Genomic DNA, 57320 nt, shown 5'->3' with positions numbered 1-57320 from the left:
TCGGCGCCTACTTCCCCAGCCCCGACTTCTGGCGCTCCTCGCACGCCGGCGCCGCGGCGGGCGCTCCGTCACGCACCGAGACGTCGGGAATCGTGCAGCCCCCGGTCCACGCGCTGGCCGCCTGGCTCGTGCATCAGGCCGATCCCGAGGACTCCCGCCGCCGGGGCTTCCTCCCCCGCCTGTACGGGCGCCTCGCCGCGTGGCACGACTACCTCACCGGTCCCCGCGATCTCGGCGGTGGCGGGCTCGCCGCCGTGGTCCATCCCTGGGAGCCGGGTATGGACAACAGTCCGTGCTGGGACGGCCCGCTGAGCCGTGTCGAGCCTGCGGCGCCGGGCTCGTACCGGCGCGCCGATCTCCACCACGGGGAACCGGCGGAACGCCCCACGGACCTGGATTACGGCCGGTATGTCCGTCTCGCCACCGACTACCGCGACGGCGGATACGCGGACGCGGGTGCCGACCACGCCTTCGCCGTCGAGGACCCCTGCGTCAACGCGCTGCTGATCGTCTCGGAGCACGCGCTCGCACGGATCGCCGCCGAGATCGGAGCGGACCCCGCGCCCCACGAGGCGCGCGCCGCGCGCCTGACCGAGGCGATGGTACGGCGGTTGTGGTCCCCGGCCGACGGGATGTTCCTCTGCCGCGACCTGGTGGGCGGCGGTCTGATCGCCGAGCGCAGCATCACCGGGCTCGTGCCGCTCATCGTTCCCGGACTCCCCCAGGATGTCGTGGAGGCGCTGACGGCGACGGCCAGGGGGGCGGACTTCCGGCTGGACGACGCCCTGATGGCACCTTCGTACGCATTCAACGGCCATGCCTTCGACCCGTCCCGCTACTGGCGCGGTCCTGCCTGGTTCAACACCAACTGGCTGCTGGAACGGGGCATGCGCCAGTACGGGCAGTTCAGTTCGGCGGACCGGCTGCGCGCGTCGATGCTGACGACCGCGGGCGCCTGCGGCTTCGCCGAGTACGTCGACCCCTTCACCGCACAGGCCCGGGGCACCGGAGACTTCGGGTGGACGGCTGCCCTCACCCTGGATCTGCTGGCCGCCCGGTCCTCGGAGAACGACGGCCGTGCGAACGGCCCTTCAATCGGAGCACGTACGTGAACGCCACAGCCGACACCACACTGGTCCACGCGGGCACCTTCGCCGTCCTCGGGGGCGACGGTGGCGTCTCCGGCCGGCGCGGGGCCTCTCCCGACGGGGTTTTCCAGCGTGACGCACGGCATCTGAGTCTCTGGTCCCTGACCGTCGACGGCGCGGCGCCCGCCGTACTCGTCCCCTCGGCAGGCGAGGCCGTCGGGGACTTCGCCGGATGCGTGCTGACCCCGCCAGGCACACGGGACGAACCTCCCGGGTACACCGTGTTCCGCGAACAGTCACTGGCTCCAGGAGTGTTGACGGAAAAGATCCGACTGGTCAGCAACCGGTCGGACACCACTGTCGCGATCGTCGCTGTCACGGCGGACGCCGACTTCGCCGACCAGTTCGAGCTGCGCTCGGACGGACGGAGTTACGACAAGGGGGGAGCCCGTCGAACCGCCCGTTCCGTGCCTGACGGGGTCGTTTTCGTGTACGAGCGCGACAACTGGCTCTCCCGTACGACCGTCTCCGCGGCCCCCGCCCCGGCAGCCGTCGTACCGGTCGTCGGCCGGAGTACCGCCCACCGGCTGGAGTGGCAGATGGAACTGCCACCTCATGGCACGGCGGAACTGGTGCTGAGCGTCACGGCCCACCCGCACGGCGCACCCGCCCCGGAAGCCGTCCCCACTACGTCCGAAGCCGTCGCCGCGCGCGATGCCGGCCTCGCAGCCGCCGGCCGGGAGGCCCCGCCGGCCATCCCCCACGACGCCCCCGCCGGACTCGCCGCGGCCTGCGCTCGCGGGCTGAGCGACCTGGCGGCGCTGCGGGTGCCCGCCACGGGCCCCGACGGCGAGGCGGTTCTGGTGCCGGGCGCCGGAGTGCCCTGGTTCCTCACGCTGTTCGGCCGGGACTCCCTGCTCACTTCACTCTTCGCGCTCCCCTACCGGCCGGATCTGGCCGCGGGGACACTCGCCGCGCTCGCGGCAACGCAGGGCACGGAGTACGCCGCGGACCGCGGCGAGCAGCCCGGCCGCATCGTCCACGAGATCCGGCACGGCGAGCTGGCCCACTTCCGCCAGGTGCCGTACGGCCGCTATTACGGCTCGGTGGATGCGACACCCCTCTTCCTGGTGCTCCTGGACAGCTACACGCAGACAGCCGGTGACAGCGCGCTCGCCTCCCGCCTGGAACGCCAGGCGCGCGCGGCGGTGGCCTGGATGTTCCGGGACGGTGGCCTGGACGACAGCGGCTATCTGGTCTACACACCCGATCCGCATGGGCTCGTCAACCAGAACTGGAAGGACTCCGCGGGGGCGATCTGCTTCCGCGACGGAACGCAGGCGGAGGGCCCGATCGCGGTCGCGGAGGCCCAGGGATACGCCTATGACGCGCTGATCCGCACCGCGCGGCTCGCCCGCACGGTGTGGAACGACCCTGACTGGGCCGACACTCTCGACGCGGCCGCGGCCTGTCTGCGTACACGCTTCGTGAACGACTTCTGGATGACAGGGCCCGACTTTCCGGCACTCGCGCTGGACGGACAGGGCCGACAGGTCGACTCACTCGCCTCCGACGCGGGGCATCTGCTGTGGTCAGGCATACTCGACGCGCCGTACGCCCACCGCGTCGGCAGACGCCTGCTGGAGCCCGACTTCTTCTCCGGCTGGGCCATCCGTACCCTGGCCTCCGGACAGCCGTGCTACCACCCGCTCTCCTACCACCGGGGCAGCTGCTGGCCCCACGACAACGCCGTCGTCCTGCTCGGACTGGCGCGCTGCGGCCTCCACGACGAGGCACGCCGAGTCGCATCGGGCCTGATGGAAGCAGCCGCCCACCACGGCGACCGGCTGCCCGAGGTGATGGCAGGCTACGGGCGCTCGGACCACCCCCGACCGGTGCCTTATCCCCACTCCTGCTCCCCGCAGGCCTGGGCGGCGGCCACGCCCCTGGCGGTACTGACGGCGCTCGCCCAGCCGTAAGGCAGGGGCCCAGCCGTAGAAGTCAGCGCACGGCACGTGGTTCAAGGCGGCGGGCCGGCAAGGACGCAGCCTGCAGACCCAGCGGGCTCCACGCAGCAGGAGGTACGAGCGCATGCTTACGCCGATCGGGGCCAGATCGGTGTGGAGGGCCCTGTCGGTCTCCAGCCCGCCCGGAGGCTTGCCCGGCGCCCATCGGCGGCAGCCCGTGACCGGCCACCTCGTCGTTACTCAGAGGTAGGTCCTCGACTGCCCCGTGGCCGGCAGGACTTTCCCGAATGCCCCGCACCGAACTGGTGTGGGGCGTTCGACATGTACCGGGGCTTCATCGGAACTGACGGCGGCACTGCGCCGTTACGGACGAGTCAAGTCCGGCACCTCGGGACCAGTCACAGATCTGGCCCGTCGTATGTGCGACGCGGCCTTGGCATCGGCGTCTGCCGGGCGCGCCAATTGCCGCGCCTGAGGCCGGTACGGCGGGGCATTCCGGGGCATTCCGGGGGCCTGTTCCCGGACCCTCGGAGGGCGATACCGGTGAGCCTTCGGCCCTACCCGCTTCGGCTACGACTTCACCTTCGGCTTCTGGTCCTCGGTGGAGTTCAGTCATTCGCGTCCGGCTGTGCCCGGCCTTGGTTCCGGGCGCAGAGGCCGGGTAGCGGCAGGCCTCAGACTGCGACGGAGAGCAGGTCCACCACGAAGACGAGTGTCGAGCCCCCCGGGATCAATGGCGAGGGTGACTGGTTGCCGTAGCCGAGGCGCGGAGGAACGATGATCTCGCGCCTGCCGCCGACCTTCATGCCTCTGACCCCGCGGTCCCAGCCCTTGATGACCTTGCCGCCGCCCACGGCGAACTTGAACGTCTGGCCGCGGTCCCAGGAGGCGTCGAATTCCTTTCCGGACTCGAAGGTGACCCCGACGTAGTGAACCTGGACAACCCTGCCCGGCTTCGCCTCAAGCCCGTCCCCGACGACGATGTCGCGCATTGTCAGCTCGGCGGGGGCGTCACCCTCCGGAAGGCCGATCTCGGGCTTCGTCAGTTCACTCATTGCAGCCTCATTCACTCGCCGCCGGAAGCCCTCGTACAGACCAGCCAGGCGCATCGTCACCCTGTGCAGTAGATCATCATGCTGCCCCGAACGCCGATCTCCTGGAGTGCATCAAGCCCAACGAAGCACGATGTTTGGCGTGACCGGGCGTGCTACGTCATCGGTACGCTGCGCCCGTACTCAATGACGGCGAGGACTGTCCCGCGTCCGCGGGTGCGGCCCTGGGCGTCGTCTGGTGGCGCGTGGCCCGCTGCGCGGAAAATCCCTCAGCCTGCGCTGATGACCGTCATGGGCTCGGCCCGAGAAGCGCGCGCGGCGCGGACACGCCGCCTGGGCCGCGCGGTCTCCCGCCACTACTCCCAGGCCAACGCAGCCGTCCCGCCTCGACGTCCGCCTCGTCGATCCCCTGGAACGCCAGCGAGTCCCCGGACGGTGCGTACCGTTCTGCATGACCGGCATCGTCACCGCTCACAACCGGCCGCAGCAGCGGGCCGGCAGAGACCGGAGGGGGCGTCACTTCCGACTGTCGAACGGCAGGGCGTACGCCGCCTCTCACGAGCCAGTCCCCCTCGCAATCGAACATCGAAGGAACACTCCGCAACGGCTCCCCAATCTGTGCCAGAACCCATATCTACGGAGTCTTGGATCAGCGACCGCCTCCCAAACAAGCCGACAACGCTGCTGCTGAAAGCGTTCTGGAGCACATTCGGTGACTCGCGCACGGACTGTGCCGACTGTTCCCGAGTGGAAGGGCTAACAACGGCGCATGAATGCCAGTCAGCCCTTGCGCTCCCCCGGCGTCTGCTTGCTCAGAAGTTGTTCAGCTGCCTCGATCGCTTCTTGCTCCAGGGCCTCGACGGAGACACCCCAGCTCTCGTGCCAGTCATCCAGGTTGAGCGCGCATGAGACGAGTGCCTGCAGGTCTTCGGGATAGTTGAGGTCACAGGCGACGTCGGCCCAGATCAGGTGGGCTCCGGTTGCGGGATGGAGAGATCCGTCCACGATCTGACCGGCAATCCAGTAGGCCATGGCCCATTTCGCGGCCCGGGGGTCTGCTGGCGGTCGGGAGAGGAGCCCAAGCTCCTCCAGGACCTGGTCGAAGAGCGCTGGGGCATCAGGTTCTTCGCTCCGCAGGAGGCCGGCGAGCATGGCAAGCGAAGGGCTCTCCACCCCGGCTATGAGTACGTCCAACCCCACCTGGATGAGACGGTCGGACCCCACGTGTCGGCCGAACGCCCTCTCATGCGCTATGTGACTGAGCTGCTGGAGAGCGTCGTCGCGGTTCATCTCGGTCTCTTCGTCGGTGGCTGTGGGCCCGCACCCTTCCACAGCCACCACGGTGACGCCATCGAGTTCCCTGTTCGCTCATTGAGACTGGCGATCAGGACATCAGGACCAGTTCACGAAGGAGCTTGAGTCCTGCTCGGCCAAGCAACATCTGCCGTTTGAGCACCCTTGAGCACCTGTCGAACGTCTCGGCAGTCGGTTCAGTGCAGGATGCCGATCTGCCGGGCGGCCCGCAGCCAGGACGGGAATTCCGACAGGAGCCGGTCGTACAGTTCCGGGTCGGAGATCTTCTCGATGTCGTCGACGGCGAAGAAGCCGACGTTGTCGACGCGGCGGCCGGGCAGGGTGTCGAAGCGTTCGAGCACACCGTATTGCGACCGGCCGAGTCCGATGAACTGCCAGAACACCGGTTCTTCCACAGCCTCACGCAGCTCCTTCTCGATCTCGTCGTTGCGGTGCACACCGCCGTCCGAGAAGAACAGGACCAGAGTCGGGTCGGGCACCGGGTGGGCGCGCACGAAGGCGCGTACTTCGGCAATGACTTTCTGTTCCTCGTTCTGGATTCCGACTGCGCGCATGTCGGCCTGCCCGGGGAGGAGCCCTTTCTGGGGCTTCTTGCGGCCGAAGAGGCTGAGCTGACCCACACGCACGTGCAGGCGCAGCCATTCGGGCAGTTCGCCGATCACAAGATCGGGCAGCTGGGCCGGGTTGGTGGCGAAGGTCCATGCCTGCATCTCGCCGTCGTCATCGAGTTGTGCTGCCACGGCCGCCATGCGCTCGGTGACGGCTGCCACGGTGCCTCGTGTGTACAGGCTGCTCATCGACCCCGATGCGTCGAGGACGAGGATGACACGCGCAGTCAGTTTCGTCAGGCCGTGCTTGCTCAGGCTGACGGCGACCTGCTGCTTGCGAAGCGACAGGCGCTTGCGCATGTCGACCGGGAGCCGCTCCTCGCCCTTGGTGATCCGGACGGAGGGTTCGCCCTGTGCAGCGACAGACCGGACCGTCGAGTCGGGCGGGATTCCGGGGGCGGGCGGAGCAGGTGGCGGCGATGGCCGGCTCGGAGCGGGTGCAGCAGCGGGCTGTTCCTCGTCGACGCTGATTCCGAAGTCCCTTGCCAGTCCCCCGAGCCCGTTGGCATAGCCCTGGCCGATCGCCCGGAACTTCCACCCGTCCCCGCGGCGGTAGAACTCACCGCTCACGTAGGCGGTCTCTGTGCCGGCCTCCATGTCGAAGCGGGCCAGTTCAGCGCCGGACGCGGTGTCGAACAGGCGTAGGTGAAGTCCAGGCACCTGCCCGAACGTGCCGCCGTCCGCTGAAGCACACAGGGTGACCCGTTCGATGTCCCGCTCCAGTGCGGCCAGGTCGACGTGCAGGGAGTCGGCTCCGGCCTGCTTGCCGAGATGGCGTACGGCGTCGGATGCGTGCTGCGGCTGGTTGTAGAAGACGAAATCGCCATCGGAGCGCACCCGGCCGCTGCCGGTCAGCAGAAGCGCGGAAGCATCCACATCCGGCACACCGGGCCCGGTCGACCAACCGAGTACAGCTCGCACGGCGGACACCGCTACCGGCATGTTGGCACCCTTGCTCAGTGTCGTCACAAGGGACAGTCTGCCTGCCTGCGGGCCCCCGGACCTCAGGAACAGGCGGTCGCTCCCGAGCTTGTTGAGGTGGCCGTGGCAGGCGTCGGTGGCGAACCAAGAGGGCATGCGGTCTTTGAGGCAACGCCTCGGCCTCGTCGACCGGAGCCGAAGTGGCGTCCACGGGATGGACTGAGCAGGGTAGGAGCGCGGCAAGGCGCTTCGTCGACGCCCTGGAGGGCTGGTGAGCGAGCGGGACGTCGTATCGCACGGTGCTGGGGAACTGCGAGAGGGACTACGCATCGTGCACCGGCATCGTCCACATGGTGGCCTACCGTCCGCCCACCCGTGGTGGTTCCCCAGGTTCCCTGCGGGCTGGTGGCAGGGTTTCTGGCCGGTAGCTCTGCTCGCTGTTGCTCCGGCTCTGGTTTGTGGTGGGCCGTGGGGCAGGGTGGGAGCATGACTACGTTCGAGACGATGCCGTTCCACCTGGAGACCGAGCGGCTGATACTGCGGCCGTGGGCGGAGTCGGACGCCGCTGAGTTCTGTGCTCTGCTCTCGGAACGCGGCAAGGGAACCCCCACGGTTGAGCGCATCCGGGCGTCCATCGCGGAGCTGCTCACCGCGACTGCGACTACGGGGATTGCGCTGCTGCCCATCCAGCGCCGTGCCGAGGGCGACTTCATCGGGTACTGCGGGCTGATCATCGGCCGCTCCACCCTGGAGGAGCCCGAGATCGCGTATGAGCTGTTCCAGCGTGCGCATGGGCGTGGCTATGCCACCGAGGCAGCCGGCGCGGTGCTCGATGCCGCGGTCGCGACCGGGCGGAAGCGGCTCTGGTCGACCGTCGGCGTGTGGAACACACCGTCGCTCCGTGTCCTTGAGAAGCTCGGGTTCCAGCGGGATCACGTTTCCGTGGAGGAGAACGGTGAAGTGGTCTGGCTGACACGCTCGTTGCCGTGACGCGGGAGGGCGCTGCCAGGGCTTCGTGCTCACGTGATCGAGTGCGCTGCGGCGGAGCGCCGGGCGTGCCGTGGGCGGTGGGTGGTCCGGGTGCGGATCGTGGTCTTCGTGTCTGGGCTGTGGCTTGTCGGGGGTAGTGGCCGGCCGCCGGCCTGTGGTCGTGCCTGGTGGCGGCGTCGCCGGTCGGATCAGTCGATCCGGTGAGCAAGGTCGTTCAGTGGGCGGACGGCGAGGGTGAGGAAGGGGTGCCGTGTGTCCTGCGGTGGCTTCCGGCTGTCGTCGCAGTGAGTCGTCGTCGGGTTGTGTCGCTCAGTCTGTGTGTTCGTCAGCGGGCGCGTGGGGCGGGATCGTCCAGCGCATCGTTGTCCGGCCTTCGAGACCCGGTTGAAGGGTCACGGGATAGACCTGCCCGGAGTGACGTTCGCCGCGGTGTCGCATCGAGTGGTCGCCGCTGCCCCAGGTGATCCCCAGAACGGGGGTGCCGGCGACCTCGATGGCGCCGATGCGGAGCGGGTGGGTCCAGCTCGCCCGTGTGAAGCGGTGAAGGTCGGTGTGCTCGTCGAGGGCGACCATGACGCCCCGGCCCTGCTCGTCGCCTTCCCAGGCGTTGAGGGCGTGCTGCGTTCGATGCCGGTGGTTGGCCGCGGCTCTGCGCGCCGGCGCCACGACCGTGGACGCGGTCGCTCTGGGGCCCGCAAAGCCGCCCAGTCCGAGACAGAGGGCCGAGGCCGAGGCCGACCAATGGATGGCGCCGAGGAGTGCAACAGATCATCCAAGCCCTCGACATACCCACTGATCACTAACAGTGACCGCACCACGGAAAGTGAGCCGGAACCTGTCCGGTGACAGCACTTGCGCCCGGGTTCCGGCGGCAGTTGGTGATCAGCCCGCCGCCCATTGCTGACCAGAAGTAGCGGGCCTCACCCGTGCCGGCGGGGAAGGACTCACCGGCCGAGTCCGGTGAGTCCGTCACCGAGGATGCTGGCGCCCAGAAGGACGAGCACGATCACCGTGATCACGTTGCTGTTGGTGACCATGAATTGCCGGATGCCGTCCAGGAACGACGCCGCACGCTGTCCACCGACGAGATGGATGATGACGGAGCCGAGGACGGTGCAGGAGCCGACGAGCACGAAGGCGATGACGGCCACAACGAGATCGGCACTGTGAACGCCGGCTTCGACGATCGACGTGGCGGCCGACGCCGCCAGGACGAGGTTCTTTGGATTGGCTCCCGACAGCAACGCACCCAGGAGCAGTGCCCGCCCGGCCGTCGCGCTGTCGAGGGACGCCATCCAGGCCGACGCCTCGGCCTCGTCACCGGCACGCGGACGCTTCCACCACTTACGCGCCCCCAGCACGATGAGGGCCACTCCGGCGGCCACTCGTCCCCAGTCGGCGATCGCCGAGGATGTGCTGTCGGGGTCGTCGGCCCCGCCGAACACCACCACGACGAGCGTTGCCGCGACCCCGAGCCCGGTGATCCACCCGGCCGCGAACAGCAGGCCGTTACGGCGGCCCTGCCGACCGGCCAGAAGCAATACGACCCCAATCAGCGGAAAGGGGCTGAGCGCGACCGCCAACGCCGTCGGCAGCACAGCTCCGATTGCCTGGATCAGCACCTGCTCCCCTTCCGAACCCCGTGCCCGGGCGAAGCATCGGCATGCCCCTGCGATTGGTCACGCCGGATCGCCGCGAACAGCTCGACCTTGACACCTGTGGCACGACCAGCACCCTTCACCAGGAGCACCCCGATGCTTCCCCGGCAGGAGCCGCCACGCCTCCCGAACGCATCAACATCACCCGACCGCGGATCGGGGCGCATCCCCAGTATGAAGATCTTGTCGAGGGGCTGTCCGGCGAGCCGAAGCACGATGGTTCGTCACCAAGGCAGGCGGGTTGTCACCAGGGCTGCCGGGCGCGCCCCGCCCCGCTGTGGCTGAGCGCTCCAGTCGGCGGGCGGAGCGTTGTAGCCGGCGGAACTGCTAAGGGTGACGGTGGGGGCAAGGGGGACGCCTGGCTGGTCACCCTCTGGGAGCCATCTGAGTCCACGCCCTTCGCGCGGCTCATGGACTGCTGTGGCAGGAGTGTGTGTCTGCTGCGTATCGGTACAGGCGCCTGCTCGGATAGATGTTGTTGTTAGGCCGTGGGCGGGGGAATCAATCGCCTCCCGGGGGTACAGGGCCAGCCCGGGGCGGGGTGGGGCAGGACAGGGCGGTACGACCAGCGCGCCGGTCACCCTACGAAGCCACCGGCCGGATCGTCGGCGTCATTGGCTTGTCTCTTGGTCCGTTGAGCCGAACGGTCCCCGGGGCGGGGTCGGTGGCCGGGGTCAGTAGCCGATGGCTACTCGGAGAAGCAGCACGGTGCCGCGTCCCGGGCGGGGTTCCGCATTGAGGATGAGCAGGCGGTTGACGGCGCTGGGCATCCCGTACGCCACCTGGGCGCGGGCGCTCTCCAGGGGGAGGGCGTGCTCCTGGACGCGGCGCAGCGCTGTGCTGAGGTCGGGTACCACTTTCTGTGCGCCGATGATCCAGACCGCTTGGGCGGCGCCGCCCGCGTTGGCGGGGAGTTGGCTGCCGCTGCCCGAGGCAAGGACGAGTGAGCCGGTCTCGGTGACCGCGGCCACGCTGTTGATGACGAAGTCGGGGACGGCGGCCAGCTGTCGGATCTCGTCGGCGCCGGTGGCCCGGTCGATGGTGAGGATGCGTGGCCTGATGGCGTCGTAGCGACCACTGGCGTTGATGTCTTCGTCGATGCCGGACAGGCGGAGGGTCTCGCTGGCTCCGGTGAGGACGCTGGCGCCCTCGGGGACCAGGGCTTTGATACGGGTGCGTGCGGACGCGGCGTCGTCGAGGATCTCGACGGTGAAGCCGCCTGCGCGCAGCGCGGCAGCTGCCCGGTCCAGGTGTTCGGCCGGTACCGGGGCAGTGAAGGATGCGGCCGGAGCCGGGGTGGCCGTGGCAAATTTCGGGGTTGTCGTGGTGTCTGCCGGCGTGGTCCCGGGGCCCTGTGCCGTGTGGGGCGCCGTGCCTGCCAGCGGGGAGGTGTCGAGGTACCTGACCTCGTACACCCGCTCGGTGAACTTCCAGCCCTCGACGGTGCGTTGGTAGCGGTCGTGGTAGACGGCGTAGTTCAGGCCCTGGCGTCCGTCGAGGGTACGCGCGAGTTCCTGAATGTAGGCCCGGCCGGTCGCGGTGTCGCCGTCGAGCAGGATCGTGCCGGGGTGCGTGGTCTGTACGAAGAAGTCCCACTGGTTCTGCAGCCGCTCGCCCCCGGCGCGGATCTCCTCGCGGCCGACCAGCTCGATGGGAATGTTGGGCATGCGCAGGGCACCGTCCGGTGTGAACAGCGACGCCAGGCGGGGCCGGTCGCGCATCATCGCCGCGTCGGTGAACTCGCCGCGCAGTGCCTCGATCTCGACACGGTCCGCGATGGTCTGGAAGTCGTTCATCGCCCTTTCCTCTCCCTCTTGTCGTCGTCCTCACCGGTACGACAGGACAGCCGGTGGGAATGTGAGGCGGCGTGTCGGCTCACATTCCGCAGGGCTGTCCTGTCGTACCGGGCAGAGGCACAGAACCGAGCAAGGGAGAGGGCCGAGCATGACCACCAGAGCCGCATCCGGCGACGATCACAGCGATCCGGACCTCAGAGCGATCATGAGCGAGCGGCGTCGGCTGATCAACCTCGCCTACCGGCTCCTGGGATCCCTTGCCGACGCCGAGGACGTCGTGCAGGAGACCTACGCCCGCTGGTACGCCATGTCCGTACCCGAGCAGCGGGCCATCGAGTCGCCCGGCGCCTGGCTGATGACGGTCGCCAGCCGGATCTGCCTGAACCTGCTCGGCTCGGCGCGGGCCAGGCGGGAGAGTTACGTGGGCGAGTGGATCCCGGAACCGCTGCCCGGGCCCACGACGTCAATCGACGGGCACTCAGGTGCCGGCCCTGTCGACCCGGCCGACCGGGTCACCCTCGACGAGTCGGTGACAATGGCTTTCCTGGTCGTCCTGGACTCGATGACGCCGGCCGAGCGCGTCGCGTTCGTCCTGCACGACGTCTTCCGCTACCCCTTCGGCGAGATCGCCGAGATCGTCGGCCGCACTCCGGCGGCGTGCCGCCAGCTGGCCTCGTCCGCCCGCCGTCGCATCCGCACTGCGCAGACCCCACAGGGCCAGGGGGCCGGGCGGGCCGGCATCGTCAGGCAGTTCAAAACGGCGTGGGAGACCAAGGACATCGACGCCCTGATCAGCCTGCTCGACCCCGACGCCACCGCGACCGCCGACGGCGGGGGGCTGGCCGCCACCCATCTGCACCCGATCGTGGGCGGTGAACAGATCGCACGTGCCTACACCGAGATCGCGCGCGTGTGGGACGGCCGCACGACGTTCCTGGAGTGCTCGGTCAACGGCCTGCCCGGCTTGGTGGCCCAGCAGAACGGCAGCACCGTGACCGTGTTTGCGTTCGAATTCGCGGGCGACCGGATCAGGCATATCTGGGCGGTACGCAACCCCGACAAACTCCGGCCCTGGCGAAGCAGCTGAGGAGCTCCAGCCTGACGGAGTATCTGAGGAGCTCCGGCCGGGCCGAACGGCTGAGGAGCGATCCGGAAAAACCGCAGCGGCCGGGTCGTGACCGGCACCGGCCCGCACCCGGGCGCACGTCTCGCACACCGGGACCAGTCCTGCCGTTCGCCGGGCTGCGCCCGCGGCGGTTTCGCAGGTTGGTGACGCTGGTGACGGTCCTGCGGTTGGGAGTGCTGCCTAGCCCTTTCGCCCGTGCCGAAGCCGAAGGAGACAGCACCCGAAGCGTCCCTCCACCAGCGCGACACCCCTGCCGACCGGTCGGGTGGTACGAGCGCGGGCCCGGTGCGGCGGGCCGCTGCCTGCCCCTAGCCGAGACATCATCCGAGGTGTCCGGCCACCGGCAGCAGAAGCCCCACGACCGGCGCCCGGTACAGCTCAGGCCGGTGGGCCGCAAAGGTGTGTCACTTTCGTGGGCCGGCATGTCGCCTGCCCTTTCCTCGCCCGCCGCCCGCCGTGCGCCCCCGATCGCACCGGCCTGCCCAGTTCCTGACCGTGACGGAGCCTTGAGCGCTGTATCCGGGGCGGCCGGGCTTCGGGAGTCCGCGGGCGATGACTCCCGCCGCGTTCGCCGGTCTGCATATTCCGAAACGCCATCAACCGCACTTGAGGAGAGCGTGATGACCGCCACCTATACGTTCGATGTCTTCTCCAGCCTCGACGGCTTCGGCGCCGCCGGCGGCAACTGGACCGGCTACTGGGGCAAACAGGGCCCCGAGCTCCTGGCCCACCGCCTCGCCCTGTACGGCCCCGAGCAGCGGATGGTCTTCGGAGCGAACACCTACCGGCTGTTCACGCAGATGCTGGCCTCGAGCACCACGGAGTCAGAAGTGCGTGACCCGTGGGTAACGCGGATGAGGAGCCTGCCCGCGACGGTGGTCTCGACCACCCTGGAAGGACCGCTCGACTGGCCGGACGGCAGCGTGGCGAACGGGGATGCCATCGATGTCGTTGCCCGCCTGAAGGAGGAATCCAAAGTGCCGTTGCGCTCGCACGGCAGCCTGTCGATGAACCGGGCACTGATGGCCGCCGGCCTCGTCGACCGCGTCCAGGTGACCCTGTTCCCCGTGATCACCGGCCGGACCGGGCTGGACCCGATCTTCCAGGGCGGAGCCGACTTCGACCTCGAACTGACCGAGCACCGGACACTCGACAACAACATCCAGGAACTCGTGTACCGGCCCACCCTGCATATCTGAGCCGGCCCCGGCCGAGAAATCCCCCACAACCACGCCCACAACCACCGTCAGGGCAGGCAGGCAGGCAGGCAGGCGACGGTACTCACGGTGACAGGCAGCAGGCCGCCCTGGCCGGACCGCGCGACCACCCAGCAGACGAGGCGGCCAACGGCCGACGCGGCGAGGCAGCTGGTCAGGGCAACCGCCCAGCAGAGCAAGGCAGCCAGCCGGGCCGGCAGAGCGGGGCGGGCCAGCCCGGCGGCCGGGCAGGGCAGGGCCGTCGACTGGTCGGCCAGCGGTTCGGCTCGGCAGGTCAGGTCAGCCGGGCGCCTGGTCGGGCGGCACGGCTGCAGGGCCGGGCGCAGGAGGCGAGGCAACTGGGCGGAAAGGCGGTCGGCTGGTCGGCCGGGCAGCTTGGGCGGAAGAGCGGGGCACAGGAAGCAAGGCTGACAGTGAGGAGCCGCCGGGCGGTAGAGCGCACGCGGTACCGGCGGTCGCAGCGGACACATGACACAGTGGACGCCCCCTGCCGGGGAGGATCCCCCTCCGCCCTCAACTGCCGGGCGAATCAGGCCCCTCCGTTCACCGGCGAGGGCGGCACCGGGGTGCCGGCACATACGCTGCGGCCATGGACGATCCCCTGCTCACCGCCCGCGAACTGGTGCGGGACCGGTTTCCCGCGGCCCGAGCGGCCTTCCTGGCCGGCAGCGTGCTGACCGACCGCCGGACACCGACCTCCGATCTCGACATCGTGGTCCTCCTGGACGGGCCGCCGGCTCCCTGCCGGGAGAACGTGCTGTACCGCGGCTGGCCGGTCGAACTGTTCGTACAGACCGAGGCTGTCTGGCGTACCTTCGCCGACCAGGAGACCACGCAGCGGAACTCGCCGCTGCTCGCCATGTGCGCGGACGGTTTGCTCCTCACGGACACCAACGGGCTGGGCGCTTCACTCCAGGCCGAGGCACGAAGACGCTGGGCAGCAGGCCCGCCGCCGCTCTCGGACCGCGAACGGGACTACCAGCGGTATATCCTGACCGACCTGCTCGATGACCTGCGTGGCTGCGCGGACCCCGCCGAGCGTGTGCACTTGGTCGCGCACATGCTGCAGCGCGCCTCGGAACTGGCCCTGCTGGCCGGCGGACACTGGCTCGGCAAAGGCAAATGGCTGTCGCGGCGGTTGGCCGCGGCCGACCCCGGGCTGCACCGCGCATTGACCGAGGCCGCCGCGCAGGCAATCGCCGGGCACGCAACCCATTTCGCCACGGTCGTGGCCGAGGTACTGAACCAGGCCGGCGGCCCGCTGTGGGACGGGTACGCCGTCCGATGAACCGGTGGCGGCGCGGCCACCACCACCGCCACCCCAGGAACATGACCACCCGTCACCACACTGTTCGGCCTGCCCCTCGCGGCGCCACGGGACTGCCCTCGATCCCTCCACCATGCACAAACCGACGGACGACCGACTACTACAGAAACTCGACGACAAGACAGCTGCACCCCAGCGAAGCCAAGGGCTGGCAGAAAACGAACACGGCGAGACGCCGGAGTCCACGGCCGGCCCGGAGGCAAGCCCACCTGGGGCCCGCACTGCAACGCCTCACCGCGTCGACCACTAGTGACCAAACACACCGGCGGGGAGTGCAGACGGACTCTTGGCCTTCTTGAAAATCGGCCCGGCAGACGGGGTGTTGTGGGTGTGCGGTTGTCTATCGGCCGACCGAGCGATAACCGCCATTCATGAATCGGCCCGGCCAGGCCCAGGTCGCCGTGCTGGCCAGGAGGCACTTGGGCTTGGGCTCAGCCGATACTCGGGCTCGAAGGCCGGCGTTTGCGCTCGTGTTCAGGCCGGTTCTCGGGCCTCGTACCGAGGCCGGTGTCTGGTTGGTCAGGTGTCGGCGGCAGCCGCCGTGGTCGAGCATGCGTGACTGTGCCCCGCCCCCTTGGACGAGTGGAGGCGGAGGCCGTGCGCTGCGGCGGCTGTACTTGACTCGTGGAGGGCCGGCCGTCTGTCCCGTAACCGGTTGGCCTACGTGTCGCCAGCGGGTTGGCCATACCTGTCTCCGGGCGGGCGACCGTACATGCCTTCTGGAGGGCCCGCCGCGGCCCGTACGAGATCCTGACCGGCAGTTCAGGTTCCGGGCTCAGGTTCTGTGGTCGGTCCGCGCCGAGAGCCCTCGGTGCAGGCACTCGGTGAGACGGGCCGCGATCGTCCCATCGGGGTCGAGACGGGGGTTGAAAATCGTGACGTCGAGACCGACAGCCCCATCACCGGACAGTGCCGTGCGCAGCACACTCTCCAGTTCTGCCCAGGTCAGCCCTCCGGGAAGGCGATAGTCGACGGCGGGCATCAGCGCGTCGTCCAGGATGTCGACGTCCAGGTGAATCCAGTACCCGGCAGTATGGCCGCCGGTGAGCCGGCCGACCGCGTGGCGTGCCGCCGCGGCGGCACCGGCCGCGCGAACACCCTCGAGGCCGATCGCGTGCAGCCCCGGCGGAAGAGGCTGCATCCCCGACGCGGCGGACTCCGCACAGTCACGGAACCCGAAAGCAACGACGTCCTCGTCGCGCAGGAGGGGCCTGCGGCCTTCGAGATCGGTGAGCTGCAAAGGGCCGCGGCCGGTGGCCAGGGCGAGTTCCATCGAGGCCGCCTCACCGGTCGGCTCCGCGGAGGGCTGGTAGAAATCGGTGTGTCCGTCCAGGAACAGCAGGCCGTAGCGTCCTCGGCGGCGCAGGGCGAGGAGGTTGCCGAGCAGGATGCTGCAGTCGCCGCCGAGGACAACGGGGAAGTGCCCGGCATCCAGGGCGGTGCCGACCGCGTCGGCCAGCAGCACGGAGTACTGCGCGATGCCGGCCGGGTTGAGGATTCCGGTGTCGGGATCCCGCCTCGGGTCGTACACCGGCGCCCGGACATGGTGGGTCCGTACCGCTGCGGGGTGTGCGAGCAGACCTGCGTCGAGCAGGGCCGCAGGGAGGTCCTGGACGCCCGACGGCCGTAAGCCGAGCACGGACGGCGCCTCGATGACCGCCAGTTCCTGCACGTCTGCCCCTCTCGTTTTCGCCTGCTGAGCGGCACCCGCCTGCCACACCGCAGACGGCGGTCACTCGGGTGCCACCGCCAAGGCGCCTGGAACAGAACAGACACTAAGCCGGACAGACACCGGGCAAAGGGAGCGCCGGGCTGGATGCCGTTTTCTGTGTCACGGTGGGAAGAGCCCCGACCCCCGGGCGCGGCCAAGGGCCAGGGGCCAGCGCGAGCATCACCAGGGTGATGTGGCGTTACCAGGAGGTCCAGTGACGGACCTTGTAATGGTCCGGGCCGACCTGACCTTTAGCGGGTTGGGAGAACTCCTTACTGCACCACCTGGTCCCGGCGATGCGAAGCAGCACGGCCAGCGCCACCTCGCCCGGTGCCTCCCGGTCGCCGAGGAAGCTTTCGGCGCCACTTCGCACCAGTTCGGAAGTCTCCTCAGCCCAGCTGCATGTCACCGCTACTCCGACAGGGTGGTGCTTGTGGCGGTCAGTCCTCAGGTTCGGCCGCGCATCCTCCTTCTTCCACCTCCCCGGATGCCATCTTCCGTTTCACTTCTTCATTGGCGGCGAGCTCTGCCGGCAGTTTGGTGTCTTTGTTGAGCTGGGCGCTCAGGAGCTGCTCGAGATTGATCCTGGGTTCGCCCTCGGGGCTGGCGAGGTTCGCGCAGCGCAGGTCGGCGCCGGTCAAGGTGGCCTGTTCGAAATCGACACCACGCAGGTCGGCGTTATAGAGGACCGTGCCTTGCATGTCAGCTCTGAACAGATTCCCCTTGACGAGGTTGGCGCCGGTCAACTTCGCATAGGTGAGGTCGGCGCCGCCCAGTTTCGCGCTGCGGAGGTCAGCGCGGCGTAATTTGGCGTCGGCGAGCTCGGCGTCACCAAACTCAGCCTGGCGCAGGTGGGCTCCGTTCATCTCCGCCAGCGGGAGTTTCGCGAAGTCCAGAATCGCCTTGTCCAGTTGTGCGTAGTCCATAGACGCGTTGCCTAAGTAGGCCCCTGTGAGGTTGATCCGCCCCCTGCCGTCGTGGCGGGGATCCCTGGTGGTGAGGACGGAGAGCGCTGCGGCGATCTCAGCTTTGGGGTCTTCATCGGGTGCTTCTGTTTCGCCTGGAACGGGGTCCTTGGGTGCGTGTGCGTGCCCGCGCACGAAAGCGGTCAACACGACGATCATGGTGGGCTGGTCACGGGGCGAGTCGGTCATGATGCGCTGGAGTGCGTAGATACCTCCCAGACGGACGTCCTCGGAGGATTCGTGGCCAAGGTTTTCGACGGCCGCGGTGTAGCGGTCGGTGATCTGCTCGTCCCGCGTCAGGGCCTGCTCGTTGTTGACCTGGGTGATGGATTTCCAGGTGAAGGAGGAGACAGCGATCGCGCTCGCAGCAGCCAGGAGGGCGAGAGTTCGTTCAACCTTCTGCCAGTGATCGGGCGATGCCATGCCCTCATTCGAAACGACCGCCAGCGACTTCGCACGGGGAGAAGGCGGGGACATCGCCTGATCGGGTGCGCTTATCCGTACAGGGACGCCCGACCGACAAAAAATCCCCGGCAGGAGTCTCGGGGAAACCCGTCTGGATGTGTGCCTCATGAGACACACCGAAGTCCGGAGAACAGGGGCCACCGAGCGATGATGAAGCGCACCGAGGAAACGGTCGCTCTCTACGCCGGATCAGGGCGCGTGCACGGACGGCCGTCGCCACGTCGCGGAACACGGATGCGTTCGAGAGTCGGAGTGCTTGCCCTGGGCATCCTTCGCGTCCGTCAGGGGCTCGCCCGGACAGAGATCGGCGATCGGCCGCATCGTCGGCCGGGGCATGGAAGCGACCGGAGGGCCCTTGCCCGGGCCGGGCGGCGGCCGTCGGCCCAGCCCGGCCAAGGACGCTGCGAGGTCCCGCACCACCGCTTGCGACTCATAGCTGCCTTGCAGCCATCAGCCACAGTTTCCGCCAGGTCGCCCCGTGGGAGGCGGTGGCGCGGGGATGTGCAGCAGAGTGCTGAGCCGGATCAGCGGATCTCGGTGACCCGGTGCTCCCGCAGGGCGGCGCAGTTGGAGTTCTCCACCGACACGTAAATATTGTCGATGTTGCCGCCCCAGCTGACGCAGTAGCCCCTGCCGTAGACGTAGGCCGGCCCCGCGTACGACGTGAAGTTCCCGTAGTCGCCGGCCCACTCGTCGGTCGCGGGGACGTAGATGTACGTGGACATGTTCTTGACGGAACCGGGGTTGTTGCGGATCGTCGCGACGCAGTTCTTGCCGTTCGTGGAGTTGTACGTCAGGTAGACGGTGCCCAGCGAGCCGACAGGAACCGAGTTGACGGTCTTGTAGGCGCTGCCGCAGACAGTCCGCGGTGTGACGTTCGGTGCGGCGGAGGCAGTCGTGCTGAGCGCGGTCGTGGCACCCACCGCCAGAGCGGTCAACGCCCCAACAGCCGCAATATTACGCGTGATTCTCATATTTCCCCCTTGTGCCTCAGAGAGCGGTTTGCTCACACCTAATGTGACCCACAGCACACCCGGATGGTTGTGCCGCGTTCATGCCGAACCACACAGCACCGCGCCGCGCCACACAGGGCTGCCCACACAAAGGCCCGCACACGAGGTCGTCCAGGCACATGACTCGGAGCGGAAGCAACTGCCGGAAGGAGTCTCAGCCCCGGCCGAGCCACACAGGCAGCGACCGGACGGCACACCCCGGGCCAGGCGGCCCCGGGCAATTCAGTCCGGCACGCAACTGGCGCCAGACGGATCAGGCCGGAACAGGCGGGCCGGGCACGGGCCAGGCGGGAAGACGGTGCGATGAGGCTACGCGGGGCCGTTCGGTGCGGCGCGGGGATGATCTTGCGTGACCTTTGAACACGCCCGTGGTTGAGAGGTATGAACAGGCGGGCATATCAGTCGAAAAGTGAATGAGGGCTCAGGATGCGGACACAGCAGACATGGAAACTGACCCGGTTACTCCTCGGGTCCGGCGCCGCCCTCATGACCGCGGCATTACCCACCGGGACAGCACACGCCGACGAGACCCACACCAACTCACACAACGCACCCCACGTCAGCCTCATCCACACCGGACAGATCGACGACCCACTCGAAGACGTACTCGAACACACAGCACTCCTCGGCACCACCCACACCCACGACTAAACCGACCACCCAACCACCAACCGAGCGGCCACCGGCCAGAGAGCGCTCCTAGCCGGCGCGCAGGCATCGGCGGCGAGGCCGCTGGCGGGCGAATCTCACCAGACCGTGCCGAAGAACCGGGTCCACCAGGTGGGCCGCCCAGCGAAGGGCTCCAGCGCGCTGGGGCCCTCGTAGTCGCTCTCCAGGAGTTCTTCAGGGATGCTCACGTAGCCGAGTTCCGCCAGAGCCCGTTCCACGGTGGCGAGGTCGGCGGGGTCCAGCGCGCCTTCCTCTCGGGCTTCTTCCGTTCCCAGGAAGGCCCCTGGATTGTCTGCGCAGACCTCGGCGAGGGAGCCGAACTTGCTCACGCAGACAACGATCCGCGTCCCGCAGACCGTCGCGTCCGCGGGCACGCGGACGCGCCCGTACTCGCTGGAGTCCTGGGAGTCCCGCTCGGACTCGCACGGGGCCTCGAAGTCCGCTTCGAGCCGGCGCACCAGCCCGACGAACGCGAGGCCAGTCGCGGTGCGGTCGTAGTGCAACGGCCATTCCAGCCGTCCGGGGTCGTCGAGCTCTCGCATGAGAGCAAGTAGTTCCCTCTCACTCCTCGCCATCCGCCCATCTTGCCGCCGGGCGGGAGCCGAAGGCAGGGGCAACCCGGGGCAAGATCCGAAAGAGACCGGCCTAAGGGCTGAGCACGGTGTCCTTGGCGAACCGCTTGCGGAGCTGCAGCGCGAGTGATGGGCCGAGCTGATCGATGATGCGGTCGGCCGAGGACTTCGAGATACCGAAGAGCGGAGCGAGTTGGCGCATCGTCACGTTCGTGCGCCAGTAGGCCGCCACGAGCAGCACCCGGTCCTCCAGGGGTAGAGACCACGGCCCTTGCGGACCGGATCTGCACCCGCACGTCGCAGAGCGGTCACCAGCTTGCCGAAGAGACGCGGGCTCAGCCCGGTGAACAGAGCTGTCCAGGACGGCTCAGACGCCGTGATCACACCAGCCAGCAAGATCATCTCACCCGTGACCAGAGGGGCTCAGATGCGGACACTCAACCGCAGGTTAAGCAGATGGCGTAGACGAGCAGACGCACCACGAAGGGTTCCGAGCTTCCTTACCTCATCCACCTCAAGCTCCAGCCGGCCGGCGAGAGCGAGTACGGCGGCGTAGGGCCGCTCACCCTCATCGAGCTTAGCTGCAACAGCTTCGAGAACAGCTCGAAGAACGACAGGGTTCGCACTGGGATGGTCTGCGAGCAGGCGAAGAAGCCTGTTGTCGTTCCAGACGCTGTCGCGGGCCGCACTCAGTTCCTGGAGGGCTTCGGGCGGCGTGTGGGGATTGGCAGCCAGGGCTTGCCAGACGAAAGGGTACGGACATTTCGCGAGACGCTGCAGGGCCAAACCATCTCTCTCGTCATGTGCCAGAGCGAGGTAGTCGGCAGGCGTGGGCACGAGGATGGCGCCTCTCAAGATGACGGGATAAGTCTTAGGCGAGGAGAGCGGACAGCCCCCGTCACGGTCACAGTGACTCCAAGATCTTTGCGGGAATTCCCAGGAAGGCTGCGCCGCCGGCGTGATCACACCAGCCACCGCGCGCTCATTCCAGGGATTCAGGCTCTTGCTGGTCGAACGCGATGCGGCAGCGTTCTACCTGGTCGGCCACCTGCTCCATGAACCAATGCATGATTTCGTACGGAACAACGCGCTCCTCGGGGCTGTAGACGCGGACGACCGGTGGCAGGTCCGGGTCCTCGTCCGGGACAAGCGCTACCAGGAAGGCAGCACCGGGCAAGAACGTCACTGCGGCCTCCGGGTTCTCAGCCCCCTTGGCCGCCGCAGGCACGGCCTCACTCAGCTCCACGGCCCACGCATCGTCGGGCAATGCGTAGTGGAACAGGACGGCGTAGTGACGACCTGCGTGTTCCTGCAACTCCCATGGCATGTCAGCAGGCTGCCATAACTGCAGTGTCGGAGGCTCGCGAGCATCTCTGCTCCCAATTCGGCGCGGCCCCGCCAGCCGACAAGTTCCGCGCCGTCCGACTGCTGGCTAGCAAGCGCCGACGGACCTTCGCCCCTGTCACATCCAGCTGCCCCAGCCGAAGGTCAGGAGGTACGCGCGCTTGACCGCAGTCCACCCGCGGCGCCCGCGGAGGACAACAAGCATGAGGACCAGGGCGAACCATGCCCCAACCGCCCCACCGACCGTCAGCGCCCACCGAGCGCCTCCAAAAGCAGCGAACAAGGCCACCGTGAAAACGGTGACAACGAGCCCGAAATGGGAGCCACCGGCGCTCGTACGCAGCATCTCGCGCCTGACACGACGATCCTCCACCAGGACCCGCTCGTACGCGTTCAGCTCTCGCCCCTCACCGTCCTGCGCTGGCGTGCCCAGCTCCGCCCGCACCTCCGCCGGCTGCTCTTCGAATTCGTCCAGATCCGCGCGCCGCGCAGTGAGCCGTTCCAGCGGCTCGGGATCCCTCATGCATACGATCGTAGAGAGCCATCCGGCCCCACCGGGCAGGAACCGGAACGCGCTCACACTTCGGCGCTGGAGAAGACCCCAAGCAGCTCGTCGTCAGCGCGCCCAGGGCAGCCGGATCTCGGGCCCTCGGACCACCAGGCGGCCCGTCCCCGCCGGGTTCCGGATCGGAACCGGTGTCGTGTCTCGCCGGCCAGTTCCTCCGCGTACGAGCAGGCAGGTGCCGATGTTTGCCGCAGCGTCCCGCTCGTCGCGTTCATTCTTCTCGTTCCGCTTCTGGGAAGCCTGCAGGAAGAAGTCGTTCACGGGTGGAGCCGGCATGAGCGGCCCCACACGACCGCTGCCACGCACCCCCGGAAGCCCCCCGCCGCCACGGCCGCCCGTCCGGACACCAGCCACCTCGCATCTCACCGAAGAGAGGACCGAAAGTTTCGACGGTTCGAAAGTTTCGATGCCGCTGGATTCGCAAGATCCCGGCCAACCTCTCTCGATTCCTTATCCGCACCCATGTTGACCAGCAAGGAAGAGATCCAGGGTGTCGCGTGAGTTTCGGAAAGGTTACGGAAACCGTTGACAACTCCCTTGCCAGGCCCGACTGTTGTGACGCTCCCCGGCCGTGCATGGGATGCACACGACCGGGCTGTGTGTCACCTCATCGATGGGCGCCGACGTGTGCTCGGCGTGCCTTTTGGTCACAGACCGTGCTATTCGCGAGGAGGAATCAACGCATGAGCGACACCCCACACAACTCCGAACCACGTCAGGTCAGCCGTAGGAAACTCGTCTTCGGCGGTGCCGGGGCACTGGTGGCAGCCGGGACAGCAGGGCTGCTGCTGCCCGAGACGGCGCGCGCCGCGACGGTCCTCACCAGCAACGCGACCGGTACACACAACGGCTACTACTACTCTTTCTGGACCGACAACCCGGGCACCGTCAGCATGACGCTGTCGGACACGGCCGGCTCGTACAGCAGCCAGTGGAGCAACACCAACAACTGGGTCGGCGGTCTCGGTTGGAGTAACGGCAGCCGCCGGGCCGTCAACTACTCCGGCTCGTTCAACCCGGGCAGCAACGGCTACCTGGCGCTGTACGGGTGGACCGCCAATCCGCTGGTCGAGTACTACATCGTGGAGAACTTCGGCCCGTACAACCCCGGTTCGGCCGGCACGAGGCGCGGCACGGTCACCGACGGCGGCGGTACGTACGACATCTACGAGTCCACCCGGACCAACCAGCCCTCCGTGGAAGGCACCAAGACCTTCCAGCAGTACTGGAGCATCCGACAGAGCAAGCGCAGCAGTGGCACCATCAACACCGGCACGCACTTCGACGCCTGGCAAGCGGCCGGGATGCCGATGGGAGCGTTCAACTACTACATGATCATGGCCACGGAGGGCTACCAGAGTACCGGCAGCTCCAGCGTCAGCCTGGGCGGCGGCGGGACCACGCCCACCACTCCGCCTCCGGGCGGGAGCACAACTCCTCCTCCGGGGACAGGTGCCTGCACCGCCACCTACCGCACCACCAGCTCGTGGAGCAACGGCTTCAACGGTGAGGTGACCATCAGTGCGGGCAGCAGCGGCGTCACCAACTGGAAGGTACCGGTGACGCTGGCCAGCGGTCAGACGGTCACCTCGCTCTGGAACGGCACCTCGAGTCGGAGCGGGAACGTTCTGACAGTGACCCCGGTCAGTCACAACCGCACCCTGAGCGCGGGGCAGTCGACGTCGTTCGGCTTCACCGCCAGCGGACCCAGCAGCCCGTCCCCATCGGTCGGCAGCTGCAGCGTGGGCTGACCTCTGCGTCCCGCATACCCATACACTCCGGCGCGGTGCCCCATCGGGCACCGCGCCGTTGCCTGTCCTGGGCTTGCTGAGCCGCTCGGACACGACATCGGCCGTGGGCGCCTGTCCAGGCCGCGGAAGGTCCCTGAATTGTCTGCGCAGACCTCGGCGAGGGAGCCGAACGTGCTCAGGCAGACCACGATCCGCGTCCCGCCGATCGTCGCGTCCGCGGGCAGGCGGACGCGCCCGTAGTCGCTGGAGTCCTCGGCGTCCCGCTAGGAATCGCACGGGGCCCCGAGGTCCGCTTCGAGCCGACGCACCAACTGGCCGAAGGTGAGGCCAGTCGCGGCGCGGTCATGATGCAGGGGCCATTCCAACCGTTCGGGGTCGTCGGGTCAGACGGCTCGCGCGGCTCGCAGATGGCGTGGCCAAACCCGAACCCGATGGTGCTCAGGCCTCCTCGTTGTCGATCCTTCGAGTGAAATCCAGGATTGCGGCCGCGAGTGCCTCAGGAGCCTCCTGCGCGATGAGGTGGCCAACCCCCTCCAGATGCACTGCGGTGACCTCACTGACGGTCACCTGGCGGAAGGTCGTCTCGGTGATCCTTCGATGGCCGGCACCCTCAACGGTCAGTACGGGCACTGCTATCGGGTGTGAATCGGCGAGGGCCTTGGTTGCGCCCTCGTCGGAGAAGATGCCTCGGTACAAGCCCTCCGTTCCTCGCCAGGCGTTCGGGCGCGCGTAGGTTCGAACGAACTCGTCGATGTCGCTATCTCCTATGGAACCCTCCGTCCCGCTCATCAGCGGGAAAGCCCAGTCGGCCAGGAGCTCGCGCTCATGGCCCGGGAGGAGCATTCCCGGTATGCCCGGAGTGCCGAGGAATCCGACGTGCCATGAGCCGTGGTTGTTCACGTCGGCAAGAGCCTCGAATCCGAATCCGGCCAGGGCCGTCTCGATTCCGGTGAAGCTGATGGCGTCCTCGGGGTGCGTTGCCGCGAAGCGAAAGCCGGTACCACCACTGATGTCTTGGCAAACGAGGTGAACGGGACCCGCGCCGATGTGCTCCACGAGATGGTGCAGGTCCTCGGCAGCTACCACCTCGCCGTACTCGGTGTCGGCGTTGCTGGAGTCGCCGAACCCGCGAAGGTCGAGGGCGAAGACCCGGTGGGTCCGGGCGAGCAGCGGAATCAGCTTGCGGAACGCCCACCAAGTCTCCGGCCAGCCGTGCACCAGCAGAATCGGCGAACCGGTGGTGCCGGCGGAGACATAGTGCAGCTGCGTTCCGTTGACGTCGGCAAGGTGATGCGTGACGCCGGCAAGGGTTGCGCCGAAGGGCGTGGTTGTGGTCACGAGCAACTCCCAAATAGGCAACCTGGTTGTCAACCAACATAGGCAACCAGGTTGCCTATGTCAAAGGTGGCCGTATGCTGGCTGCATGTCCAGATCAGGCGCCGATCTCGCCCTGCTCCTGCTCGCCGGCTTCCGTACTCTGGCGGATCGAGCCACCGCCGAGCTCGCCGAGCGCGGGTACGAGGATGTGCGGTCGGTGCACGACTTCGCCCTCCACTCGATCTTGTCCGGTGCCGACAGCGCTTCCGAACTCGCCCGCAGGATGTCGGTCACGAGACAGGCGGCCGCCAAGACGATCGCCGCACTGGAGGAACGCAATTACGTAGCGCGCCAGCCTGACCCCGTCGACCGCCGACGGACACGACTTCGCGTCACCGAGCGCGGGCTCGCACTGTTGCAGCAGGGCGAAGCGATCTTCGACGAGATGCGTGAGCAGTGGGAGAAGCAGGTGGGTGCGGCGTCGCTCTCGGTACTCGAGGAGGCGCTCCGCTCGCTGGTCGGGGACGGTGCGATCCGGCTCGATTCGCCGGGCTGGATCGCGCGCGACCCGGACGCGTAGCAGGCACTCCTGCACCTACCGCGTCGCGCCGCTCCACCGCTTGAAGTGAACGGGCAAACCCAAGATCCGCAAGGAGCATCCGTTCATTCCCCCGCGAGATCGGCGGCTTGTATTTCTGAGGAACAGAGGGCGCTCGGAGGGCGCTTCGGGCTCGCTATTCCACCCTGCGCTCGCCCCAGCCCCATGACTACGCCGCAGCTGTGCTCGGCATGAGCGCGCGCTTCCGGGAACGGCCCGTGGACGACCGTGCCGTAGCCGCCGGGCCCCGGTGAAGCGCTCGCAGATCATCGCGAGCGCGGCCACCGCTTCGCCCTTCTCCGCGGCAGGGCTCGACGGCCCGCCTCAGGTCGGTCTCGTGAGGTGAGGCAGCCGACCGGGGCCGGCTCTGAGGCCCGGTCACTTTCGCCAGAACAGGTGATGCGTCACCCCACTCGGGCTGGGAACGACGTCCAGGTGGAAGCGGTCGAGCAGCTCATCGGGGGATTCCCAGAGCCGTAGTCCGGATCCGAGCTTCAAGGGCGAGACCGCGACATGCATGGTGTCGACGAGGTCGGCGTCGAGGAACTGCCGGATCGTGGTCACCCCGCCGCCGAGCCTGACGTCCTTGCCCTGCGCCGCCTCGCGGGCCTGCTCGAGGACCGTGGCCGGGTCGCCGTCGACAAAGTGGAATGTGGTGTCGGAAAGCGTGATCGAAGGACGCTTGTGGTGGGTCAGGACGAACACCGGAGTGTGAAACGGTGGCTTGTCGCCCCACCAGCCCTGCCACTCGTGGTCCTGCCAGGGCCCGCGCTGGGGCCCGAACTTGTTGCGGCCCATGATCTCGGCCCCGATGTTGCGGTCGTAGTCCCGCGTGAGGTAGTCGTCCAGACCCCGGCTCCCTCCCGGGTCCGTGCGCGTCGGCCAGCTTGCCGTGGCGCCCGCCCATGCGAACAGCCTTTCGGGTTCGACGCCATTGCCAAACGGTCTTTCGAGGGTCTGGTTCTCTCCGGCCCCAATTCCGTCACTTGAGACGTTGAAGTTCTGGACCCTCAGTAGTTGATCCATGTTTTCCTCCTGTGATGGGCGTGACGAAAGCGAGCCTATCCAGGCCAGCGGAATTCATCGCTGAGTGCTGCGAAGCTATTGCGCGCGTGGTCTTCCGCCGCTCGTCCGCGATCGGGATTCACCCACTGAGGCCACGGGCAACGACGGTGCACGCATGAGTAAAGGACGGTTCCGCGTGCGGGCCGATGTCAGAGACTGTTCGATCGTCGCGTGGGCGTGGCGGCAACGCCGCCGTCACCGGACTGTGCGGGCCGCACTCCGCCACGGGACTCGGCTGCTCGGGTACGTGCTGTTGGCGGTGGGCGGTCTGGTGCGGGCCGCGGGCCCTCGGGCTGGAATGAGGCGGCCCGCCCCGCCGCGCAACCTATCTCCGCGTTGTCGGGCGTTTCTCCCTGGCGGGTACGTACCGGCGGAGCATGGTGAGGATGGGACACCGATGAGTTCCGCGTTCTCCGACTGTCTACCTCTTCGCAAGCCCAAGAAATCACAGCCAGCCCGGGAAGTGAGCAACATGAAGTACATGATCCAGATGAACGTGCCTGCGGCCCAGTGGGACGCCATCATGTCGGGCTACTCCGAGGCCGACATGCAGTCCATGTTCGCCCACATGAACGCCCTCAACGATGACATCAACTCCGCCGGCGAATGGGTCGACGGTCAGGGCCTCGGCGGCCCCTCACTGGCCAAGACGGTGAGGGCCGGAAGCGATGGACGCCCGCAGGTGACCGATGGGCCGGCTCAGAAGGACCAGAACGTCCTGGCCGGGTACTGGGTGGTCGACGTCAAGAGCGAGGACCGGGCCCTGGAGATCGCCGCACGGGCATCCGCATGTCCCGGTGCGGGCGGGAAGCCCAGCAACGACCCGGTCGAAGTGCACCCGATCCCCGAGGGCCCGCCGGAGGGCTGATCCGACCAGGTCGATTCGAATGGGGGCCGGGAGCGGTTCGGGCCTGATCGTGGCTGGTCGCGATCCCCTCCGGATGCAACCGCCGAGGGCTGCTCGGCCCCTCCCATCCGAGTCGGCGCGCCAGTGAGGCCGGCCATTCCCACTGCCCCAGACACCCCCGAGCGCGGGCGTCAGGTCGGAGCTCGACCAGCGCGGTGCAGGAATGGCCGGGCTCGTTCCAGTACGGGTGCGCGTTCACCTCGCGGACCAGGGCGAGGTCATCCCGAGTACACAGGTATCGCGATGGGTGCCGTTGTCTGCCCTTGGTCTGCCGCTGTGTCAGCGCGTTCCTCGGTGCCGAGGTTCGGTTGGCCGATGACGTGCCGGAGCGGGTTGCCGGAGCCCATCCAGGAGTGATCTGCGTACCCGTCTCGGATGGCACAGGGGCCGGGAGCCCCACCCCTCGATCGTCCTCATGGGAGCGGCCACTTGCGCCGCACTCGCCCTCGGTGGTGGCGCCTGGCTCGCGGTATGCCGCAGCGGTGCTGAGGCGCGATCCAGATTTTCGGAGTTCGGCGGTCCGGGGATGTCGAGAACGTGTCACCGGCTCCGTCCCAGGGACATCAGCGGCCACCACCGGCCGCACGAGGAAGAAGGAGAAACCAGCATGGCGATTCAGCGGATGGACAACGTCGGCATCGTCGTCGAGGACCTGGATGCCGCCATCGCATTCTTCGTGGAACTCGGTATGGAGCTCGAGGGCAAGGCGGAGATCGAGGGCCTCGTCGCCGACCAGTGCACCGGACTCGACGGCGTACGCTGTGACATCGCGATGGTCCGGACCCCGGACGGTCACAGTCGGCTCGAGCTGGCGAAGTACCGCAGCCCCGCGGCGATCAGCGCCGGGCCGCGAAACCCGCCGCACAACATTCTGGGCACGCATCGCGTCATGTTCGCCGTCGATGACATCCAGGACACCGTTGCCCGCCTGCGCCCTCACGGCGCCGAACTCGTCGGCGAGATCGCCCGGTTCGAGGACAGCTATCTGCTCTGCTACCTCCGCGGCCCGGAAGGCATCATCGTCGGACTGGCTGAGCAACTGCGCCCGTGACGTGCCCCTTGGCCTACGCCGCCAAGTACGGAACTCCGCGCAACGTACTGTTCGCCTTCGATCGTGGACGGTGTGGCAGCGTGTCGCCGCTGACCCGCGCGGCCCGGCCCCACCCGTACAAGCGGGTGGGCTCAGCTCCGCGAAGGTGACAGTTCGCCAAAACGCAGGCCGAGTTCGGCAGTCCGCTGCCAGCTGGAATCACCGGGCGTAGCCGTGCCCGGTTGGCAAGCGCCTCTCCAAACGGCGCCAGGACACAGGCGGGGCGGCATCCTGGCGGCCTCGTTCGGACCATGCCGCCGTCCGGCGCCACGTTCAGGAGAAGGGCGGTCAATTCGACGATGCGTCTGCGGTGATCGGTGTCCTCGCCTCGGCGACCATGCGAAGCCACGATGGGTGAGTGGTGATCGCCCCAATGGGTCGTACGGTGGGCCCCTGCTCCAGCCGAAGCCGCCAACGGGATGCAACATGGACGGCAATGGAGATTGCCTCGGTTACCGCGAACCTGTCACCCATGCACATCCGCTTTCCGGCGCCGAAAGGGATGAACGCGTTCTGCGGCGGTTGAGTTCGTTCCGGCAGCCAACGGTCGGGGTCGAAGCGCTGCGGGTCTGGGTACAGGTCAGGATCGCGATGCATTGTGTAGGGGCTGAAAATCAGGTCTGTGCCTGCAGGCAGATCGAACTCGCCCAGCTGCACATCCGAGGTGGTTCGCCGCGTCACGAGCCAGGCAGGGGAATACAGACGCAGGGTCTCCGTGACGAGTCGTCCGGTGAAGGTGAGTTGGGGTATGTGCTCGGCCGTCAGTGGAGCGCCCTTGAGCACGGAGTCGATCTCGCGGTGCAGTCGGTCTTCGAGGTCGGGGTTGCGGGCCAGTTCGTAGAACAGCCACGCCATGACGACGGCGGTCGTCTCGGATCCCGCAGCCAGCAGTCCGGTGACCTCGGACAGGATGTCGTCGTCCTCCAGCGGCGCTCCGTTCTCATCCGTGAGGTTCAGGAGCAGTGAGACGACGTCGTCGTATGCGTCAGGTTGGTTCCTGTGCGCCGCGATGATGTCCTCGACCGTCCGGCGCAATGTGTCGCTGGCCTTCTTGAGGCGCCGGTTGCCGGGGGTCGGCAGGCGTTCCAGCACGCGCAGAGGAAGGAGAGCACGCTGGAGGGCTGCCATGAAGACCGTGTCTACGCTTCTGAGGATCGTGCCTGCCGCGTCGCGCGGCGGGTGCGAGGAGAACAGCGTCTCCGTGATCACCGACTGAGTGATCAGCTGCATCTCTGTTTTGAGGTCCAGTGTCTCGCCGTCGTGCCACGGTGCGATGGTCTGCTCGATCGTCTTACTCATCGCGTCGACGTAGCCGCTGACCTGCTTGTGGTGCAAGGTTGGCTGCACGAGCCGCCGACGCCGCATATGCCTTGCGCCTTCGGCGACGGGCAGGGCGTCCTTGCCGAAGAGTTTTAGCTTGGCGAAGAGAAGGCCCTTGTCGAGGCTCTTCGTCAGGCGTCCGGTGAGCAACTCGTGGATGAAGTCAGGGTCGTTGACCACCATCAAGGATTTCGGACCCACGGCGATACGCACGATGGGCCCAAGGGGACGCAGCCGTTGCAGGAAATCAAGCCGGGAACTTCCGCCCACGAGGGACAGAGCGTGGCCGAGAAGCGGAAGCCTTCCGGGGGCTGCCGGGGGAAGTTGAAGCTGAGTGGTCACGACGTCTTTTCCTTTCCCTGTACGTGGTTGGTCTTGTTACGCATACCGACGAGGCTGCGGGTGCACGTCACCTTCGGTAGATCTCCGCGTCGGTGTGAACACCCGCCGCATTGGGTTCTGTCTGCGAAAGCGTCTCGCTGTCGTCCTGCCCGACGCGGAGTGACCGGCGACAACGGCCGCGGAACCTTTCCTGGTCCCTCAGGCAGACAATTGGTTCGCAGCCAAGCCTGCGCGGGCCAGGAGTCCGCTGACTGCCGCGCCATGGCTCGTTACAGCGGATTGCCGACGCGCGACGGGGCAAGGGAACCGGATATCGGGAAGGCCGAATTGGAGGTCGTGTCACGCACCTCCGTTCGCGTGCCCGGTCGCAGGCCGCCACCCGAACACAAGTCGGGGGTGTGCCGGTACATATCGTGGGTACTCGTCGAATGGTGTACCGATCGCTGGGCCTTGCCAACCTTGTTGCTTTGAGCATGAGTTCGGCGCTCCTGCCTCGCGAAGGTCCTGATAGGTGGGCTCTCGACCAAGATCACCGGTTTCGCGGGCTTCTCTACCCGTCCTCGATCGATCCCACACCCTGCGATGCCGGAGCAGGTGGCTCGTTACCGGCAGCCGGAGATCCGGACTGCCTATGCCATCCGGGCGAGTGAGCAGGCCGCGGGCGTTGCGCACCTGCTCGTCCTCGGTCACCCGCTAGCCGACGGGCAGTCGGGCGCGGGCCTCGCCCAAGCCCTTGCAGGTGCCCTGGACGACGAGTTCCCCATCGGCGAACGCCTGAACGCGCGGAGTGATGCACTCGAGGACGGCGAGGAGTTTCTCTCCTCCTCCGCGCTCTTCAGGTGGAAGCGGATACGCATCACCGTGCATGTGCCGGTCGTCAAACGGCAATGCCCTTGCTGGTGTGGACGAGCCGGGGTGAGGTCGGCGGATCAAATGTCGGCGAGCTTGCGATCGGCGTACGGGTGGAGCCTCGCTCCGGCGGTGCCAGGCCGCCAACGCCTCGCCTCTGCTTCACAGGTGGGCCGCCCTGTTTCACAACGGGTACGGCTGGGACCTCTCACCCAGTCACTGCCTCACTCCCCTGCCACGCTGGCGAACGGCGAATCGGCCTCGGGCTCATCTCACCGGGGCCGTTCATCCGTACGCAGGCGGGAGCTCAAGCCGTAGTCGTCGAACGTACGCAACCCCGGCCGGGGCACCGGGACTCGGCCACAGCCGAAGCGGTGGAGGGCCGAGCGCGCTGCTGGCGCCGCCGGATGTCCGGCGGCGCCAGCAGCCTTGCGCTCCGTGCACGTTCGGCCCGTTGGGCGCCGGTCATGCGCTAGGCGCACAAGCGGTGTCTCGATGGGTGCGCGGCGACCGTCAGACGCGGACGAGTGCCTCGTACCGCATCCAGCCCACACCGTCGGCCGCCGCGGCAGTACTGACCCGCGCGTAGGTCACGTTGTACGAGTTGTCGACCCAGCTGGCGTATTCGCAGCCAGGGCCGGGGGCGCCCACGATGTCACCGGCCTGCTTGGTCTTCACGATCACGCTGTAGGGGTTCGGTTCCTCGTACACGCCGGCCGTCGGCCACAGGACCTTGTAGTCACAGCTGGACTGCGCCGCTGCCACGGCGCTCTGCCCAGATATGAGCATACTGGCGGCCGAGAGTGCGGTGGCAAGAGCCGCAGCGGTGAGAAGTCTTGAACGCATGGGTGCTTGTTCTCCCCAGTCGATGGTGAGTCAGGGGCCACAGAATGACAGGCCGCCCACCAATCCCGCTCACCGGGCTCCCCATCACCCTTATGGAGAACGATCCACGCCCTGCAGGAGCGCCGGTACCACCAAATCCCGTCTGGTGAGGTCGGGTTGGTGGGCTCAGGCACCAGTTGCGCTGGGGGCTGCACGACATGGCACCCGCGATTGCGCAACGGGCACGGGCAGTGCCGCTCAGCCTTGAGGGGCACTGCACGATGCCGGATCCTGCCCCGCCCTCCGGGCGAGGCTCAGGATTGTGTGGTCGGCTGGCCGGCTCGGCCTGCTTCTGTTCGCAGCGTGCGAGCTCGCTCGGCGGGGTCGTAGTTCGGACCGACGCCCTCGATCAGCACCAAGTCGCCCTCCACGTGGTCGGTACGCAAACTCAGGATGGCCCGGTAGGCGGGAGAGTCGTACCAGGCACGGGCTTCGGCCAGGCTGGGGAACTCGATCAGCACCATGCTGCCGGGCCACGAACCCTCTACGACTTCGACCGGCGGACCGTGGATGACGAAGCGGCCGGCGAAGGGGTCGAGGGTTGCCTGGATGCGCTCCAGATATTCGATGATGTCGGAGTGATTCCGGCGGCTGCGGAGATGGGCGAAGCCGTAAGCGGGCACCACGGGGCTCTCTTTTCGTTCCGGGAGTGTGAGCGATGACCAGAACGTAGCTGAGGGTGGTTGGGCAGTGCGATTACCTCGAGGGTAATTGCCGGGCTCCGCGTCGAGGACACGTACCAGGGCAGCAGCCCGCTCCGCCGTTCCGCCTGTCACGGAATGTGGGCCACGGCTGGTGACAAAGGCCGCACCGGTGATCAGGCCGAGCGGTCGCAGCTGGACCGGTGGGTCTGTGGGGTCTTCGTGGCGAAGTGAGACTGGGACGACGGCTCGGCGAGCGCACTTCAGTCGACGACGGCGCCGCCGGTGACATTGACCTCTGTGGCGGTCATGGTCGGTGCGCGGTCTGAGGCGAGGAAGGCGGCGGCGTAGGCGACGTCCTCGAGACGGGGCCGGCGGTTGAGCAGAGTCGCGGTCGCCTCAGGATCATCCTCGGGCGGGTTGGACGGATCCGGCGAGCCGGGAGAGAGCAGCCAGGCCACCCGGATGCCGTGCGGGCCGAGTTCGGCGGCGAGTTGGCGGCACACCCCGGAAAGGGCGGACCAGGCAATGTGGGAGCCGCCGAGGCCAGGGATGGCTTCTCTGCCGCCCCCCATGGCCAGGATCACCCCGGCGTGGCGGGGGATCATATGGCGGGCGACCGCGGTGGCCAGAGTCAAGTGGGTGGTGACTGCCTTGGTGACGGGGCGCAGCACGTCTTCGTCGGCCATGTCGACCAACGGGGTGCCGTGCAGGTCTTCGTTGGACGTGGCGTTGAAGGCGATATCGATTCCCGCAGAGTGCCGGGCGACGGCCTCGGCGTGCTGCTCGACTGCGGCGCGGTCAGTCGCGTCGAGCGTGGCGATCTCCACGCGACCCCCGGATTCGGCGATTCTGCCGGCCAGCTCCTCAAGAGGTGCATGGGTGCGCCCGACCAGGTGGACCGTGGCGCCTTCGCCGGCAAAGACGCGGGCGAACCGCGGAGCCAATCGCTCCAGCGCCGCCGTAGACGATGGCTGTCTTGTTCTCCAGCAGCATGGCATTACCTACTTCATCGGAGTTCGATCACCTGGCCCCGCAGCAATGCCGCGCTCGCGGGCCAGTCCTCATCGACCGCGTGAATAGCCTTCCGGGTCCATTCATCTGCCAGTCCTGTGACGCTTCCACGAACGCTGCCCTCCGGACATCGTGACGCACCACATTCCTGGCAGGGCCTTCGGTTGATCCGGTACTTCTGTGGCTGGGTAGGCTGGGTACAGGATCGGTTGAAGACCGCCCTCGCGTGCGGCGACTGACCAGGTGAGTGAACCATTCGGGGTGTTGTTCGGGTCCCCACCCACCCGCCCGGAGCAGACCGCAGTTCAAGATTGGGTCCGTGGCCGCGGTCGACGCCCTGCCGCCCATCTCGTCGTGCACACGATCAAGGCGTGGGATCACTCGGGCGTGTCGGCCGGACGGTCGCGGGAGGGTGATGCCTCACGTGGCGTGGCGGGAGTGCACGCTCACGGCGTAGCCGCAGCCTTCGTCATAGGGATCGCCGCTCCAGGTGGCGTAGCGCTGTCGCAAGGTCAGACCGGCCTCGGTGCACCAGTGGTCGAACTCTGTAATGGTCACCGTCGGTTCCGCGAGTGGCAGGTGTGCTGCGTCCAGACCCATCCCCGTGACGAGCAGACCGTTGGGGCTCAATGCGGCAGCCAGTTGACGGACGACGGCTGCCTCGGTGCCGGGGGCCAGCAGGGGGATGACGTTTCCGGCGGCGAGCGCCAGGTCGAAGCCCGGATCCAGGTCCAGGTCATCCAGACGGGCCAAGTCACCGAGGAGCCACTCCTGTGTGGGGGCGTCGCGGCGGGCGACGGCGAGCATCGAGGCGTCGACGTCCACACCGGTGCAGTGGTGGCCCAGCTCGGCGAGCCGGATCGCGATCCGACCGGTGCCGCAGCCGGCATCGAGTACCCGGGCGGCAGGCTTCAACAATGCTGCGCAGAAGGCGGCCTCGCCATGGATGTCATGGCCCGACTCGACGAGCCGCGCGAAACGTCGAGCGTAGTCTTCCCCAGCTTGTCCGCCGGTCAGTTCCGCCCAACGGTCGGGTTGCCCGGTCATGTTCACCGTGCCCTTCCGGTCAGCCTCGCCCAAGAGGGACAAGGACACGCGAGGGTGCTGCATGACTCGGTCGTCGGGCGCATCGTAGTACAGCCCGCTCGTGACGGTCGTCGCCTCGCGTCTGTGCCGTCGCCTACCGCCTGGGTGGCGTCGGAAAGGGCAAATTGGACTTGACACAACCTCGTCATGCAGACGCAGACACCCACACCTTCACGTGCAGTCGGGAGCCCCGCCGCCGGTGTCCGGACCGCTGTATAGCATCGCTTCCGAATGTACTTGGAAGGCTTTCCCATGCCCCGCACCACCCCGCCGCGTCCCCTCGACATTGAAGCGGCTTTCCCTGCCCTTGCGGCCCACCGGCGCACAGCAACCCGGCTTCACCCCCGTCGCGGCGCTCCCAGGGCACAGGAAAGTTCGCTGGCGGGCCCCCTGCTGTGGCCGGCCGACGAACCGTGGCCGGTGTGCACGGCCGTACATCCGAAGGGTAAGGGCCACCTCCTCTCCGACGTGCGGCTGCGCCGCCGGATCGAGGGTGATGCACGAGGACGGGAGTACACCGAGGACGAACAACGCCTCCTCGACGGGATGACGCGGGGTGAGCACGCCCCCGGCCTCCACGACGACTGGCCGTTGCCGATGCTGGCCGTCGCCCAGTTGTTCGCAGGAGAGGTCCCGGATCTCGTGGGACCCGAGGGCCACGATCTCCTGCAGGTCTTCTGGTGCCCCTTCGAGGTGCACGGGGCCGACGGCACAATCGACGTCGTGCTGAAGTGGCGACGCTCGGACGACGTCGGCGCCGTACTGTCGCCGCAGCCCGAACCCCCGGTGGCCGGCCGCGCGGAATGCGTCCCGACCATGTGCGTAGTACACCCGGAGCGGGTCGTGGAGCACGAGTACTTCGGGCTGCTGGACGAGCCGCTCCAGGACGAGATCTCCGAATGGGAGGAAGCGCTCCTCGTCGAGGAGGAGGAGGAGGACGATGACGGCCCCTCCTCGCCGGCGAGCTACGCGACGTACGAGGAGTACGAGGGGGCGATGGCCGCAGCCCGAGCGGGGGAACCGGAAGAGATCGACTACATGAGCGACCTGTCGGTCGCCCCCGGTTGGAAGGTCGGAGGCTTCGCCTCCTGGCACCTGACCGATCCTGCTCCGGTCGACTGCCAGGTGTGCGGAACAGCGATGCCACCCCTGCTCACCGTGGACAAGTGGGAGTGCGACGGCGCCTCACGCAGCTGGCTGCCGGTCGAGGACCGGGATGCCGACAACGACCCGCGCGTAATCGACCCGGTCGGCGTCTACCTCGGTCGCGGCCTGATGCGGGTGCACACCTGCCCGGCCGATCCGGCACATCCACACCGGCTGAGCTTCCAGTAGACCGTCCGGGCCGCGAAGCGTCGTCACTGCGCCGCGATGGGTTGCCGTCGGGGTGATGCTGGATCCAGGACATTCCACAAGGTTCCGCCTGTCCGGCACAAGGTTCCGCCTGTCCGGCACGCCCTCCATCCCCGCAGAACCACGCCCGGTCCAGCACCCCGGTGCAGTGCTGTGCGGTACCAACGCCTGCCTTCCTGAGTGTCGCTCTGTTTCGAGCCGCATCGAGGGGTAACACGAACACCATGACTGCAGAGAGCGATGAATCCCAGAAGAATGTGAACGGTTCTGCGGCGAAGGCCGGTACGGGTGCCGCCGGTGGTCGACAGATCACTGAGGCGTCCGGGAACCAGGCCACGTCCGGCGCTGCGGTCGCGGCCTCGAAGGCCAAGTCAGCGGCGCAGGACGCCAAGTCGTCGGCCCAGGACGCCGCCGAGGCGGCGGGGACCGGTGTGCGGTCGGCCGGCCTGGCGGCGAAGCGGGCGGCTGTCACCGGGTGGGAATCGGGCCGGCAGACCGTCCTGGACACGGCGGGCAGGGTGCCATCGACCGCGACCATCGCACGGACCGTCGGCAAGCACCGCAAGGCCATGGCCGTGGGCGCTGCCGCAGGCGTCGGTGGACTCCTCGCCGGCGCGTTCACCCTCGGACGCCAGACGGCCAGGACCCATGCCGGGCCGATCACTCGCCTCACCGGCGGCCGGATCTGACCGGACCGCGACACGCACGTAACCCCTCGAGGGCCGGCAGACCACTGTCGGCCCTCCTTGGATCGGCGCCCGGTGCTCGAAGTATCTCGTCGATGCCGGGTGCTCGGGGTCACAACGCGACGACCCGCTGCTCCACCTCAGCGGCCCGACGAGGCCGCCCCGGCATGAGCCGAACCGTCCCTCGGTGGTCGCCTGACCCAACAGCAGCGTGTGACCACCTCCGGTCGACGAGCCGGACACGATCACGGCTGAGTCTGGGCCATCACCGGGTCGCCGCCTTGGGGCTGAGTCTTCTCGCGGCGGCGGGCGCCGAGCGGGCTGAGCTCGAAGACCAGCCGTCCCGACGCGATGAGGGCGCCCTGCCCGAAGACGAGGATCAGCCAGGCTCCGTCGCGCCAGTACCAGTCCTCGGTCCAGGGCCGCGTCATCGCCAGCGTCACGATGAGATGAGAGAGGGCGATGACGGTGCCCGGCCGGCGCCGCCGGGGGAAAGCGAGCGGCACCAGCGCCCAGAGCGTGGAGGCAAGCACCAGCCATGGGGCGGCAAAGGCCAGGCCGAACATGTGGGACCTCGATATCGGTAGAGAGTGCCAGCCAACGTCACACCGGCAGACCCGAAGTACCAGCCCGGCAAGGTATCGCCAGGATCACGATGCGGCTTCGGCCGTCCCCCCTCGCCTTCAGGTTGCGAATCCGAGGTCGGCGGGGCCGGGTGCGTCGAGAATGCAGCCGGATCGCTGCAAACGCGTCCGCAGCAGGTAACCATCCTGTCTCCGCCCCAGCCGCAGTACCCCGCCGGCCGCACCATGTCCCTACTCGTGTCACACCAGGGGGGATCATGCGCATAGGCACCACCACCGCGGCCTTCGCCGTCGTACTCGCCGTCACCGTCGTTGGCTGCAGCGGCGACAAGGACAGCGACCGTAAGGCCGACGCCACCAAGAGCACTGTCACCGAGGCGTCGGGTGCCGCAGAGAACAGCGGCGCCGCCAAGAACGCCGACCTGCCCCCCGAGCCCACCGGCGCCGATCGGGACGCCGTCCTCAAGGCCGTCCAAGACGTCCACGGCACCCTCATCCACGACGAGGACAAGGCCATCGACGCGGCCCGCAACCAGTGCGCGGCCCTCGATGGCGGCGCGACGAATCCGGACCACAGTGCTGCCCAGCGGTTCTCCTACGACGGTGTCACGCTCACCGATGACGACGGACGTCACATCAACATCGGGCTGCGCAAGACGCTCTGCCCCGAAGCCTGATCAGCCACCAGCTCCGGCCCGGCCGCGACCGTACGCGGCCGGGCCTCGCCATGCCGGTGGTCAGCGCGTGGCCACGGAGGTGGAAGCCCCCTCGCGCACCCGATCTGCGCATCGACGCGCGGTTCCATACTTCCGAGAGCTCATCCCCCGATCCGGGCAGTGGCGGGACTCCGTCACCCGCTCGATCCTCGATCGGTCACCGGCGCCCTGCACCTCCCGCCTTGTGCTCACGGCGATCAAGCCCCGCCGTCGCAGCGGTGGATACTGGCCGCCATGGACTTCACCTCAGGCAGAGCTGTTGGCCCACGGCTGGACCACGCCGCGCTCGCTCACGGGGACCTCGGTAACAACGTCTGGGGGACACTCCTGTCCGCGGCCGGCCCCCGTCAGGCGGCAGAGTTGTTCCGAGCTTCAGGCTGGGCGGTGCGACGGTCGGGCTGGACCGAGTTCGAGGCCGAGCACACCTTCGCCCAGCTCGAGGTGCTGCCGACTGTTCCGGTCACCTTCAGCGGCTTCGTCGACCCGGACCGTGTCAACGTCCTGCTTCAGGCGCTCGCGTCGATGGGGACGCCCTACAGCATCGAATACGAGGACCCCGAAGGGCGGGAGAACGTCTACCGCTCCGAGTGACAACCAGTTCGAATTGTCACGGCCTCCGTTTCAGCCCAGGCTCCCCGCGCAGACCACGGCCGCAACCCACTCCGGACTGCTGCGCTGCTTCTGTCAGTGGCCTCTGTCAGGATGCCCCGGTCAACATCATGATCGGGAGAAACCATGGGCACTTGGGACGTCGGCCCCTTCGACAACGACACTGCGGCGGACTTTGGCGGCGGACTCGACGAGGCAGCTGCAGGCGAACGTGAGGGCATCGTCCGCGGTGCTCTCATACGTGTGATCGACACCGCGGTATACCTCGAAGCGCCGGAATCCGAGGAAGCAGTAGCCGCAGCCGCGCTCGTCGCCGCGCAGTGCCCCGGGGGTGAGCCGACCGATCCCGTCTATGGGCCGGAGGAGTCCCTCCCGGACCTCACTGGTCTGCGCGATCTCGCCCTTCAGGCGCTCGACCGCGTCATGGCCGAGCCGTCCGAGCTGATGGACCTATGGGCCGAGGCGGACGGCGGACCCTGGTGCGCAACCATCCGCCGCCTGCAGAACGTGCTCCTGCCACAGCCTCCGGGAGAACAGCTCCGCCTGATGTAGGGGCCACCCCCATCCGGTCACTTCAGTACGGTGTCGGCCCTCGATCAGGTACTGGACGAGGCATCGCCCCGTGCGCAAGCCCACTCGCTCGGATCAGGTCACGCGCGCTCAGCCCGCATCCGTCAGCCCCTTCAGGAACCTGGCCGCCACCGGCCCCGCGTCGGCGCCGCCCGAGCCGCCGTCCTCCAGCATCACGCACCACGCCAGATCGCTGTCGCCCTGGTAGCCGATCATCCAGGCGTGGGTGCGCGGCGGCTTCTCCTCGCCGAACTCCGCCGTCCCGGTCTTGGCGTGCGGCTGCCCCGGAATTCCCGCCAGGGCGCTGCCCGCTCCGTACTTCACCGTCGCCCGCATCATGTCGCGCAGGTCGCCGGTCACCGAGGGGGCGATCCTGGCGGTCGCCTCGTGCTTCTTCTTGACCGCGTCGGGCACCAGCACCGGTTGTTTGAAGGTTCCTTCCTTCACCGTCGCCGCGATCGACGCCATCACCAGTGGCGAGGCCTGCACGCGGGCCTGACCGATGGTGGACGCGGCGAGGTCGTTGTCCGAGGTGCTCACCGGGACCGATCCGTCGTACGTCGAGTCGCCCACGTCCCAGACGCCGCCGATCCCGAAGGCAGCCGCCGCGTCGTGCAGGGCCGAGCCGCCCGCCTTGGCGCGGTTCTCCACGAACATGGTGTTGCAGGACTTCGCGAAGGAGTCCTTGAAGGTCGATCCCGTCGGCAGCGTGAACTGGTTCTGGTTCTCGAACCGCTGCCCGTCGACACGGGCGAACTTGGGGCACTCCACGACGTCGGACGGTTTCACGCCCGCCTTCAGCATCGCCGCCGCGGTCACCACCTTGAAGGTCGACCCGGGCGGGTACTGGCCGGCCAGCGCACGGTTCAGGCCGCCTGCCGGACGGTTCGAGACGGCGAGGATGTTCCCGGTCGAGGGCTCCAGGGCGATCAGCGCGGCATTCACCTTCAGCCCTTCCATCGCTTTGGCCGCGGCGCCCTGCACCTTGGGGTCGATGGTGGTCTTCACGGGCGTGCCGGGCTTCGCGGAGCTCTTGGTGAGGGAGGCTTCGGCCTGACCGGACTGCCGGTCGGCGATCACCACCTCACTGGTTGCCGCGCCCCCGCCGCCCCGCAACTGCTTGTCGTAGCGCGCCTCAAGGCCGAACGTTCCCCTGCCCTGTTCGTCCACCGAGCCGCGCAGCGAGGCGGCCTGCAGGTCGTCGCCGTTGGCGTCGAGTACGGCGGCGCGCTCGGCCACCGTCTTCAGCGCGAGCGTCTGTCCGGCTTTCAGCCGGGGGTGGATCATCGGGGAGCTGAACTCCACGGTCCACTGCCCGGCCTTCTTGACCAGGGTCGCTTCGGAGTCGTAGCGGAAGAGGCCGACGGCGGGGATGGTGAACTTCGCGGTGTACGGGACGGTCACCTCGCCCTTGTCGTTCTTCTCGCCCTCCCCCGCCGACAGCTCCGCCTTCGCGGGTTTCAGGTTCGTCATGACCGAGGCCAGCAGGGACTCGGTGTTCTCCGGCGAGTCCGACAGTGCCGCTGCCTTCGTGGCATCGCCCGCCGCCCACGCGCCGAGGAACGACTGGAGTCTCTCGGTGGCCGCGGTCACCTCGGGGTCCCGCTCCGTCCCGTCCCCGGACCATGCCCGGTACCCCCACCAGCCCGCACCCGCCGCCAGGACGACGGCCACCGCCACACCCAGCACGGGTCCTCTGCGCGATCCGTGACGCCGTGCGCGGTCATGACGTGCCATCTGCTGCAATGTGGGGTCCGACACTTGGCGCTGTCTCCTCGTCTGCTGCGGATTCCTCTGCGGATGCGTCTCCCGTGACCGGACCGCCCGGTCACCTGTCCGACACGCTAACCGCTGCCCCGGGGGGCCGGGCCACAACGGAGAGCGCCGGGAGAGTGAGCCGAGAGCGGACCGGAGCGGGCAGCACGACGGGCCGGTGGCCGCTCCCCACGGTCGGGAGCGCCACCGGCCCGCCGGGGCCGTGGGCAGAGGGCGGTCAGTCGCGCGGGGTGAAGGCGACCACGTCACCCGCGTGCTCGCCGCCTGCGAGCTGCCCGAGGCGGTCGGTGCGGATGTAGACGCGGTGCAGCCACCGGTCCACCCCGTCCCAGCGCGGCGTGAACGGTGTACGGGCGTGCGTCGTACGGAAGTTGTCGATGATCAGGACGTCGCCGGGGACCAGGTGCACGGCCTCGGTGATCTCGTCCAGCGCCTTGGACAGCGCCTCCACGGCCTCGACGTCCCGGGGGTCCTCGGGGGCCAGCAGCTCCCGGTCGTAGCCGAGCAGCGGGTCGTCCGGGTCGCCGTAGAGCGGCTTCACCTGGGCGATGGCGCCCGGGTCCTCGACGCCGCCGCGGAAGGCGACGTCGACGCAGCAGGGCACCTTGCGGTCGAAGAGGTGGCTGCGGAAGCCGTCCGGGATCAGCGGCAGCGCCTTGCGGACCGAGCCGACCAGGGTCGCGGCCCTGCGTTCGTGGTCCGCACGGGAACAGGCGAGCATCACGTAGTTGGGCTGGAGCTGGTGGTAGGCCATCTCCGTGTGGAACTCCAGCAGGGTCTCGCTGGTCTCCGACGAGAGGTGGTGCGCGCCGGGTGAGGGGTACACGTCGTGGTAGACGGTGCCGCTGCGCAGCTCCTTGTACCCGGTGTGCAGGCCGAGGCGGCGGCCGACGATGCCGAGCATCGCCTCCATGGTGAGCAGGGGGCGCTCCGTCGGCGCGGGGGTGGACTCGGGGGTGCGCGGCAGGCGGTCCTGAGGTTCCACGGGGAGGCCGCGCAGCAGGAGGTAGCCGTCCTCGTTGCCGGACACGTTGAAGGCGTCGAGCGCCTCGGCGATCGACGCCGGGAGGTCGCTGGACGCCTCCTTCGAGGCCGCCAGGAAGGCCGGGAGGTCCGCGCGCGGCACCGCGGGCAGGCGCGAGGCGAGTCCCAGGAGTTCGTCGCGGAGTTCGGAGCAGTCTATGACGGTCACGCGTCGTTCCTTCCTTTGATGTGAGCGCGGGCGTACTGGTAGAGCAGTTCCGCGCCTATCTCGGTCGCCAGGATGGAGGTGATCCCGGCGTGGTCGTACAGGGGCGAGACCTCCATGACGTCGAAGCCGATCGGCCGCAGCTCGCCCACGCAGCGCAGCAGGGCCAGGACCTCGCGGGAGGACAGTCCGCCGGGCGCGGGCGTTCCGGTACCGGGGGCGAAGGCCGGGTCGGCGACGTCGACATCGACGGACACGTAGACCGGGTGGTCGCCGATGAGCTCCTGGACGAGGGCGTGGGTGCCGGCGACACCGGTCTCGACGAACTCGTCGGTGGTGACGACCCGCACCCCTTTGCCGCGGGCGTAGTCGAGCGAGTCGGGCTGGGGGTTGTGGCCCCGGATGCCGATCTGCACGGTGCGCCGGGGGTCGATGAGTCCTTCGTCGATGCCGTGCCGGAAGGGGGTGCCGTGGTGGAACTCGCCTCCGTAGAAGGCGGGGTTGGTGTCGGAGTGCGCGTCGAGGTGGACGACGGCGACGGGGCCGTGCTGTTCGGCCACGGCGCGCAGGGCGGCCAGGGTGAGCGAGTGGTCGCCGCCGAGCATCAGGAAGGCGGCGTTGTCCTGGAGGAGGCCGCGCAGGTGGCGGTGGGCCGTCTCCATCGCGATGTGCATGTTGAACGGTGTGAGGTCTATGTCCCCGGCGTCCACGCAGTCGATGAGGTCGAAGGTGCCCGGCCCCCGGTCGATGCCGACTCCGTGGATGAGGCCGGACTCGTTGCGGATGGCGCGCGGGCCGAAGCGGGCCCCCGGCCGGTAGCTGGTGCCCCCGTCGTAGGGGGCGCCGATGACGACGACGTCGCGGCCGGTGGGCTGCGGCTCGTGCGGCAGGCGCATGAAGGTCGGGATCTGCGCGTAGCGGGGCGAGATCGCGGTGTCGACACGTTCCACGACGTCATGCCTCCTGTCGGGGCCGCTGGCGGCCGGTACGGAGTCTGGGGTGGTTCACTCGGTCTCCTTCAGCCGTGCGGTCACCTGGTGCACGGCGTCGGCGGTGCTCACCTCGGCGGGTGGCAGGCCCTCGACGACCACCCGGTCGAAGATCTCCCGCACCACCAGGGACTTGGCCCGGTGGATGTCCGCGTCCGGCACGCCGGCGTCCAACAGCAGGAGGCTGAAGGACGAGGTCGTCCCCGAGCCCTCGTGCACGCCGAGCTTCGGCCGGGTGACCGTCTCCCGCGGCAGGAGGGCGCTCATCGCCTCCCGCAGGACCCATTTGTCGCGGCCGTGGCGGCGTTTGAGCCCTGCCTCCAGCGACACCAACAGGTCCAGTACGTCGCGGTCCCAGTACGGATGGGTCGACCAGTGACCCTGGATACCGGAGAGCACCGGGGACATCTCGTTGAGTCCGTCGAAGGTGGCCATGTCGAACGCAACGGCCGTGTCCAGTTGGGGCAACCGGTCCTCGCGGTGCATGCCGGCGAGCGGGATGTCGGCTCCGTAGCCGGTGAGGATGCGGCGGGCGGGCCCGTCGAGGGCCCGGTAGAGGGCGGTGAGCGGCAGCAGGTACTCGATGATGTCCGCGTCGACGGACTCGGACGCCCAGATCGCGTACGGGAGCTGTCCGAGCAGGTCCGCCGTCGGGACGGTGATCTCCCGGTGGGCGGAGCCCAGGTGGGTGGCGACCACACGTGCCTCGGGGAACTCGTCCGAGGTGTCGGTGCCCATGGACAGCGTGTCCAGGGGGCCGGCGGTGTGCGCGGCGGCGAGCGCGGCGACGCCGGAAGAATCGATTCCTCCGGAGAGCACCACCAGCGGAGTGCTGCCGCCCGTGCGGGCCCGGACGGCCCGCTCCAGCGTCTCGCGTACGGCGGCGGTCGCGTCGGCCTCGGGAAGGATCCGCCGGGACACCGGCGGGGTCCAGATCCGGGTGGGCACGGCGGTGCCGGTACGGACGTCGACGTCCAGCACCGTGCCGGCGGGCACCTGGTGGACGCCCGGCACCCGGCGGACCCTGCGTGCCTCGGTGACGGGCCGTCCGGACGGCGGTGCCTGGGCCGTTGCCGGGACGAGAGCCTTGATCTCGGTGGCGGCGAGTACACGGCCGGGGGCCGGCAGCGTGTAGAGGGGCACGGAGCCCGCGTGGTCGGTGGCCAGGAGCACCCGGTCGCCGAGGGCCACGGCTGCGGCGAACCGGCCGTTGAGCAGCCGGAAGGCGTGCAGGTCGTAGACGCCCAGCAGGGCCAGCAGCAGTTGCGCGTCGGTTCCGGCGTCGGCGCCTGCCGGGAGGAGGGTGAGCAGGTCCTCCCGGTTGTAGAGCTCGCCGGCCAGGACGAGTGCCGTGTCGCCGGAGCGGGCAACGGCGTTCTCGGCCGAACCCGAGTGGACGAGTACGGCGTTCAGGGTCTGGGTACGGAGGGGCTCGGCCACGGCTTCGTGGGCGCCCCGGGTGGCGAAGACGGGACCGGGGGCCCGGTCCCCGCCCTGTTGGGCGGAGACCAGGAACCCCGTGGCGGCGGGGAGTGTATGCGCCATGATCAGATACTCAGGGCACCGAAGCCGCCGGAGGTGAAGTCGTAGTTCACCGGGACCTCGATCAGGAACGGGCGGCCGAGGCCTGCTCCCTTGCGCAGGGCCGCGAGCAGGTCCTCACGGGAGGTGGCGCGGACGGCCTCGACGCCGTTGGCGCGGGCGAGTTCGGTGAAGTCGACGCCGGTGAACTTGACGGCCGGGTCGTGGGAGCGCTGGTGGCCGAGGTTCTGGTAGAGCTCGATCAGCCCGTTGGTGTCGTTGTTGACGACGACGGTCACGATGGGCAGGTTGAGCCGTGCGATGGTCTCCAGGTCGGCGCTGTTGGAGTGGAAGCCGCCGTCGCCCGCGATGAGGAAGGTGGGCTGGCCGGGGCGCGCCATCTGGGCGCCGATCGCCGCGGGGATGCCGTAGCCGAAGCTGGAGCAGCCGGCCGAGGTGAGGAAGCCGAAGGGCTGGTCCGCGCGGGCGAAGAGCACCCCGTAGTGCCGGAAGAAGCCGATGTCGGAAACGATCGTGCCCTCACCTGCGGCGGCGGTCTCCTCCATCACCGTGTTCATGGAGTCCATCACCTGGTGGACCCGCATGCCGTCGTCGTACTCGGTGGGGTCGGCCAGGAACTCGGCGATGCGCTCGCGCAGTGGGGTGATGTCGTGCGGGGTCTTCTTGGTGAGGTCCGCGGTGGCGGCGTCCAGGTGCTCGACGAAGGCCAGCACGTCGGTGACCACGTCGACGTCCGGGCGGTAGACCCTGGGGATCGGGTTGACGGTCGGAGAGACCCGGACGGTCTTCTTCTCGCCGCCGCGGGCCCACATCGAGGGACGCAGGTCCTCGGCGTAGTCGTATCCGAGGGTCACGATGACGTCGGCCGGGGCGAAGAGGGTCTCCAGTGCGGGGAAGGACAGGATGCCGTCCATGTACCCGGTGACGGCACCGTAGTTGAGGTGGTGGCCGTGCGGCAGGACGCCCTTGGCGATGTAGGTGGTGATGACGGGGACGTCCAGGCGTTCGGCCAGGGCCCGGATCGCGGGGACCGCGCCGGAGCGGATGGCCGCCGCGCCGACGACGAACACCGGGTGCTCCGCTCCGGCGACCAGGGCGGCGGCTTCGTCGGCGGTGGTCTCCCAGCCTGCCTGGACGGCGCCGACCGGCTTGGCCGGGGTCTGCGCGGCGGGGTGGGTCACCGTGGAGTCGATGTCGGCGCCGAGAAGGTCGACGGGGACGGAGATGAAGCTGGGGCCGACGGGTTCGGTCATCGCGGCGGCGACGGCGGAGTCGACGAGGTCGGTGATCTCGTCGGGGCGCTGGAGCTCGACGGCGTACTTCGTCATGGGGCGCATGACGGCGACGGAGTCCAGGCACTGATGGGTGTCGTTGGGGAAGATGTCGTGCGACTCGGACTGGGCGGCCAGCGCGATGACGGGCGAGCGGTCCAGGATCGAGGTCGCCACGCCGGTGGCGAGGTTGGTCATGCCGGGGCCCAGCGTGGCCCAGCAGGCCTGCGGCCGGCCGGTGATGCGGGCCAGGACGTCGGCGGCGACGCCGGCGGTGAACTCGTGCCGGGTGAGAACGAAGTCGATCCCCGGTGCCTCGTCGAAGAGGATGGAGGCGGCTTCGCGGCCGACGACACCGAACACCGTCTCCACACCGTGCTCGTGGAGACGCTTGAGCAGGGCGTGTGCGGCCGTCGGGTTGCCACTGGGCTTGGTCGATACACGGGACATGCGGCGTCGTCTCCAGGATGTCGACGGGAAGCGGAATGCCGTCACCGTGCCGGTGCGCTCTCTCCACCGCCTCTCCAGCGCCTATCCGAAGGCGCTGTAGTGCGCTTCCGGTCGGCCGGGGGCCGGTTCGGGTCTTGCGCCCGCGCCACCTGTGATAGATGAATAGACATACAGGCAAACGCATAATGACATGCCAGAGGGAAGAAGGCGATCATGACCGGTACGACCACCCGGGACCCCGCGGGGTTCATGGTGCACACCGCCCCGGTAGGGCTGTCGGACGACGGGCGGGACGACTTCACGGTGCTGGCCTCGACCGCGCCCACGCAGGTCAGTGCGGTGTTCACCAAGTCGCGCTTCGCCGGCCCGAGCGTCGTGCTCAGCCGGGCGGCGGCAGCCGACGGCCAGTCGCGCGGGGTCGTCGTCATCGCCAGGAACGCCAATGTGGCCACCGGTCCGGAGGGCGAGAGCAACGCGCGCGAGATTCGGAACTCGGTGGCCGCCGCCACCGGCCTCGCCGAGGACGAACTGCTGATCGCCTCCACCGGGGTGATCGGACTCCAGTACCCCATGGAGGAGATCCGCGCACACATCAAGACGCTGTCCTGGCCCTTCCCCGAGGGCGGGTTCGAGCGTGCGGCGCAGGCCATCATGACCACCGACACCCGGCCCAAGCTGGTCAGGGTGCGATGCGGTGAGGCGACACTCGTCGGCATCGCGAAGGGTGTGGGAATGCTGGAGCCCGACATGGCGACCCTGCTGACGTTCTTCGCCACCGACGCCCGGCTGCCCCCGGGCGAGCAGGACCGGATCTTCCGGAGCGTCATGGACCGTACGTTCAACGCGGTGTCCATCGACACCGACACCTCGACGAGCGACACGGCGGTCCTGTTCGCGAACGGACTGGCCGGCGACGTGGATCCGGTGGAGTTCGAGGAGGCGCTGCACGAGGTGGCGCTCGCCCTGGTGAAGAACATCGCCTCCGACGGCGAGGGTGCGAGCAAGCTCATCGAGGTGCGGGTCACCGGAGCCCGGGACACGGCCCAGGCCAAGCGCGTCGGCAAGACGGTGGTCAACTCACCGCTGGTCAAGACCGCCGTGCACGGCAGCGACCCCAACTGGGGCCGGGTCACGATGGCGATCGGCAAGTGCACCGACGACACGGACATCCTCCAGGAGAACGTCACCGTCCGCTTCGGCGGGACCCTCGTCTACCCCCAGCGCGCCGGCGGCCCCGGGGACGCCGCGCTGCGGGCCGAGGTCGCCGAGCACATGCGCGGCGAGGAGGTGTTGATCGGTATCGGACTGGGCATCGGCGACGGGGAGTTCACCGTGTACGGCTGCGACCTGACCGAGGGCTACGTACGGCTGAACTCCGAGTACACCACCTGAGCCGCCGTGCCCGGCCCCGCCACTGACTCAAATGTGCCGCCTCCTCACATCCGATCCGTAGGGTGACGAGTGATCAGCACAACGTGAACGAGGTGGCGCATGAGTCAGTCGCGAAGGTCGGTCCTCCAGGGCGCGCTGGGCGCGGGGGCGGCGGGTCTGCTGGTCGGCGGCGCCGCTCCCCTGCCGACCGCACACGCCCGCCGGGTACCGAAGGGAACAGGGCTCGGCCTGCGCTGGCTGGGCGTGGCCGGCTGGGAGCTGTCCTTCGCGGGCCGCAGCGTGCTCTTCGATCCGTATCTGAGCCGGATGCCGTACGCCGACGGGGACGGCGCCCTCGATCCGGCGCTGCCGCTGCGTGTGGACCCGGAGGCCGTGGAGCACGTGGTGGAGGAGGGACTGACCGGGGCACCCGATCTGATCCTGATCAGCCACGGCCACTTCGACCATCTCGCCGACGTGCCGCACCTGCTGTCCCGGCCGGGCTGGGGCGGCCGGCGGATCCGGACGCTCTGCGACACCACGTCACGTCATCTGCTGGGCGCGATGGGCACCCCCGCGCACCGCATGGCGGACGTGGTGGCGGTGAGCGGGGGCGATCACCTCCAGTTCGACGGCTACAGCGTGGAGGTGTTCCGCAGTCTGCACAGCAGGCAGCAGGACTACACGTCCTTCGCCCCCGGGAGGCGGGACTCCGTTCCCGCGCGGCCCCGGACCCTGGGCGACCTCGTCGAGGGGCGGACACTGGCCTTCCAGGTGTCCGTCGAGGGGGGACCGTCCGTCCTTCTGACCGGCACCAGCAATGTCGCGGAGCGGGAACTGGCAGGCGCGCGGCCCGATGTGGCGGTGATCGGGATGAGCGGCCACGCCGCCGTCCATGGCTATCCGGACCGGCTGCTGTCCGCGCTGGGGTCGCCGCCCGTGCTCCTGCCCTGCCATCACGACGACATGGTGACCCCGCTGGGCGACTCGGGGATCTCCCGCACAGCGTCCCCCGACGCGGCGACCGCCCTGATGCAGGCAGCCGAGCGACGGCAGCCGGGCGGCGGCACACGCGTACTGGCGCCCCGGCACCTGGAGTTGCTCGACGTCACGGAGCTCCCGGCGTCGTGAACCGCCGGACCGCCTGAGCTCCGTGCGGGCCGGACATCTCAACCCCGGGCCGGGACGCCCTCCGGTCCCCGAGGGCGTCCCGGTCCGGAATGCCGGGTGTCCGGCGCAGCATTCCGGGCGCCGTGGGCCCGCCGCACGGCCTCCTCGGCATATGATTTCTGCCATTACCGGTCTAGACCAGTCAACCGGCGATTTCGAGTCCGGATCAATGCGCTGCGTAACCTCACCCGGCGCACAGGACCCCCGCCTCCTTCACAGCGGAAGCACACGCTCCGCCAGGGCGCGGCATTCCGGGAGCCGCGACCCCATCGCACGGCGAGGGGCATATGCCCCGGCGATTACTCCGCGCAGTTCGCGATCATGCACTCCCGGCCACTCCATCTTCCCTACGTAATCTGCAGTTTCCCCGCGCATGCTATTCGCCGGTTCCGGTACGACAGTTTTCAGCCGTCCCCCATCCCGGCTTCGTTGACGCGGCAAGGTTGGCTGATTACTCTCCCGACTCGAGAGAGCCGAGACCCCGCTACGCGCGTAGTGGCCGAAGCCGGAACCACTGTATTTTCATGAACCAGCGCATCCAAAAACATTGCGTGCGAAAATCCAGCAGTTCATGGCAGGGGAATTCAGCCATGGACAGGCAGAACGGGAGAACCCCTATGGCCGGCGTGCAGATTCGCATATTGGGTCCCATCTCCATGCTTTCCCGGAACATTCCGGTCCCCCTGGCCGGTCAGCGACAGCTCCGGGTTCTCACCGCTCTCGCACTTGTGTCGGGCAGGGCCGTCTGTACGCCCGAACTCATCACGCACCTCTGGGGCGAACGTCCGCCCCGGACCGCCGCCGGCCAGTTACAGACCAGCGTGTGGATGATCCGCCGCTCACTGGCCATGGTCGGCGCGCCGCAGGAGACCGTCCTGTCGACGGCTTCCGGTTACCAACTGGACTCCGCTCACTGCGAGATCGACAGCGACATCTTCCGGCGCAACGTCGCGACAGCAAAGAAAATGGTACGTGCCGACCTCAAGGAGGAGGCACTGGAACTCCTCAAGGACGCGCTCGCCCTCTGGCGGGGCCCGGCTCTGGCCACGATTTCGAGCAGTGCGCTGCAAACCCGCGCGGCCCGGCTGGAAGAGGAACGCATCGCCGCACTGCAACAGCGCATTTGCCTGGAAATATCTCTGGGGCAATACGAGGAGGCCATTGGTGAACTCACCGACCTCATAGCCCTTCACCCTCTCCGTGAGGAGCCGTACGCGCATTTGATGCAGGCGCTGTATCTCTGCGGCCGGCAGGCCGACGCGCTCGCCGTGTTCCGAAGGGCCCGCAATACCCTGACCGACGAGCTGGGAATCGACCCCGGTCCCAGGCTGACCACGCTGGAGCGGGCGATCCTCCGCCAGGACGCCGACATGCTCTCGGCGGTGCCGGGCATGGCCCGGTACTGACCCGCCCCGATAACCCGCAGCGCTCCCCGGCCCCGTTGCCGCGGAGCGCTGCGGTGTCAGGCGCCGAACCCCGCGCAGGCGAGGGCCGCGGCGCCTCCCAGCACGATCACCTGCACTCCCGCGGTGACCCATGCGCGCGCGGCCGCCGCGATGCCGCCTGAGACCAGGAGGGCGGCCAGGCAGACCAGCGCGGCGCGGGACGCCTCGCGGCCCGCCGCGACCCGGTCCGGACTGCCCGTCAGGCCCCCGGAGATCAGCACCCCGAAGAGCAGGACCGCCAGAAGGACCGCGTCCAGTACGAGGAGCAGCAGGGCCGCTGTGATGTCACCGCGGCGGGACGCCTTTCTCATCGCTCACCTCCGGTCCAGGGCCCTCCCCGGGTGGGGAGGGCCCGTCGGGTGCCGTGGATCAGAGACCCATGCCCCCCATCGTCCGCTCGAGGGAGTCCGCGTACAGCCGGGCCCCTCCGACCTTCGGGTGGAAGGACTGGGCGGAGGCTCCGAGTTGCAGGATCGGCCAGTCGATCTGCGGCTCGTCGCTCTCCACCAGGTCCAGCACGATGCCGTGGACCTGTTCGGGGTCGCCGCAGACGGCCTTGCCCGCGAAGTTCTGGGTGGGGTTGGAGAACCAGGCCTTGGCTCCGGCGGCCTTGGCGTCGTCCACGGCGCCCTGCATCTCGGTGGCGAGGGTGCCGGCCATGCTGTTCAGCCAGGGGGCCTCCTCGGTGCCGATGCCGGGGATGCACTGCCCCGCCCCCTCCAGAAGCGGCGGGTACCCCATCAGGACGATCTTGGCGTTGGGTGCCTTCGCCTGGATCTTCTTCAGGGCGTCGGTGATGGCCGGCCGCACCCGCTCCTTGGCCAGGCGCTCGGCCGCCACTCCGATGTCCAGCCCCTGGTAGGCCGCGTCGTCCACGTGGGAGTCGTCGTCCTCGAACGTCTGGTTCTGGCACAGCGTCGGCCAGCCGATGCCGCCGAAGATGCACTTCTGGATGATGTAGGCGAACCGGGCGTCGTTGCCGCCGACGGAGATCGTCACCAGCGTGGTGTTCTGGTCGAGGTAGCCCTTGGAGAGCTGGGGCAGTTCGCCGTTCTCGCCGACGGAGGCGATGTTGTACGTGCGGGCGCCGGAGCAGGCGACGAGGTGGTAGTCCATGGCCGCGGACCGGCTGTCGTCCAGGGATCCCACGGATGCCGAACGGCCCGGGATCGTGGCCTGGCGGGACCATGCCTTGGTCGAGCGGTGGCAGGCGTCGCGGGTCGAGGGGTTGCTGGGGTCCCGGTAGTTGGTCTCCCTGTAGTAGTCGACGCCGCCTGCGGCCGAGGCGCCCTCGCCCGACGAGTAGGAGTCGCCCATCGCGACGACCATGTCCTTGGGCTTGGCCGACAGCGGCTGGAAGCCGGCGGCGTCCCATGCGACGTCCTCGGAACCGTTGCCGTCGGCCGCGTGCGTGGAGAGGGCGATCTTCGGGGCGCTGGTGAACTGGAACACCCCGAGGGAGACCCACTTGTTCTCCAGGACGCGCTGCGGGTGCACGCGTACCGGGCTGGTGCTGTTGGTCCCGGAGATGGTGTAGGTGGCCTGCCGGGTGTGGGCTCCGTGGTCGGGGAGGTGCACCCAGACCCGGGCCCAGCCGGTCATGCCGTTGGTCAGGGTCCAGGTGCCGGTCGTACGCATCCGGGCGCCGTCACCGGTCGCCTGGTTCCTGGTGTGCGAGAACCAGAAGTGGTTGCCGTAGCCGGCCCCGATCTGATGGGTGTCGATCTTGCCCGGGTAGTTGGCGCCGTCGGCCGAGAAGGTGAAGCCGAAGGTGCCGGGTGAGGTCGTCGCCCCGCAACTTCGCGCGGGTGAACCGGCCGGGGTGACGCCCGAGGCCACATCGTCGATCACGTACGTACCGGAGGGCAGCCCGCTGGAGCACCGGGGCGGGTAGGCGTTGCCGTCGGGCTGTTCGGGATAGGTGGCGTCGAAGCGGTGCAGGGCGAATCCGCAGGTGGCCGCGGACTCGCAGTTCTTCCAGGTCGCCTTCTTGTTCCACCAGCAGTGCAGGAAGAACTCGTCCGCCGGGTTGTTGAGCTGGCACGCCCCGTTGGTGTCGGTGTCGCCCTCCTTGATCTTGCTGGGGTCGCAGTTGTTGGAGGAGTCGCAGAACGTCCCGAGCGGCGGCTTGGCCGAGGTGCGGAAGAGCGGGTCCGTCCACCAGGCCGCGCGGTATCCGGGCTGGAAGTCGCCCGGGGCGAACATCGCCGAGATCGGGCGGGCGGCCCAGCCGATCACCTTCTCCTGGTAGGGCCAGTCCTGGGGGTGGGCGGCGTGCGAGTAGTCGTCCCCGCCGCCCGAATTCTCCAGGAACGGGGTGCGGTTGGCCTTCCACAGCGCGTTGGCCGGGTTGTTGGTGTAGCCGACGCCCCAGTGGCCGCCGTGCGACCCGGCGCTGGACTGGGGGTAGAAGCCGGAGTTGTACGCCCAGAGCGCGAAGAACCAGTTCTCGATGTACTCCGGTCCGCCGTCGTTGACGGACATCCCGGCGCTGTACGTCTGGTTCCACTTGTCCACGAGGATGTTGACGCCCGCGGCGATGTTGGCGGTGTAGTCGAGGGCGACGGCCTCCTGCTTCTGCACGGACAGCGCGGTCTCGCCGGGCTTCTCGTGCCCGGCCATGCGCATGCCGTCGGTCACCTGGACGATGCCGTAACCGCAGTCGGCGGCTCCCCAGTTGATGGCCCACGGGTCCGGGGTCTCTCCGTCGGCACCGTGGCTGATGCCGTAGTAGTTCCCGATCAGGGTGTTCGCCGTGACCCCCGGTACGGCGAACCTGGTGGCCTGCCACATGTTGGATTCCTGGGCGGTGACGCCCAGCATCACCTGCGCGGGAATGTGGTACCCGTCGGCCGCGTCAGGTGTTCCGTTGGGGTCGCCCGCCATGGTCTTGAGGGGGAAGAGGGACTGCGGCTGGTAGGCCGACATCCCGGTGTTCTTCCAGTTGGCGGCGCGGGAGACGTGTGTGTTGAGTTTCCCGACCACGGCCTGGTCCACGGCCCATTCGACCTGCCGCGGGGTGGGCTGGAAGGCCTGCTTGCGGACGTCTCCGCGCGGCACCGAGCAGTAGCGCTCGTCCTCGACGGGATTGGTCGGTGAGGCCGCCGCGAGCTTCGGTGTCGCCGCCGCGGTCCCGTGGGTGAGTGCCGGGGAGGTGACGAGGCCGGCCGCTGTCGTCGCGGTCGAGCCGACGGTCGTGCCGGGCCGGGCGTCCAGGGTGACGCTGCGTCCGGTGTCCAGGAGCTTCATCGCGGTCCGGGCGGTCCGCGCCGAGGCGGCTTCCTGCGGCGAGATCCTGGAGTCCTTGCCGTCGGCCCATGCGGTGGTGACGGCGGCGTCGCCCCGGGTGGACAGGACCGCGTCCTTGGCCACCCCCGCGGGCATGCGCACGGACGCGGGCAGGGTGCCGGCGGCCTCGGCCTTGCCGGTGACGTACACCGTGCCGGTGCGGGCGGCGCGGGACAGGTCGAAGTCGGCGAGTGCGCCGGTTGCCAGACGCCGGGTGGTTCCGGCGGCGGCGGCGCCGAAGAGCGAGGCCGGGGCGCGCCGGACCTCCGCCCGCTCGGTGACGGCTTTGGTCTTCGCGGACCGGTCGGTGCCGGGCCGGTCGATGTAGACGACCGAGCCGTCCGCGGCAGCCGTGAGCTGGAAGGGGACCGCTGTCGTACGGGCGGCGACGCGTACGTCGCCGGAGGTGGTGACGCGGACCAGGCGGGCGCCCTGTGCGGCGGCGTAGCCGTCCGCGAGGGGGACGGCGGAGGTGACCTGGCCGGGCAGCTCGAGCGGCTTCGCCGCCTTGCCGCTCGCGGTGTCCACGCCGACGAGACGGGTCTCGTTGCGTTCCGATTCGTCGTCGGAGAACTGTGAGAAGACCGCCTTCTCCGTGGTGCCGCAGCCGGGTGAGAAGTAGCTCAGGCTGGACTGGACGGGAAGCTTGGTGACCGCGCCGGTCGTCAGGTCGACGATCGCGGTGAAGGCGCCGCGGGTCATCAGCGCGGGCTTGTTGGTGAAGGTGCGGGGTGCGTAGGTGACGGCGGCGCGCTTGCCGGAGGCGGTGAGGCAGGCGTTGCCGATCCAGGTGTCGGTGTCGAAGCCGGGCTCGGACAGGGTCGCCGCGGTCCGCCAGTGGTAGCCGTCCTCGGCGGCGGCGACCATGACGTGGAAGCCGGTGGCGTCACCCGAAGTCGTCCAGGCCAGATCGTCGGAGGTGCGGTAGCCGGAGCCGAGCAGTTCCGCACGGTCGCCTGCGGGAACGGCCTCGGGGAGCTCGGCGGGACCGGGCCGGGCGGCGTCCGCCTCGTCCTTCTGGGACCACCCCTGGGCGGCTCCAGGGGGTGGGGTCGGGGATTTGGCCATCGACACCGACGGATAGCCCGCCAGCAATGCCGCGGCAGCGACTGTTATGACAGGTATATGCCATTTTTTTCTTCGGGACACGTTCTACTCGCCTCTCGTCCGGACGCCCGCGTCGCGCGTGGGGGGAAGCGGGCGTCCGCTTCGCGCGTGGGGGGACGCGAGCCAATCAGCCGGGGCTCTCCACCACCTCTCACCGAACTCTCCTGCTATACCGACCCGCCGTCGGCTATGCGCCCCTGCCTTTCCACCCCTCTCCGGGCCCCCGCGCACCCGCAGACTGGCGCGGAGATCACCGCGAGAAGGGCTGGGACATGGAGACCGAACAGTCGGGCACCACCGGCTTCGACGCCGCCGTCGACGGCGTGGTCGCCCCGACCGACACCCTGGGCGGAACCCTCCGCCTGGTGCGCACCGACGACTTCGACTCGCTCGACCCCGGCAACACCTACTACGCCTACACCTGGAACTTCTTGCGCCTGATCGGCCGGACGCTGGTCACCTTCGACACCGCGCCCGGCAAGGCCGGCCAGCGCCTCGTCCCCGACCTGGCCGAGTCGCTCGGTGAGGCCTCGGACGGCGGGCGGACCTGGACGTACCGGCTGCGTCCCGGCCTGCGGTACGAGGACGGCACCCCCGTCGTCTCGGCGGACGTCAAGTACGCGATCGCCAGGAGCAACTACGGTACGGACGTGCTGGGCGTCGGCCCCACCTACTTCCGTCACCTGCTGGGCACCGACTACGGCGGCCCCTGGCGCGAGCCCGAGGTGGACGGTCCGCTCACCGTCGAGACTCCCGACGACCGCACCCTGGTTCTGCGGCTGACCGAGCCCTTCGCCGGCATGGATCTGCTGGCCACCATGCCGAGCACCACTCCGGTCCCCAGGGCCAGGGACACCGGTATCGGCTACCGGCTCGGCCCCGTGGCGACCGGGCCGTACCGTGTCGAGTCCTACGAGCGCGGCAGGCTCGTGGTCCTGGAGCGCAACCCCCACTGGGACCCGGCGACCGACCCCGTACGGCGGCAGCGGGCCGAGCGCGTCGAGGTCCACCTGGGCAAGGACCCGCACGAGGTGGACCTGATGCTGCTGGCCGGCGAGGCGCACATCGACCTCGCGGGATTCGGGGTGCAGCCCGCCGTCCAGGAACGCATCCTGGCCGACCCCGCGCTGCGGGCCAACGCCGACAACCCGCTGACCGGTTTCACCTGGATCTACTGCCTGTCCAGCCGGATCACCCCGTTCGACAACGTGCACTGCCGGCGCGCCGTGCAGTTCGCCACCGACAAGGCGGCGATGCAGGCGGCGTACGGAGGCCCCGTCGGCGGTGACATCGCCACCACGATCCTTCCGCCGACCATCGACGGCTACCAGCCCTTCGACCGCTACCCGGTCGGCGAGGACGGCACCGGGGACCTGGAGGCGGCCCGCGCCGAACTGGCCCTGGCCGGCCTGCCGGACGGCTTCCGCACGAAGATCGCGGCCCGCAAGGACCGCCTCAAGGAGTACCGGGCGGCCGAGGCGCTCTCGGCCGGACTGGCCCGCGTCGGCATCGAGGCCGAGGTGCTGGACTTCCCGTCCGGCGACTACTTCGACCGCTACGGCGGCAGCCCCTCGTACCTGCGCGAGCACGGCATCGGAATCATCATGTTCGGGTGGGGGGCCGACTTCCCCGACGGGTACGGCTTCTTCCAGCAGATCGTGGACGGGCGCGCGATCAAGGAGCGCGGCAACCAGAACATGGGCGAGCTGGACGACCCGGAGATCAACAACCTGCTCGACCGGGGTGCCGTCAGCGGCGACCTGGAGGAGCGCGCGGCCATCTGGCACCGCATCGACCGGCTGACCATGGACCACGCCGTGATCGTGCCCTACCTCTATCCGCGCTCGCTGCTCTACCGCCACCCCGACGCCCGCAACGTGTTCGTCACGGGGTCCTTCGGGATGTACGACTACGTCGCGCTGGGCGCGCGCTGACACCCGCCCGGGGGCGGCCGGCGGGGACCCCACCCGC

At 68.7% G+C, this 57320-nt stretch carries 48 protein-coding genes and 1 pseudogene (1 of these 49 running past the window's edge); 20 read left to right on the top strand and 29 right to left on the bottom strand.

Annotated features, from left to right (window positions below; all coding sequences use genetic code 11):
- Positions 1–1112, top strand: the 3' portion of a protein-coding gene (locus ACFQ6X_RS27045; RefSeq protein ID WP_383185100.1) for a trehalase family glycosidase. The gene continues 277 nt to the left of window position 1, outside the view; 1112 of the gene's 1389 nt are visible here — the last part of the coding sequence; its start codon lies beyond the left edge, outside the window; the stop codon is at positions 1110–1112.
- Positions 1109–3067 (top strand): glycogen debranching N-terminal domain-containing protein, encoded by a 1959-nt coding sequence (locus ACFQ6X_RS27040; protein ID WP_383185099.1) that lies wholly within the window; start codon positions 1109–1111, stop codon positions 3065–3067. The genes ACFQ6X_RS27045 and ACFQ6X_RS27040 overlap by 4 nt, the downstream gene beginning before the upstream one ends.
- A 662-nt stretch (positions 3068–3729) precedes the next feature.
- Here ACFQ6X_RS27040 and ACFQ6X_RS27035 read toward each other — a convergent pair.
- The 3 genes from ACFQ6X_RS27035 to ACFQ6X_RS27025 all read right to left on the bottom strand — a co-directional run bounded on the left by ACFQ6X_RS27035 (position 3730) and on the right by ACFQ6X_RS27025 (position 6998).
- Entirely contained in the window at positions 3730–4110 is a 381-nt protein-coding gene (locus tag ACFQ6X_RS27035) for an FKBP-type peptidyl-prolyl cis-trans isomerase (protein WP_383185098.1), read from the bottom strand.
- A 777-nt stretch (positions 4111–4887) separates the two neighbouring features.
- The gene (locus ACFQ6X_RS27030; RefSeq protein WP_383185097.1) at positions 4888–5448 is read right to left on the bottom strand and encodes a hypothetical protein; all 561 of its coding nucleotides are present in this window, start codon (positions 5446–5448) and stop codon (positions 4888–4890) included.
- A 149-nt stretch (positions 5449–5597) separates the two neighbouring features.
- Positions 5598–6998, bottom strand: a complete 1401-nt coding sequence (locus ACFQ6X_RS27025; RefSeq protein WP_383185146.1) for a VWA domain-containing protein — start codon at positions 6996–6998, stop codon at positions 5598–5600.
- 438 nt (positions 6999–7436) lie between these two features.
- Here ACFQ6X_RS27025 and ACFQ6X_RS27020 point away from each other — a divergent pair, with 438 nt between their 5' ends.
- A complete protein-coding gene (locus tag ACFQ6X_RS27020) occupies positions 7437–7940 on the top strand; it encodes a GNAT family N-acetyltransferase (protein WP_383185096.1) in 504 nt (167 codons plus the stop codon).
- A gap of 309 nt (positions 7941–8249) precedes the next feature.
- Here the strand turns inward: ACFQ6X_RS27020 and ACFQ6X_RS27015 are convergent, their stop codons facing one another.
- The 3 genes from ACFQ6X_RS27015 to ACFQ6X_RS27005 all read right to left on the bottom strand — a co-directional run bounded on the left by ACFQ6X_RS27015 (position 8250) and on the right by ACFQ6X_RS27005 (position 11394).
- Complete coding sequence (locus ACFQ6X_RS27015) at positions 8250–8606, bottom strand: hypothetical protein (RefSeq protein ID WP_383185095.1); 357 nt, start codon at positions 8604–8606, stop codon at positions 8250–8252.
- Between the two features lie 278 nt (positions 8607–8884).
- Entirely contained in the window at positions 8885–9562 is a 678-nt protein-coding gene (locus tag ACFQ6X_RS27010; RefSeq protein ID WP_383185094.1) for a GAP family protein, read from the bottom strand.
- Positions 9563–10272: 710 nt separating this feature from the next.
- The gene (locus ACFQ6X_RS27005) at positions 10273–11394 is read right to left on the bottom strand and encodes a nuclear transport factor 2 family protein (protein ID WP_383185093.1); all 1122 of its coding nucleotides are present in this window, start codon (positions 11392–11394) and stop codon (positions 10273–10275) included.
- Between the two features lie 148 nt (positions 11395–11542).
- On the opposite strand from ACFQ6X_RS27005, the gene sigJ reads away from it, so the two are divergent.
- The 3 genes from sigJ to ACFQ6X_RS26990 all read left to right on the top strand — a co-directional run bounded on the left by sigJ (position 11543) and on the right by ACFQ6X_RS26990 (position 15025).
- On the top strand, positions 11543–12481 hold the full coding sequence (gene sigJ / locus ACFQ6X_RS27000) for an RNA polymerase sigma factor SigJ (RefSeq protein WP_383185091.1): 939 nt from the start codon (positions 11543–11545) through the stop codon (positions 12479–12481).
- Positions 12482–13140: 659 nt separating this feature from the next.
- Entirely contained in the window at positions 13141–13719 is a 579-nt protein-coding gene (locus ACFQ6X_RS26995) for a dihydrofolate reductase family protein (protein WP_383185090.1), read from the top strand.
- Between the two features lie 607 nt (positions 13720–14326).
- Entirely contained in the window at positions 14327–15025 is a 699-nt protein-coding gene (locus ACFQ6X_RS26990; RefSeq protein ID WP_383185088.1) for a nucleotidyltransferase domain-containing protein, read from the top strand.
- Positions 15026–15839: 814 nt separating this feature from the next.
- On the opposite strand, the gene ACFQ6X_RS26985 is transcribed toward ACFQ6X_RS26990, so the two are convergent.
- The 3 genes from ACFQ6X_RS26985 to ACFQ6X_RS26975 form a co-directional block, all read right to left on the bottom strand.
- Positions 15840–16736: an arginase family protein gene (locus tag ACFQ6X_RS26985; RefSeq protein WP_383185087.1), complete on the bottom strand. Its 897-nt coding sequence runs from the start codon at positions 16734–16736 to the stop codon at positions 15840–15842.
- Between the two features lie 479 nt (positions 16737–17215).
- Positions 17216–18163 (bottom strand): pentapeptide repeat-containing protein, encoded by a 948-nt coding sequence (locus ACFQ6X_RS26980; protein ID WP_383185085.1) that lies wholly within the window; start codon positions 18161–18163, stop codon positions 17216–17218.
- 566 nt (positions 18164–18729) lie between these two features.
- Positions 18730–19179, bottom strand: a complete 450-nt coding sequence (locus ACFQ6X_RS26975; protein ID WP_383185083.1) for a spore-associated protein — start codon at positions 19177–19179, stop codon at positions 18730–18732.
- Between the two features lie 525 nt (positions 19180–19704).
- Between ACFQ6X_RS26975 and ACFQ6X_RS26970 the strand changes: the two genes are divergently transcribed.
- Positions 19705–19869: a hypothetical protein gene (locus ACFQ6X_RS26970; protein WP_383185081.1), complete on the top strand. Its 165-nt coding sequence runs from the start codon at positions 19705–19707 to the stop codon at positions 19867–19869.
- Positions 19870–19964: 95 nt separating this feature from the next.
- On the opposite strand, the gene ACFQ6X_RS26965 is transcribed toward ACFQ6X_RS26970, so the two are convergent.
- The 5 genes and pseudogenes from ACFQ6X_RS26965 to ACFQ6X_RS26945 form a co-directional block, all read right to left on the bottom strand.
- On the bottom strand, positions 19965–20429 hold the full coding sequence (locus tag ACFQ6X_RS26965) for a hypothetical protein (RefSeq protein WP_383185079.1): 465 nt from the start codon (positions 20427–20429) through the stop codon (positions 19965–19967).
- 112 nt (positions 20430–20541) lie between these two features.
- Positions 20542–20852, bottom strand: a pseudogene (locus ACFQ6X_RS26960) (transposase family protein); the annotation flags it as partial.
- Positions 20853–20882: 30 nt separating this feature from the next.
- Positions 20883–21296, bottom strand: coding sequence for a hypothetical protein (locus ACFQ6X_RS26955; protein WP_383185077.1), 414 nt, complete (start codon positions 21294–21296; stop codon positions 20883–20885).
- A gap of 145 nt (positions 21297–21441) precedes the next feature.
- Entirely contained in the window at positions 21442–21786 is a 345-nt protein-coding gene (locus ACFQ6X_RS26950; protein ID WP_383185076.1) for a hypothetical protein, read from the bottom strand.
- 135 nt (positions 21787–21921) lie between these two features.
- On the bottom strand, positions 21922–22326 hold the full coding sequence (locus tag ACFQ6X_RS26945; RefSeq protein ID WP_383185075.1) for a hypothetical protein: 405 nt from the start codon (positions 22324–22326) through the stop codon (positions 21922–21924).
- Between the two features lie 725 nt (positions 22327–23051).
- Here ACFQ6X_RS26945 and ACFQ6X_RS26940 point away from each other — a divergent pair.
- Positions 23052–24119 (top strand): glycoside hydrolase family 11 protein, encoded by a 1068-nt coding sequence (locus ACFQ6X_RS26940; RefSeq protein ID WP_383185073.1) that lies wholly within the window; start codon positions 23052–23054, stop codon positions 24117–24119.
- A 438-nt stretch (positions 24120–24557) separates the two neighbouring features.
- Here ACFQ6X_RS26940 and ACFQ6X_RS26935 read toward each other — a convergent pair whose 3' ends face one another.
- On the bottom strand, positions 24558–25457 hold the full coding sequence (locus ACFQ6X_RS26935) for an alpha/beta fold hydrolase (protein ID WP_383185072.1): 900 nt from the start codon (positions 25455–25457) through the stop codon (positions 24558–24560).
- A gap of 85 nt (positions 25458–25542) precedes the next feature.
- Here ACFQ6X_RS26935 and ACFQ6X_RS26930 point away from each other — a divergent pair, with 85 nt between their 5' ends.
- Positions 25543–26016, top strand: a complete 474-nt coding sequence (locus ACFQ6X_RS26930) for a MarR family winged helix-turn-helix transcriptional regulator (protein ID WP_383185070.1) — start codon at positions 25543–25545, stop codon at positions 26014–26016.
- Between the two features lie 396 nt (positions 26017–26412).
- Here ACFQ6X_RS26930 and ACFQ6X_RS26925 read toward each other — a convergent pair whose 3' ends face one another.
- Positions 26413–27060, bottom strand: a complete 648-nt coding sequence (locus ACFQ6X_RS26925; RefSeq protein WP_383185069.1) for a dihydrofolate reductase family protein — start codon at positions 27058–27060, stop codon at positions 26413–26415.
- A gap of 520 nt (positions 27061–27580) precedes the next feature.
- On the opposite strand from ACFQ6X_RS26925, the gene ACFQ6X_RS26920 reads away from it, so the two are divergent.
- Both ACFQ6X_RS26920 and ACFQ6X_RS26915 read left to right on the top strand, forming a co-directional pair.
- A complete protein-coding gene (locus tag ACFQ6X_RS26920; protein WP_383185067.1) occupies positions 27581–27967 on the top strand; it encodes a YciI family protein in 387 nt (128 codons plus the stop codon).
- Between the two features lie 646 nt (positions 27968–28613).
- Entirely contained in the window at positions 28614–29057 is a 444-nt protein-coding gene (locus ACFQ6X_RS26915) for a VOC family protein (protein ID WP_383185065.1), read from the top strand.
- Between the two features lie 327 nt (positions 29058–29384).
- Here the strand turns inward: ACFQ6X_RS26915 and ACFQ6X_RS26910 are convergent, their stop codons facing one another.
- From ACFQ6X_RS26910 to ACFQ6X_RS26890, 5 genes are all read right to left on the bottom strand, one after another.
- Positions 29385–30758 carry a cytochrome P450 gene (locus tag ACFQ6X_RS26910; protein WP_383185064.1) on the bottom strand — a complete coding sequence of 458 codons (1374 nt, stop codon included), beginning with the start codon at positions 30756–30758 and terminating at the stop codon, positions 29385–29387.
- Positions 30759–32120: 1362 nt separating this feature from the next.
- Positions 32121–32453, bottom strand: coding sequence for a glycosyltransferase (locus ACFQ6X_RS26905; RefSeq protein ID WP_383185062.1), 333 nt, complete (start codon positions 32451–32453; stop codon positions 32121–32123).
- Positions 32454–32746: 293 nt separating this feature from the next.
- A complete protein-coding gene (locus ACFQ6X_RS26900) occupies positions 32747–33115 on the bottom strand; it encodes a DUF1330 domain-containing protein (protein WP_383185145.1) in 369 nt (122 codons plus the stop codon).
- Positions 33116–33396: 281 nt separating this feature from the next.
- Positions 33397–34134, bottom strand: a complete 738-nt coding sequence (locus ACFQ6X_RS26895) for an SDR family NAD(P)-dependent oxidoreductase (protein WP_383185060.1) — start codon at positions 34132–34134, stop codon at positions 33397–33399.
- A 433-nt stretch (positions 34135–34567) separates the two neighbouring features.
- Positions 34568–35194 (bottom strand): class I SAM-dependent methyltransferase, encoded by a 627-nt coding sequence (locus tag ACFQ6X_RS26890; protein ID WP_383185144.1) that lies wholly within the window; start codon positions 35192–35194, stop codon positions 34568–34570.
- 459 nt (positions 35195–35653) lie between these two features.
- Here ACFQ6X_RS26890 and ACFQ6X_RS26885 point away from each other — a divergent pair, with 459 nt between their 5' ends.
- Complete coding sequence (locus ACFQ6X_RS26885; protein WP_383185059.1) at positions 35654–36568, top strand: hypothetical protein; 915 nt, start codon at positions 35654–35656, stop codon at positions 36566–36568.
- Between the two features lie 242 nt (positions 36569–36810).
- A complete protein-coding gene (locus tag ACFQ6X_RS26880; protein WP_383185057.1) occupies positions 36811–37275 on the top strand; it encodes a hypothetical protein in 465 nt (154 codons plus the stop codon).
- Between the two features lie 242 nt (positions 37276–37517).
- Here the strand turns inward: ACFQ6X_RS26880 and ACFQ6X_RS26875 are convergent, their stop codons facing one another.
- Positions 37518–37838: a hypothetical protein gene (locus ACFQ6X_RS26875; RefSeq protein ID WP_383185055.1), complete on the bottom strand. Its 321-nt coding sequence runs from the start codon at positions 37836–37838 to the stop codon at positions 37518–37520.
- Positions 37839–38113: 275 nt separating this feature from the next.
- On the opposite strand from ACFQ6X_RS26875, the gene ACFQ6X_RS26870 reads away from it, so the two are divergent.
- The 3 genes from ACFQ6X_RS26870 to ACFQ6X_RS26860 all read left to right on the top strand — a co-directional run bounded on the left by ACFQ6X_RS26870 (position 38114) and on the right by ACFQ6X_RS26860 (position 39733).
- Positions 38114–38533, top strand: a complete 420-nt coding sequence (locus tag ACFQ6X_RS26870) for a hypothetical protein (protein ID WP_383185053.1) — start codon at positions 38114–38116, stop codon at positions 38531–38533.
- A 273-nt stretch (positions 38534–38806) separates the two neighbouring features.
- Complete coding sequence (locus tag ACFQ6X_RS26865) at positions 38807–39163, top strand: hypothetical protein (protein WP_383185051.1); 357 nt, start codon at positions 38807–38809, stop codon at positions 39161–39163.
- A gap of 144 nt (positions 39164–39307) precedes the next feature.
- Positions 39308–39733, top strand: a complete 426-nt coding sequence (locus ACFQ6X_RS26860) for a DUF4259 domain-containing protein (protein WP_383185049.1) — start codon at positions 39308–39310, stop codon at positions 39731–39733.
- Between the two features lie 108 nt (positions 39734–39841).
- On the opposite strand, the gene ACFQ6X_RS26855 is transcribed toward ACFQ6X_RS26860, so the two are convergent.
- From ACFQ6X_RS26855 to ACFQ6X_RS26835, 5 genes are all read right to left on the bottom strand, one after another.
- Positions 39842–41488 (bottom strand): penicillin-binding transpeptidase domain-containing protein, encoded by a 1647-nt coding sequence (locus tag ACFQ6X_RS26855; RefSeq protein ID WP_383185048.1) that lies wholly within the window; start codon positions 41486–41488, stop codon positions 39842–39844.
- A 256-nt stretch (positions 41489–41744) separates the two neighbouring features.
- Positions 41745–42719: a clavaminate synthase Cs1 gene (gene cs1 / locus ACFQ6X_RS26850; RefSeq protein ID WP_383185046.1), complete on the bottom strand. Its 975-nt coding sequence runs from the start codon at positions 42717–42719 to the stop codon at positions 41745–41747.
- Positions 42716–43666, bottom strand: a complete 951-nt coding sequence (gene speB, locus ACFQ6X_RS26845; RefSeq protein WP_383185044.1) for an agmatinase — start codon at positions 43664–43666, stop codon at positions 42716–42718. The genes cs1 and speB overlap by 4 nt, the downstream gene beginning before the upstream one ends.
- A gap of 54 nt (positions 43667–43720) precedes the next feature.
- Entirely contained in the window at positions 43721–45253 is a 1533-nt protein-coding gene (locus ACFQ6X_RS26840) for an asparagine synthase-related protein (protein ID WP_383185143.1), read from the bottom strand.
- Positions 45253–46968, bottom strand: a complete 1716-nt coding sequence (locus tag ACFQ6X_RS26835; protein ID WP_383185043.1) for a thiamine pyrophosphate-binding protein — start codon at positions 46966–46968, stop codon at positions 45253–45255. The genes ACFQ6X_RS26840 and ACFQ6X_RS26835 overlap by 1 nt, the downstream gene beginning before the upstream one ends.
- A gap of 213 nt (positions 46969–47181) precedes the next feature.
- On the opposite strand from ACFQ6X_RS26835, the gene argJ reads away from it, so the two are divergent.
- From argJ to ACFQ6X_RS26820, 3 genes are all read left to right on the top strand, one after another.
- Positions 47182–48360 (top strand): bifunctional glutamate N-acetyltransferase/amino-acid acetyltransferase ArgJ, encoded by a 1179-nt coding sequence (argJ, locus tag ACFQ6X_RS26830; protein WP_383185042.1) that lies wholly within the window; start codon positions 47182–47184, stop codon positions 48358–48360.
- A 99-nt stretch (positions 48361–48459) separates the two neighbouring features.
- Positions 48460–49470 (top strand): MBL fold metallo-hydrolase, encoded by a 1011-nt coding sequence (locus ACFQ6X_RS26825; protein WP_383185041.1) that lies wholly within the window; start codon positions 48460–48462, stop codon positions 49468–49470.
- A gap of 563 nt (positions 49471–50033) precedes the next feature.
- Positions 50034–50915, top strand: coding sequence for a BTAD domain-containing putative transcriptional regulator (locus ACFQ6X_RS26820; protein WP_383185039.1), 882 nt, complete (start codon positions 50034–50036; stop codon positions 50913–50915).
- Between the two features lie 56 nt (positions 50916–50971).
- Here ACFQ6X_RS26820 and ACFQ6X_RS26815 read toward each other — a convergent pair whose 3' ends face one another.
- Together ACFQ6X_RS26815 and ACFQ6X_RS26810 are read right to left on the bottom strand one after the other, a co-directional pair.
- Positions 50972–51265 (bottom strand): transporter, encoded by a 294-nt coding sequence (locus tag ACFQ6X_RS26815; RefSeq protein WP_383185038.1) that lies wholly within the window; start codon positions 51263–51265, stop codon positions 50972–50974.
- 58 nt (positions 51266–51323) lie between these two features.
- Complete coding sequence (locus ACFQ6X_RS26810) at positions 51324–55310, bottom strand: SGNH/GDSL hydrolase family protein (RefSeq protein WP_383185036.1); 3987 nt, start codon at positions 55308–55310, stop codon at positions 51324–51326.
- A gap of 311 nt (positions 55311–55621) precedes the next feature.
- On the opposite strand from ACFQ6X_RS26810, the gene ACFQ6X_RS26805 reads away from it, so the two are divergent.
- Positions 55622–57283: an ABC transporter substrate-binding protein gene (locus ACFQ6X_RS26805; RefSeq protein WP_383185034.1), complete on the top strand. Its 1662-nt coding sequence runs from the start codon at positions 55622–55624 to the stop codon at positions 57281–57283.
- Positions 57284–57320: the final 37 nt, after the last annotated feature.

The sequence above is a fragment of the Streptomyces sp. NPDC056452 genome (assembly GCF_042796085.1).
GTDB lineage: Bacteria > Actinomycetota > Actinomycetes > Streptomycetales > Streptomycetaceae > Streptomyces.
Note: the sequence above shows the minus strand (reverse complement) of the source record. Positions and strands in the feature narration are given on the sequence as shown.

Coding starts and splice junctions, on each gene's coding strand:
- ACFQ6X_RS27035 (WP_383185098.1), bottom strand. CDS start 4,110: ATGAGTGAACTGACGAAGCCCGAGATCGGCCTTCCGGAGGGTGACGCC.
- ACFQ6X_RS27020 (WP_383185096.1), top strand. CDS start 7,437: ATGACTACGTTCGAGACGATGCCGTTCCACCTGGAGACCGAGCGGCTG.
- ACFQ6X_RS27005 (WP_383185093.1), bottom strand. CDS start 11,394: ATGAACGACTTCCAGACCATCGCGGACCGTGTCGAGATCGAGGCACTG.
- sigJ (WP_383185091.1), top strand. CDS start 11,543: ATGACCACCAGAGCCGCATCCGGCGACGATCACAGCGATCCGGACCTC.
- ACFQ6X_RS26995 (WP_383185090.1), top strand. CDS start 13,141: ATGACCGCCACCTATACGTTCGATGTCTTCTCCAGCCTCGACGGCTTC.
- ACFQ6X_RS26990 (WP_383185088.1), top strand. CDS start 14,327: ATGGACGATCCCCTGCTCACCGCCCGCGAACTGGTGCGGGACCGGTTT.
- ACFQ6X_RS26980 (WP_383185085.1), bottom strand. CDS start 18,163: ATGGCATCGCCCGATCACTGGCAGAAGGTTGAACGAACTCTCGCCCTC.
- ACFQ6X_RS26975 (WP_383185083.1), bottom strand. CDS start 19,179: ATGAGAATCACGCGTAATATTGCGGCTGTTGGGGCGTTGACCGCTCTG.
- ACFQ6X_RS26970 (WP_383185081.1), top strand. CDS start 19,705: ATGACCGCGGCATTACCCACCGGGACAGCACACGCCGACGAGACCCAC.
- ACFQ6X_RS26965 (WP_383185079.1), bottom strand. CDS start 20,429: ATGCGAGAGCTCGACGACCCCGGACGGCTGGAATGGCCGTTGCACTAC.
- ACFQ6X_RS26950 (WP_383185076.1), bottom strand. CDS start 21,786: ATGCCATGGGAGTTGCAGGAACACGCAGGTCGTCACTACGCCGTCCTG.
- ACFQ6X_RS26945 (WP_383185075.1), bottom strand. CDS start 22,326: ATGAGGGATCCCGAGCCGCTGGAACGGCTCACTGCGCGGCGCGCGGAT.
- ACFQ6X_RS26940 (WP_383185073.1), top strand. CDS start 23,052: ATGAGCGACACCCCACACAACTCCGAACCACGTCAGGTCAGCCGTAGG.
- ACFQ6X_RS26930 (WP_383185070.1), top strand. CDS start 25,543: ATGTCCAGATCAGGCGCCGATCTCGCCCTGCTCCTGCTCGCCGGCTTC.
- ACFQ6X_RS26925 (WP_383185069.1), bottom strand. CDS start 27,060: ATGGATCAACTACTGAGGGTCCAGAACTTCAACGTCTCAAGTGACGGA.
- ACFQ6X_RS26920 (WP_383185067.1), top strand. CDS start 27,581: ATGATCCAGATGAACGTGCCTGCGGCCCAGTGGGACGCCATCATGTCG.
- ACFQ6X_RS26915 (WP_383185065.1), top strand. CDS start 28,614: ATGGCGATTCAGCGGATGGACAACGTCGGCATCGTCGTCGAGGACCTG.
- ACFQ6X_RS26905 (WP_383185062.1), bottom strand. CDS start 32,453: ATGCGTTCAAGACTTCTCACCGCTGCGGCTCTTGCCACCGCACTCTCG.
- ACFQ6X_RS26895 (WP_383185060.1), bottom strand. CDS start 34,134: ATGCCATGCTGCTGGAGAACAAGACAGCCATCGTCTACGGCGGCGCTG.
- ACFQ6X_RS26890 (WP_383185144.1), bottom strand. CDS start 35,194: ATGACCGGGCAACCCGACCGTTGGGCGGAACTGACCGGCGGACAAGCT.
- ACFQ6X_RS26880 (WP_383185057.1), top strand. CDS start 36,811: ATGACTGCAGAGAGCGATGAATCCCAGAAGAATGTGAACGGTTCTGCG.
- ACFQ6X_RS26875 (WP_383185055.1), bottom strand. CDS start 37,838: ATGTTCGGCCTGGCCTTTGCCGCCCCATGGCTGGTGCTTGCCTCCACG.
- ACFQ6X_RS26870 (WP_383185053.1), top strand. CDS start 38,114: ATGCGCATAGGCACCACCACCGCGGCCTTCGCCGTCGTACTCGCCGTC.
- ACFQ6X_RS26865 (WP_383185051.1), top strand. CDS start 38,807: ATGGACTTCACCTCAGGCAGAGCTGTTGGCCCACGGCTGGACCACGCC.
- ACFQ6X_RS26860 (WP_383185049.1), top strand. CDS start 39,308: ATGGGCACTTGGGACGTCGGCCCCTTCGACAACGACACTGCGGCGGAC.
- ACFQ6X_RS26855 (WP_383185048.1), bottom strand. CDS start 41,488: ATGGCACGTCATGACCGCGCACGGCGTCACGGATCGCGCAGAGGACCC.
- ACFQ6X_RS26835 (WP_383185043.1), bottom strand. CDS start 46,968: ATGTCCCGTGTATCGACCAAGCCCAGTGGCAACCCGACGGCCGCACAC.
- argJ (WP_383185042.1), top strand. CDS start 47,182: ATGACCGGTACGACCACCCGGGACCCCGCGGGGTTCATGGTGCACACC.
- ACFQ6X_RS26825 (WP_383185041.1), top strand. CDS start 48,460: ATGAGTCAGTCGCGAAGGTCGGTCCTCCAGGGCGCGCTGGGCGCGGGG.
- ACFQ6X_RS26820 (WP_383185039.1), top strand. CDS start 50,034: ATGAACCAGCGCATCCAAAAACATTGCGTGCGAAAATCCAGCAGTTCA.
- ACFQ6X_RS26815 (WP_383185038.1), bottom strand. CDS start 51,265: ATGAGAAAGGCGTCCCGCCGCGGTGACATCACAGCGGCCCTGCTGCTC.
- ACFQ6X_RS26810 (WP_383185036.1), bottom strand. CDS start 55,310: ATGGCCAAATCCCCGACCCCACCCCCTGGAGCCGCCCAGGGGTGGTCC.
- ACFQ6X_RS26805 (WP_383185034.1), top strand. CDS start 55,622: ATGGAGACCGAACAGTCGGGCACCACCGGCTTCGACGCCGCCGTCGAC.